The 55,819-nt window shown below is 60.0% G+C and carries 52 protein-coding genes, 1 tRNA gene and 1 pseudogene (2 of these 54 cut by a window edge); 35 read left to right on the top strand and 19 right to left on the bottom strand.

What is annotated here, in order from left to right:
- A protein-coding gene (gene prmB / locus ACEN8Q_RS14665) for a 50S ribosomal protein L3 N(5)-glutamine methyltransferase (RefSeq protein WP_413705401.1) crosses the window boundary here: on the top strand, window positions 1–180 show its 3' portion. The gene continues 729 nt to the left of window position 1, outside the view; only the last 180 of its 909 coding nucleotides appear in the window; the start codon falls outside the window, past its left edge; the stop codon is at window positions 178–180.
- 44 nt (window positions 181–224) lie between these two features.
- On the opposite strand, the gene ACEN8Q_RS14660 is transcribed toward prmB, so the two are convergent.
- Window positions 225–1,016: a hypothetical protein gene (locus ACEN8Q_RS14660; RefSeq protein ID WP_413421943.1), complete on the bottom strand. Its 792-nt coding sequence runs from the start codon at window positions 1,014–1,016 to the stop codon at window positions 225–227.
- Between the two features lie 131 nt (window positions 1,017–1,147).
- Entirely contained in the window at window positions 1,148–2,146 is a 999-nt protein-coding gene (locus ACEN8Q_RS14655) for an alpha/beta hydrolase (RefSeq protein ID WP_413421945.1), read from the bottom strand.
- 83 nt (window positions 2,147–2,229) lie between these two features.
- Between ACEN8Q_RS14655 and aroC the strand changes: the two genes are divergently transcribed.
- Genes aroC through mtnC form a run of 5 tightly spaced genes read left to right on the top strand, consistent with a single transcriptional unit; the run spans window position 2,230 to window position 6,379 of the window.
- Complete coding sequence (gene aroC, locus ACEN8Q_RS14650; protein ID WP_085716874.1) at window positions 2,230–3,321, top strand: chorismate synthase; 1,092 nt, start codon at window positions 2,230–2,232, stop codon at window positions 3,319–3,321.
- Window positions 3,322–3,350: 29 nt separating this feature from the next.
- Window positions 3,351–4,502, top strand: coding sequence for an MFS transporter (locus ACEN8Q_RS14645; protein ID WP_413421947.1), 1,152 nt, complete (start codon window positions 3,351–3,353; stop codon window positions 4,500–4,502).
- Complete coding sequence (locus ACEN8Q_RS14640; protein WP_413421949.1) at window positions 4,499–5,125, top strand: methylthioribulose 1-phosphate dehydratase; 627 nt, start codon at window positions 4,499–4,501, stop codon at window positions 5,123–5,125. The genes ACEN8Q_RS14645 and ACEN8Q_RS14640 overlap by 4 nt, the downstream gene beginning before the upstream one ends.
- Before the next feature lie 20 nt (window positions 5,126–5,145).
- Complete coding sequence (locus ACEN8Q_RS14635) at window positions 5,146–5,691, top strand: 1,2-dihydroxy-3-keto-5-methylthiopentene dioxygenase (protein ID WP_413421951.1); 546 nt, start codon at window positions 5,146–5,148, stop codon at window positions 5,689–5,691.
- A 4-nt stretch (window positions 5,692–5,695) separates the two neighbouring features.
- Window positions 5,696–6,379, top strand: coding sequence for an acireductone synthase (mtnC, locus tag ACEN8Q_RS14630; protein WP_413705400.1), 684 nt, complete (start codon window positions 5,696–5,698; stop codon window positions 6,377–6,379).
- A 111-nt stretch (window positions 6,380–6,490) separates the two neighbouring features.
- On the opposite strand, the gene ACEN8Q_RS14625 is transcribed toward mtnC, so the two are convergent.
- Entirely contained in the window at window positions 6,491–6,769 is a 279-nt protein-coding gene (locus ACEN8Q_RS14625) for a DUF3509 domain-containing protein (protein ID WP_413422093.1), read from the bottom strand.
- Between the two features lie 370 nt (window positions 6,770–7,139).
- Here ACEN8Q_RS14625 and ACEN8Q_RS14620 point away from each other — a divergent pair, with 370 nt between their 5' ends.
- The 10 genes from ACEN8Q_RS14620 to ACEN8Q_RS14575 all read left to right on the top strand — a co-directional run bounded on the left by ACEN8Q_RS14620 (window position 7,140) and on the right by ACEN8Q_RS14575 (window position 16,223).
- On the top strand, window positions 7,140–8,978 hold the full coding sequence (locus tag ACEN8Q_RS14620) for a long-chain-acyl-CoA synthetase (RefSeq protein ID WP_413705399.1): 1,839 nt from the start codon (window positions 7,140–7,142) through the stop codon (window positions 8,976–8,978).
- A 97-nt stretch (window positions 8,979–9,075) separates the two neighbouring features.
- Window positions 9,076–9,594, top strand: coding sequence for an ankyrin repeat domain-containing protein (locus tag ACEN8Q_RS14615; protein ID WP_413705398.1), 519 nt, complete (start codon window positions 9,076–9,078; stop codon window positions 9,592–9,594).
- A 94-nt stretch (window positions 9,595–9,688) separates the two neighbouring features.
- A complete protein-coding gene (locus ACEN8Q_RS14610) occupies window positions 9,689–10,219 on the top strand; it encodes a hypothetical protein (protein ID WP_413705397.1) in 531 nt (176 codons plus the stop codon).
- An 82-nt stretch (window positions 10,220–10,301) separates the two neighbouring features.
- On the top strand, window positions 10,302–10,493 hold the full coding sequence (locus tag ACEN8Q_RS14605; protein WP_046042941.1) for a PLD nuclease N-terminal domain-containing protein: 192 nt from the start codon (window positions 10,302–10,304) through the stop codon (window positions 10,491–10,493).
- A 261-nt stretch (window positions 10,494–10,754) separates the two neighbouring features.
- A complete protein-coding gene (gene speE / locus ACEN8Q_RS14600) occupies window positions 10,755–11,630 on the top strand; it encodes a polyamine aminopropyltransferase (RefSeq protein ID WP_413705396.1) in 876 nt (291 codons plus the stop codon).
- A 267-nt stretch (window positions 11,631–11,897) separates the two neighbouring features.
- Window positions 11,898–12,131: a hypothetical protein gene (locus ACEN8Q_RS14595; protein ID WP_413421964.1), complete on the top strand. Its 234-nt coding sequence runs from the start codon at window positions 11,898–11,900 to the stop codon at window positions 12,129–12,131.
- A 210-nt stretch (window positions 12,132–12,341) separates the two neighbouring features.
- Window positions 12,342–12,686, top strand: a complete 345-nt coding sequence (locus tag ACEN8Q_RS14590) for a ribonuclease E inhibitor RraB (RefSeq protein WP_020796118.1) — start codon at window positions 12,342–12,344, stop codon at window positions 12,684–12,686.
- A gap of 358 nt (window positions 12,687–13,044) precedes the next feature.
- Window positions 13,045–14,454: a circularly permuted type 2 ATP-grasp protein gene (locus ACEN8Q_RS14585; RefSeq protein WP_413421966.1), complete on the top strand. Its 1,410-nt coding sequence runs from the start codon at window positions 13,045–13,047 to the stop codon at window positions 14,452–14,454.
- A gap of 12 nt (window positions 14,455–14,466) precedes the next feature.
- Window positions 14,467–15,417 carry an alpha-E domain-containing protein gene (locus ACEN8Q_RS14580; protein ID WP_007971901.1) on the top strand — a complete coding sequence of 317 codons (951 nt, stop codon included), beginning with the start codon at window positions 14,467–14,469 and terminating at the stop codon, window positions 15,415–15,417.
- Window positions 15,414–16,223 carry a transglutaminase family protein gene (locus ACEN8Q_RS14575; protein WP_413421968.1) on the top strand — a complete coding sequence of 270 codons (810 nt, stop codon included), beginning with the start codon at window positions 15,414–15,416 and terminating at the stop codon, window positions 16,221–16,223. Before ACEN8Q_RS14580 ends, ACEN8Q_RS14575 begins: the two co-directional genes overlap by 4 nt.
- A 116-nt stretch (window positions 16,224–16,339) precedes the next feature.
- Here the strand turns inward: ACEN8Q_RS14575 and ACEN8Q_RS14570 are convergent, their stop codons facing one another.
- The gene (locus ACEN8Q_RS14570; protein ID WP_413421970.1) at window positions 16,340–17,161 is read right to left on the bottom strand and encodes a c-type cytochrome; all 822 of its coding nucleotides are present in this window, start codon (window positions 17,159–17,161) and stop codon (window positions 16,340–16,342) included.
- 599 nt (window positions 17,162–17,760) lie between these two features.
- Here ACEN8Q_RS14570 and ACEN8Q_RS14565 point away from each other — a divergent pair.
- The 3 genes from ACEN8Q_RS14565 to ACEN8Q_RS14555 all read left to right on the top strand — a co-directional run bounded on the left by ACEN8Q_RS14565 (window position 17,761) and on the right by ACEN8Q_RS14555 (window position 21,953).
- A complete protein-coding gene (locus ACEN8Q_RS14565; RefSeq protein ID WP_413705395.1) occupies window positions 17,761–18,966 on the top strand; it encodes an acetyl-CoA C-acetyltransferase in 1,206 nt (401 codons plus the stop codon).
- 24 nt (window positions 18,967–18,990) lie between these two features.
- On the top strand, window positions 18,991–21,135 hold the full coding sequence (locus ACEN8Q_RS14560; protein ID WP_413705394.1) for a 3-hydroxyacyl-CoA dehydrogenase NAD-binding domain-containing protein: 2,145 nt from the start codon (window positions 18,991–18,993) through the stop codon (window positions 21,133–21,135).
- A 95-nt stretch (window positions 21,136–21,230) separates the two neighbouring features.
- On the top strand, window positions 21,231–21,953 hold the full coding sequence (locus tag ACEN8Q_RS14555; RefSeq protein ID WP_413421976.1) for an amidotransferase: 723 nt from the start codon (window positions 21,231–21,233) through the stop codon (window positions 21,951–21,953).
- Between the two features lie 100 nt (window positions 21,954–22,053).
- On the opposite strand, the gene ACEN8Q_RS14550 is transcribed toward ACEN8Q_RS14555, so the two are convergent.
- The 3 genes from ACEN8Q_RS14550 to ACEN8Q_RS14540 form a co-directional block, all read right to left on the bottom strand.
- Window positions 22,054–23,025, bottom strand: coding sequence for a magnesium and cobalt transport protein CorA (locus tag ACEN8Q_RS14550; protein ID WP_413421978.1), 972 nt, complete (start codon window positions 23,023–23,025; stop codon window positions 22,054–22,056).
- A gap of 161 nt (window positions 23,026–23,186) precedes the next feature.
- A complete protein-coding gene (locus tag ACEN8Q_RS14545; protein WP_413421980.1) occupies window positions 23,187–23,909 on the bottom strand; it encodes a lysophospholipid acyltransferase family protein in 723 nt (240 codons plus the stop codon).
- A gap of 214 nt (window positions 23,910–24,123) precedes the next feature.
- Window positions 24,124–24,813 carry a crotonase/enoyl-CoA hydratase family protein gene (locus tag ACEN8Q_RS14540; RefSeq protein ID WP_413421982.1) on the bottom strand — a complete coding sequence of 230 codons (690 nt, stop codon included), beginning with the start codon at window positions 24,811–24,813 and terminating at the stop codon, window positions 24,124–24,126.
- 308 nt (window positions 24,814–25,121) lie between these two features.
- Between ACEN8Q_RS14540 and ACEN8Q_RS14535 the strand changes: the two genes are divergently transcribed.
- Window positions 25,122–25,211 (top strand) — tRNA-Ser (locus ACEN8Q_RS14535).
- A 134-nt stretch (window positions 25,212–25,345) separates the two neighbouring features.
- Here the strand turns inward: ACEN8Q_RS14535 and ACEN8Q_RS14530 are convergent.
- Window positions 25,346–25,930, bottom strand: coding sequence for a hypothetical protein (locus tag ACEN8Q_RS14530; protein WP_413705393.1), 585 nt, complete (start codon window positions 25,928–25,930; stop codon window positions 25,346–25,348).
- Window positions 25,931–26,081: 151 nt separating this feature from the next.
- Here ACEN8Q_RS14530 and ACEN8Q_RS14525 point away from each other — a divergent pair, with 151 nt between their 5' ends.
- The 5 genes from ACEN8Q_RS14525 to ACEN8Q_RS14505 all read left to right on the top strand — a co-directional run bounded on the left by ACEN8Q_RS14525 (window position 26,082) and on the right by ACEN8Q_RS14505 (window position 28,195).
- Window positions 26,082–26,402: a YbjQ family protein gene (locus ACEN8Q_RS14525; protein WP_007971919.1), complete on the top strand. Its 321-nt coding sequence runs from the start codon at window positions 26,082–26,084 to the stop codon at window positions 26,400–26,402.
- Between the two features lie 145 nt (window positions 26,403–26,547).
- Entirely contained in the window at window positions 26,548–26,736 is a 189-nt protein-coding gene (locus ACEN8Q_RS14520; protein WP_108218939.1) for a hypothetical protein, read from the top strand.
- A 310-nt stretch (window positions 26,737–27,046) separates the two neighbouring features.
- Window positions 27,047–27,415, top strand: a complete 369-nt coding sequence (locus ACEN8Q_RS14515) for a bacteriocin (protein ID WP_102672845.1) — start codon at window positions 27,047–27,049, stop codon at window positions 27,413–27,415.
- Between the two features lie 113 nt (window positions 27,416–27,528).
- Window positions 27,529–27,996, top strand: coding sequence for a glycine zipper domain-containing protein (locus ACEN8Q_RS14510; protein WP_413421987.1), 468 nt, complete (start codon window positions 27,529–27,531; stop codon window positions 27,994–27,996).
- Between the two features lie 16 nt (window positions 27,997–28,012).
- Window positions 28,013–28,195: a hypothetical protein gene (locus ACEN8Q_RS14505; protein WP_413421989.1), complete on the top strand. Its 183-nt coding sequence runs from the start codon at window positions 28,013–28,015 to the stop codon at window positions 28,193–28,195.
- Window positions 28,196–28,311: 116 nt separating this feature from the next.
- Here ACEN8Q_RS14505 and ACEN8Q_RS14500 read toward each other — a convergent pair whose 3' ends face one another.
- Entirely contained in the window at window positions 28,312–31,434 is a 3,123-nt protein-coding gene (locus ACEN8Q_RS14500; protein WP_413705392.1) for an RHS repeat-associated core domain-containing protein, read from the bottom strand.
- A gap of 249 nt (window positions 31,435–31,683) precedes the next feature.
- Between ACEN8Q_RS14500 and ACEN8Q_RS14495 the strand changes: the two genes are divergently transcribed.
- Entirely contained in the window at window positions 31,684–32,379 is a 696-nt protein-coding gene (locus ACEN8Q_RS14495) for an HAD-IA family hydrolase (protein WP_413421993.1), read from the top strand.
- A gap of 59 nt (window positions 32,380–32,438) precedes the next feature.
- Here ACEN8Q_RS14495 and ACEN8Q_RS14490 read toward each other — a convergent pair whose 3' ends face one another.
- Entirely contained in the window at window positions 32,439–33,185 is a 747-nt protein-coding gene (locus tag ACEN8Q_RS14490; protein WP_413421995.1) for a 3-oxoacyl-ACP reductase family protein, read from the bottom strand.
- Between the two features lie 124 nt (window positions 33,186–33,309).
- Here ACEN8Q_RS14490 and ACEN8Q_RS14485 point away from each other — a divergent pair, with 124 nt between their 5' ends.
- Window positions 33,310–34,233, top strand: coding sequence for a LysR family transcriptional regulator (locus ACEN8Q_RS14485; RefSeq protein ID WP_413421997.1), 924 nt, complete (start codon window positions 33,310–33,312; stop codon window positions 34,231–34,233).
- Between the two features lie 147 nt (window positions 34,234–34,380).
- Here the strand turns inward: ACEN8Q_RS14485 and ACEN8Q_RS14480 are convergent, their stop codons facing one another.
- From ACEN8Q_RS14480 to ACEN8Q_RS14470, 3 genes are all read right to left on the bottom strand, one after another.
- Window positions 34,381–35,109, bottom strand: coding sequence for an aspartate/glutamate racemase family protein (locus ACEN8Q_RS14480; RefSeq protein ID WP_008017624.1), 729 nt, complete (start codon window positions 35,107–35,109; stop codon window positions 34,381–34,383).
- A 56-nt stretch (window positions 35,110–35,165) separates the two neighbouring features.
- Window positions 35,166–36,707 carry an NCS1 family nucleobase:cation symporter-1 gene (locus tag ACEN8Q_RS14475; RefSeq protein ID WP_413421999.1) on the bottom strand — a complete coding sequence of 514 codons (1,542 nt, stop codon included), beginning with the start codon at window positions 36,705–36,707 and terminating at the stop codon, window positions 35,166–35,168.
- A 581-nt stretch (window positions 36,708–37,288) separates the two neighbouring features.
- On the bottom strand, window positions 37,289–38,029 hold the full coding sequence (locus ACEN8Q_RS14470) for a phosphoadenylyl-sulfate reductase (protein ID WP_413705391.1): 741 nt from the start codon (window positions 38,027–38,029) through the stop codon (window positions 37,289–37,291).
- Between the two features lie 172 nt (window positions 38,030–38,201).
- Here ACEN8Q_RS14470 and thrH point away from each other — a divergent pair, with 172 nt between their 5' ends.
- On the top strand, window positions 38,202–38,819 hold the full coding sequence (thrH, locus tag ACEN8Q_RS14465) for a bifunctional phosphoserine phosphatase/homoserine phosphotransferase ThrH (protein ID WP_413705390.1): 618 nt from the start codon (window positions 38,202–38,204) through the stop codon (window positions 38,817–38,819).
- A gap of 10 nt (window positions 38,820–38,829) precedes the next feature.
- Here the strand turns inward: thrH and ACEN8Q_RS14460 are convergent.
- From ACEN8Q_RS14460 to ACEN8Q_RS14440, 5 genes and pseudogenes are all read right to left on the bottom strand, one after another.
- Window positions 38,830–38,907, bottom strand: a pseudogene (locus ACEN8Q_RS14460) (outer membrane lipoprotein carrier protein LolA); the annotation flags it as partial.
- Between the two features lie 35 nt (window positions 38,908–38,942).
- Complete coding sequence (gene pabB, locus ACEN8Q_RS14455) at window positions 38,943–40,286, bottom strand: aminodeoxychorismate synthase component I (RefSeq protein ID WP_413422003.1); 1,344 nt, start codon at window positions 40,284–40,286, stop codon at window positions 38,943–38,945.
- A 189-nt stretch (window positions 40,287–40,475) separates the two neighbouring features.
- Entirely contained in the window at window positions 40,476–41,462 is a 987-nt protein-coding gene (locus ACEN8Q_RS14450) for an alpha-L-glutamate ligase-like protein (protein WP_413422005.1), read from the bottom strand.
- Complete coding sequence (locus ACEN8Q_RS14445) at window positions 41,462–42,997, bottom strand: inactive transglutaminase family protein (RefSeq protein ID WP_413422007.1); 1,536 nt, start codon at window positions 42,995–42,997, stop codon at window positions 41,462–41,464. The genes ACEN8Q_RS14450 and ACEN8Q_RS14445 overlap by 1 nt, the downstream gene beginning before the upstream one ends.
- A gap of 5 nt (window positions 42,998–43,002) precedes the next feature.
- On the bottom strand, window positions 43,003–43,539 hold the full coding sequence (locus ACEN8Q_RS14440) for an ATP-dependent zinc protease (RefSeq protein ID WP_413422009.1): 537 nt from the start codon (window positions 43,537–43,539) through the stop codon (window positions 43,003–43,005).
- Between the two features lie 296 nt (window positions 43,540–43,835).
- Here ACEN8Q_RS14440 and ACEN8Q_RS14435 point away from each other — a divergent pair, with 296 nt between their 5' ends.
- The 6 genes from ACEN8Q_RS14435 to prpD all read left to right on the top strand — a co-directional run bounded on the left by ACEN8Q_RS14435 (window position 43,836) and on the right by prpD (window position 52,397).
- Complete coding sequence (locus ACEN8Q_RS14435; protein ID WP_008017617.1) at window positions 43,836–44,555, top strand: GntR family transcriptional regulator; 720 nt, start codon at window positions 43,836–43,838, stop codon at window positions 44,553–44,555.
- Window positions 44,552–45,442 (top strand): methylisocitrate lyase, encoded by an 891-nt coding sequence (gene prpB / locus ACEN8Q_RS14430; protein WP_008061726.1) that lies wholly within the window; start codon window positions 44,552–44,554, stop codon window positions 45,440–45,442. Before ACEN8Q_RS14435 ends, prpB begins: the two co-directional genes overlap by 4 nt.
- 161 nt (window positions 45,443–45,603) lie before the next feature.
- Entirely contained in the window at window positions 45,604–46,731 is a 1,128-nt protein-coding gene (gene prpC / locus ACEN8Q_RS14425; RefSeq protein WP_413705389.1) for a 2-methylcitrate synthase, read from the top strand.
- A 205-nt stretch (window positions 46,732–46,936) separates the two neighbouring features.
- On the top strand, window positions 46,937–49,531 hold the full coding sequence (gene acnD, locus ACEN8Q_RS14420) for a Fe/S-dependent 2-methylisocitrate dehydratase AcnD (protein WP_413422014.1): 2,595 nt from the start codon (window positions 46,937–46,939) through the stop codon (window positions 49,529–49,531).
- 66 nt (window positions 49,532–49,597) lie between these two features.
- A complete protein-coding gene (prpF, locus tag ACEN8Q_RS14415; protein WP_413422016.1) occupies window positions 49,598–50,788 on the top strand; it encodes a 2-methylaconitate cis-trans isomerase PrpF in 1,191 nt (396 codons plus the stop codon).
- A 124-nt stretch (window positions 50,789–50,912) separates the two neighbouring features.
- On the top strand, window positions 50,913–52,397 hold the full coding sequence (gene prpD / locus ACEN8Q_RS14410; protein WP_413422018.1) for a 2-methylcitrate dehydratase: 1,485 nt from the start codon (window positions 50,913–50,915) through the stop codon (window positions 52,395–52,397).
- 126 nt (window positions 52,398–52,523) lie between these two features.
- Here the strand turns inward: prpD and ACEN8Q_RS14405 are convergent, their stop codons facing one another.
- Window positions 52,524–53,342 carry a pyruvate, water dikinase regulatory protein gene (locus ACEN8Q_RS14405; protein ID WP_008048584.1) on the bottom strand — a complete coding sequence of 273 codons (819 nt, stop codon included), beginning with the start codon at window positions 53,340–53,342 and terminating at the stop codon, window positions 52,524–52,526.
- 174 nt (window positions 53,343–53,516) lie between these two features.
- Here ACEN8Q_RS14405 and ppsA point away from each other — a divergent pair, with 174 nt between their 5' ends.
- Window positions 53,517–55,819: the 5' portion of a phosphoenolpyruvate synthase gene (gene ppsA, locus ACEN8Q_RS14400; protein ID WP_008017605.1), read on the top strand. 73 nt of this gene lie beyond the right edge of the window; the window shows 2,303 of its 2,376 coding nt (coding positions 1–2,303); it begins with the start codon at window positions 53,517–53,519; its stop codon lies beyond the right edge, outside the window.

Below are 55,819 nucleotides of genomic sequence, written 5' to 3'. Positions count from 1 at the left end.
CATCTGACCGAGAAGGGCCTGCTGATTGTCGAAGTGGGCAACAGCCAGGTGCACGTCGAGGCGTTGTACCCGGAAGTCGACTTTGCCTGGCTGGAGTTCGAGCGTGGCGGCCATGGCGTGTTCATGCTGAGCGCGCAGCAGTGCCGGGAGCACCAGGCGTTGTTCGCTTCTCGCGTCTGACCTTTTGTAGGAGCGAGCTCGCTCGCTCCTACAAAGATTAGCCATTACCGATGCGTGGCAATCCAGATCAGCAACCCCGCCTGAAACACCGCAAACGCCACCAGGCAAGTAATGGTAAAGCGCAGCCCGGCGTCTTCGCGTTTGTATTTGCTGACTTTCTCTTCGTGTTTCTTGAGTTTGACTTCCTGCTCGGCCAGGTTCTGCTCGGCTTGCTGAAGCATCTGCGCCGCCTCGAGAATTTCCACGACCTGCAGTTTTTCGCTGTTCCAGTCGCCAGTCAGGTCGCTGAGCTGGACCGGCTTGACGCTGCCTTTCAAATGCTGGGCATCGGCATACGCCACGTCGAAACCGTGCACGCGCAAAAAATGATCGCGGCGCAGGCGGGTGTCTTCGTTCAGCGCATCCTTGTTGTTCAGGTCAAAGCCGTCGACGGTATAGGTCGGCCAGCGCTTCTTCGCCCAGTTGATGCCCTGGGCCGCCAGGAACCGGCCAATGCCACGGTTCAGCGGTTCAACCTGCAAGCCGCTTTGCGGGCCGAAATGTACGCGCTTGTCGGCGTGATCGACCCACACGTCCAGATGATTCTGTTCCTTGCGTACGCGCTGGCCGGGCAGGGTGATGCTCATGCGCATCAGGCTGTGCTCCTTGTCGTTGCGCTCGGCATAGCCGAACTCGACAAATCGCAATGGGCGCCCGCCTGTGTTGCGGTCAGTCTGCAGCGGTGACAGACGGAGCATCTTGTGGTGCTCGACGTGGACGTCCGCCCAGGGCAGCTCGACCGCTGGCGGTGCGTCTTGTTCAGCGGTGGTGTCGGGTGAAGTCTGGGTGTCAGTCATAACGGCGAGATCCTGTCCAAGCTCGGCTTGTCGCCAACCAATGTGGTGGCGACAAAGGCTTATCGGCCGTTTTTTTCAAGACTGGAGGGCCAGGGGGCGTGAAAACTGGTTGAGAACGCCCCCTACAGCGGTCAACTGGTGCGAAGTCCGTCAATAAACCCGAGGATTCGCGTGCCCAGTTCTGCCGCCAGGGGTAATTGCGGGTCTTTATAGGAAGCCAGTTGGCGTTTGACGTCGTTGGGCACGATGCGCATGACGTGGTTCATGCCCTCGATCAGCGCCAGTTCGGCGTCCGGTTTGGCCGCCTTGAGCAGCCTTGCGTCATTGACGCCGACCTGGATGTCGTTGCTGCCCTGGATGATCAGCGCGGGCATCTTCAGCCTGGCAAACGCTGCGGCCGGGTCCTGGCGGAACAGGGAAATCAGGTACGGCTGCACGCTCGGACGGAAAATCGCCTGCAACGGTGGCGGCACGTTGTCGTCGGGTTTCCCGGCCTTGAGGCTGTCGAGCAACTCATTGCTGCGCAGCATCAGCGGCGGTGGCAGGCGATTGCCCAGTTGCTGGCGGATAACCTGATCAACCGGTCTTGCGCTGCCCGAGACAGAAATCACCGCGTCGGCATCAATGCCGGGCGCTGCGAGGCTGGCGATCAAGGCGCCCTCGCTATGACCCAGCATGATCAGCTTGCCAAAACGCGGATCGGCCTTGAGCTTGTGTCCCCAGGCTTGGGCGTCGGCGACATAGGCGTCCACGGTCAGGTTGCGTTCATCCGGTGTGGCCGCCAGGCTCGCGGCAACACCGCGTTTGTCGTAGCGCACACTGGCGATGTTGTGTTTGGCCAGTACCCAGGCCAGCCGCTTGAGGCTGTCATTGCGCCCGCCGTCGGTGTTGTTTCCGTCACGATCAGTAGGGCCGGAGCCGGAAATGATCAGGACAACCGGCACGGGTTCGTCGGATTTTGGCAGCAACAGCGAGCCGAAAAGCTCGCCGGTACCGGTATCCAGCGAGATCGGTCGTTGCAGGACGGTCGCCTGGGCGAAGCCGGAAATCAGGGTAAGGCTCAAGGCTAGAACTCGCAGCATCATCGCGCCATCATCAAGAAGATGCCGGTTGGACTCACCGGCACCCATAAGGTTCGAGGATGAACTACTTGGGTAGCCTGCGTATACTGGCGCGCATTACGTATTCAGGTTCATTTCACGGAGCGTCCTGCATGTCCGGCAATACCTACGGCAAGCTGTTCACTGTCACCACCGCTGGCGAAAGCCATGGTCCGGCGTTGGTCGCCATTGTCGATGGCTGCCCGCCGGGCCTGGAGATATCCCTGGAGGATCTGCAGCGTGACCTGGACCGTCGCAAGCCCGGCACCAGCCGCCACACCACCCAGCGTCAGGAAGCCGACGAAGTCGAAATCCTCTCTGGCGTGTTCGAAGGCCGCACCACCGGTTGCGCCATCGGCCTGTTGATCCGCAACACCGACCAGAAGTCCAAGGACTACTCGGCGATCAAGGATCTGTTCCGCCCGGCCCACGCCGACTACACCTACCACCACAAGTACGGTGAGCGCGACTACCGCGGCGGCGGTCGCAGTTCGGCCCGTGAAACGGCGATGCGCGTAGCGGCGGGGGCGATTGCAAAAAAATACCTGGCGAGCCAGGGCATCGTCATTCGTGGCTACATGAGCCAGCTCGGGCCGATTGAAATTCCGTTCAAGACCTGGGAATCGGTCGAGCAGAACGCCTTCTTCAGCCCGGATCCGGACAAAGTGCCGGAACTGGAAGCCTACATGGACCAGTTGCGCCGCGACCAGGATTCGGTCGGCGCGAAAATCACGGTGGTCGCCGAAGGCGTGATGCCGGGCCTGGGCGAGCCGATCTTCGACCGCCTCGATGCCGAACTGGCCCATGCGCTGATGAGCATCAATGCGGTCAAGGGCGTGGAAATCGGTGCGGGTTTCGCCAGCGTCGCCCAGCGTGGCACCGAGCATCGCGATGAAATGACCCCGCAAGGTTTTCTCAGCAATAATGCGGGGGGCATTCTCGGCGGTATTTCCTCCGGTCAGCCGATCGTTGCGCACCTGGCGCTGAAGCCGACGTCGAGCATCACCACGCCGGGCCGCTCCATCGACATCCATGGCAACCCGGTGGAAGTGATCACCAAGGGGCGTCACGACCCGTGCGTCGGCATCCGCGCCACGCCGATCGCCGAGGCGATGATGGCCATCGTGCTGATGGATCACCTGCTGCGTCACCGCGGGCAGAACGCCGATGTGCGTGTGAGCACGCCGGTGCTGGGTCAGCTCTGAATGGCTGACTTCACAGTCGCAGCCGTCTGATGGCGACTGCGGCGCTCCCGTACTGGCGGCTCTCCAGTTTCTATCTGTTCTATTTCGCCTTGCTCGGTTCTACAGCGCCGTTTCTGGCGCTGTATTTCGATCACCTCGGATTCAGTGCCGCGCGCATCGGCGAGCTGGTGGCGATCCCGATGCTGATGCGTTGCGTGGCGCCGAACATCTGGGGCTGGCTGGGCGACTACACCGGCCGGCGGCTGGCCATCGTGCGCTTCGGTGCGATGTGCACGCTGCTGACCTTTTCACTGATTTTCGTCAGCAAGACCTACGCCTGGCTGGCGATGGTCATGGCCTTGCATGCGTTTTTCTGGCATGCGGTGTTGCCACAATTCGAAGTCATCACCCTGGCACATTTGCAGGGGCAGACCTCGCGCTACAGCCAGATTCGCCTGTGGGGCTCGATCGGTTTCATCATCACCGTGGTCGCGCTGGGCCGGCTGTTCGAATGGCTGAGCCTGGACATCTACCCGGCGGCGCTGGTGCTGATCTTGGCTGGCATCGTGCTCAGCAGCCTGTGGGTGCCCAATGCCCAACCGGCGCCGGGCAACCGGGTGGCGGGGGAAGGATTCCTCAAGCAATTGCGCAGCCCCGGCGTGCTGGCGTTTTACGTATGCGTGGCGCTGATGCAGATGAGCCACGGGCCGTATTACACCTTTTTGACCCTGCACCTTGAGCGACTGGGTTACAGCCGTGGCGTGATCGGCATGCTCTGGGCGGTCGGCGTTGTCGCCGAGGTCCTGATGTTTCTGGCCATGAGCCGGATCCTCGCGCGCGTCTCGCTGCGCCGGGTGCTGATGGCCAGCTTTCTGCTGGCGGCGTTGCGTTGGCTGTTGCTGGGTTCGCTCGCGGAGTTTCTTTGGGTGCTGCTGTTTGCCCAGGTGCTGCACGCGGCGACATTCGGCAGCTTTCACGCCGCTGCCATTCAATTCGTGCAACGTAGCTTCGGTGCGCGCCAGCAAGGCCAGGGCCAGGCGTTGTACGCCGCACTGGCCGGCACCGGTGGCGCATTGGGCGCGTTGTACGCCGGTTACAGCTGGAACGCCCTCGGCGCGGCATGGACCTTTAGTATTGCCAGTCTCGCAGCCGTTGCGGCTGCCGTTATCATTGCCACATGTATGCAAGAGGACAGGCCATGAGCCTTACCCGTGAACACCTCGCCCAGGAAATCATCGACGCCGGGCGTTTTCTGTACGGCCGCGGCTGGTCGCCGGCCACCAGCAGCAATTACTCGACCCGCCTGTCGCCGACCGAAGCCTTGCTGACCGTGTCCGGCAAGCACAAGGGTCAACTCGGCATGGACGATGTGCTGGCCACTGACCTGTCGGGCAACAGCCTGGAACCGGGCAAGAAACCGTCCGCAGAAACCCTGTTGCACACCCAGCTCTACAGCTGGCGCCCAGAGATCGGTGCCGTGCTGCACACCCACTCGGTGAATGCCACCGTGCTGTCGCGCCTGACACCACAAGACTTCATCGAGTTCGAAGACTATGAACTGCAAAAAGCCTTCAGCGGTGTGACGACCCACGAATCCCGGGTGCGCGTGCCGATTTTCGACAACGACCAGGACATTGCGCGCCTGGCCGCCAAGGTGCAGCCTTGGCTCGACGCCCATCCCGATTGCGTCGGCTACCTGATCCGCGGTCATGGCCTGTACACCTGGGGGGCGCGCATGAGCGATGCCTTGCGGCAGATCGAGGCCTTTGAATTCTTGTTCGAGTGCGAGTTGAAGACGCGCTCGCTCTTTAACCGTAACGCATGAACCGTTAAGGAGTTGCCACGATGAGCAGCCTGTCCGTTTATCACGTCTCCAGCCCTGAAATGCCCAACAAGGTGCTGACCCATTTCGAAGACATCGCCTCGACCCTGGCCGAGCAGGGCGTGCGCTTCGACCGCTGGCAAGCGGCGGCGAAGATCCAGCCGGGCGCCACTCAGGAAGAAGTGATTGCCGCCTACCAGGAGCAGATCGACAAGCTGATGACCGAACACGGTTACGTTACCGTCGATGTGATCAGCCTCAACAGCGATCACCCGCAAAAAGCCGAACTGCGTGCCAAGTTCCTCGACGAACATCGCCACGGCGAAGACGAAGTACGATTTTTCGTTGCAGGCCGTGGCTTGTTTACCCTGCACATCGACGATTACGTCTACGCGGTCCTGTGCGAGAAAAACGACCTGATCTCGGTGCCGGCCGGTACCAAACACTGGTTCGACATGGGCGAACATCCGCATTTCGTCGCGATCCGTCTGTTCAACAACCCGGAAGGCTGGGTGGCCAACTTCACCGGCGAAGACATCGCCAGCCAATTCCCGCGTCTTGAGGACTGAGTCGATGCCGATCAAAGCGATTCTCACCGACATCGAAGGCACCACCAGCGCGGTGAGTTTTGTGTTCGACGTGCTGTTCCCTTATGCCGCCAAACACTTGCCGGCGTTTGTCCGTCAGCACGCCGAACGCGCCGACGTGGCAGAACAACTGGCTGCCGTGCGCCGCGACAGCAATGAAGCGAATGCTGACGTGGAGCGGGTCATCGGGATCCTGCTGGGCTGGATTGCCGAAGACCGCAAGGCCACGCCGTTGAAAGCGTTGCAGGGAATGGTCTGGGAGCAGGGCTACCAGGCCGGGCAACTGAAAGGCCACGTCTACCCCGACGCCGTCGAAGCGCTGAAGCACTGGCACCAGGACGGCTATCAACTGTTCGTTTATTCCTCGGGCTCGATCCAGGCGCAGAAGTTGATCTTCGGCTGCTCGGAGGCGGGGGATTTGACGCCGCTGTTCAGCGGCTACTTCGATACGACGTCAGGGCCAAAACGCGAGGCGCAGTCCTACGCCAACATCACCCAGGCGATCCAGGTCGAAGCGGAGCACATTCTGTTTTTGTCGGACATCGTCGAAGAACTCGACGCAGCGCGCGCGGCGGGTATGGCCACTTGCGGCCTGGCCCGTGAGGGCGGGGAGCTGGTGGGGCATGTCACTGTGGACAGCTTTGCGCGGATAAATCCTTCAGCCTTCTAAACACCGGACAACTTGTGGGAGCGGGCTTGCTCGCGAAGAGGGTGTGTCATTCAACGATGATGTTGACTGAAACACCCTCTTCGCGAGCAAGCCCGCTCCCACATTGGTTTTTTACAGCGAGTGATAGGTCGGCAGGGCAAACCGTTGCTGGCTTTGCAGCAGGGAAATCTGCGGCAGTTCACTGGCCTGTTCCGCGAGGTCGCGGCGAATCGCACTGATGACCCACATCAGTTGGTCGCCATTGTGCAATTGCTGGTAAGAGATCGAGCGCTTGAATTCTCTGCCGTCGTCGCTGCACAAGGTCAGCAGGATCCCGCCATCAGGGCGGTCCTGGGTAGTGACTGCGAAGTTGGAGAACAGGGACGAAAATTTTTCCTGGATAAGGCTCATGTCTTTCAGCTCCGTGATGACTTGAATGGCAAGCATGGGGAGGCTGTTGCAGCCTTTGTGCCAGTAAATTCAGTTGAGTAATATTGTTAAAAATCAATAAGTTAGGTTTTTCAGTGTTTTTTGCTTTCGTGCAATCTGCATGAATGGCCATCGTGCATCCTGCATTTTGCAGGTATGTCGGCGACTCGATGGAACCAATTGGCGTGCACGGGATCACCTTCGCGCAGCGCAGTCGCAGATCAAGATCGCGGATCAAGATCGCAGATACAAAACATTTCAAAAACCGCGTGTACAGCTCAAGAACCGTTGACGTATTTTCGGGCTCAGTCATCGCCGCCCGACAATAAAAAAACATCGAACGGGAGCAATCATGAGCCGTACGTCGAACGACACGATTACCTGGGGCATGATGCTCCGCAAGCTGCCTTCCATTGCCAAAGCCATCCCCCGGGTGGTGAAGGGCATGAAGGTCGCCAACGTCACGGACCCGACCCAGGCGTGTGGTTTGGGCTGGTGTTTCGAGCAAGCCACGTTGCGCAACCCGGATGGCCCGGCGCTGTTGCAAGACGACGTGAGGCTCAGTTACTCCGAGGTCAACCAATGGGCCAACCGCATTGCCCATCACCTGATCGGCCAAGGCATCGGCAAGGGGGATGTGGTGGCGGTCTTCATCGAGAACCGCCCGGAACTGCTGGTGACGATTCTGGCGGTGGCCAAGGTCGGCGCGGTCAGTGCGCTGCTCAATACCTCGCAGACCCGCGACACCCTGGTGCACAGTGTGAATCTGGTGTCTCCGGTGGCGATCATTGTCGGTGAGGAGTTGGTCCCGGCGTACCTGGCGGTTCGTGATCGGGTGTCGATCAAGGCTGACCGAACCTGGTTCGTCGCCGATCGGGACACTTCTCGCCAACCGGGTATCGCGCCTGAAGGTTTCATCAACCTGATGACCGTCAGTCTCGATGATGCCAGCGACAACCCGGCCAGCAGCCAGCAGATTTTCTTCGACGATCCCTGCTTTTATATCTACACATCGGGCACCACGGGGCTGCCCAAGGCCGGCGTGTTCAAGCATGGCCGCTGGATGCGCAGCTCGGCGAGTTTCGGCATGATCGCCCTGGACATGCACCCGGACGATGTCGTCTATTGCACCTTGCCGCTGTACCACGCCACGGGACTTTGCGTGTGCTGGGGGGCGGCCGTCAGTGGTGCCAGCGGGTTTGCCATCCGCCGCAAATTCAGCGCCAGCCAGTTCTGGAACGACGTGCGCAAGTACCGGGCGACCACCATCGGTTATGTCGGCGAACTGTGCCGCTACCTGGTCGATCAACCGCCCAGCGTCGACGACAGCCGGCACGAGGTGAAGAAGATGATCGGCAACGGCCTGCGTCCTGGAGCCTGGAACGAGTTCAAGACCCGCTTTGCGGTGAATCACATCTGCGAGCTGTACGCTGCCAGCGACGGCAATATCGGGTTCACCAACATTCTGAATTTCGACAACACCATCGGTTTCTCCCTGATGTCCTGGGAACTGGTGGCGTACGACCACGACAGCGGCGCACCGATTCGTGAAGCCAACGGCCTGATGCGCAAGGTCGCCAAGGGCGAGCAGGGGCTGTTGCTGGCAAAAATCTACGACAAGGCACCACTGGACGGTTACACCGATCCGCAGAAAACCGCCAAGGTCGTGCTTCACGATGTATTCGAGCAGGGCGACCGCTACTACAACACCGGCGATCTGTTGCGCAACATCGGCTTTGGTCATGCGCAGTTTGTCGACCGCCTGGGGGATACGTACCGCTGGAAGGGTGAAAACGTGTCGACCACGGAGGTCGAAAACATCCTCCTGAAACATCCGAGCATTTCCGAAGCCGTGGCCTATGGCGTGGAAATCCGCAACACCAATGGCCGGGCCGGAATGGCGGCGATTACCCCAGCCGAATCCCTGGCAACCCTGGACTTCAGCGAACTGCTGGCCTTCGCCCGTGAGCAAATGCCGGCTTATGCGGTGCCGTTGTTCCTGCGGGTGAAAGTGAAAATGGAAACCACCGGGACATTCAAATATCAGAAGACCCGCCTCAAGGACGAAGCCTTCGACCCGGGTAAAACCGGTGATGATCCGATTTATGCCTGGCTGCCGGGGACCCAGACCTATGTGCAGGTCACGCAGCAATTGTTGTCTGACATTCAGGGCGGCAAATACCGCTATTGAATCTGGCTATGGCGGCCCATGAGAAAAAACAAGTGACAGTGTCGGGACGGCTCGGGAAACTGTCGGCTTTTACGAATGACAGAGAAGGGAGTGCCCAATGTCAGACAAAAGCCGCCAGATGACCCCCGAAGAAGCCGCTGAATTTGCCGAACAGGTATTCAACAAGGCACGGGAGGGCGATGCGGCGATGATGGCCGCGCTGCTGACCAAGGGGTTACCGCCGAACCTGCGTAACCACAAGGGCGATACCTTGCTGATGCTGGCCGCGTACCACGGCCATGTGGAAACGGTAAAAGTCCTGCTGGAGCACAAGGCCGACCCGGAGATCCGCAACGACAACGGACAGAGTCCGATTGCCGGCGCCGCCTTCAAGGGCGACCTGGCGGTGATCAAGGCCTTGGTCGACGGCGGTGCGCAGGTTGAAGGTTCGTCCTTCGATGGCCGCACGGCGCTGATGATGGCGGCGATGTTCAACCGCGTCGAAGTGGTCGATTACCTGATCAGCAAGGGCGCCGACCCGAAAGCCAGGGACGCCAATGGCATCACCGCGCTGGACGCGGCGAAAACCATGGGCGCTTCCGATGCCGTTGCGCACCTGGAAAAACTGCTGGGCTGACGCAGAGCCTTGTGGCGAGGGGGCGCTCACTACAGGTCCACATTTGCGCTATCCTTCGCGCCCTCAATATTCCCCTCGCTACAGGATCCGCCCCATGAAAGCCGCACTCGTCGAACTCATCAGCAAAATCAGCTCCGGGTGCATGGGCGAAGACGAAATCCTCAAGGTCGCAGACGAAGCGGCGCAGGCCTACGCCGATCCGCAGGCTTTTCTGACCGCCAATCCGGACATCAACTACGACGACAGCTTCCCGATCCCGCTGGGTGAGTGGGTGGTGGTCGGCAGCCTGCCGGAAACGGTGCTGTTCCAGGCTGACACCTACATGGACCTGTTCGCCCAGGTTGTCGCCTCGTTCGGCCCGGGTGTGGATTTCAATCTCAAGCCCAAGCAGCTGGCCAGGACCGAAGCCCTGACCGCACTCAACCGCATCCAGGTGCAGATGAGCAGCCTGAACAAGGAAAACGGTGGCTACACACTGATGAACTTCAGCCAGTTGCTCGATGACGAGTTGCAGGTGGTGCTGGTCTACGGCAATGACGTGCCACGCGTGCTGGAATTGTGCGCTGAAGTCGGCATCGCCGCCGCGCCATCCCTGGAAGCCCTGAAAGTGGCGATCCACGTTTGATAGCCAAATACTGTCAATAAAGCGGAGCCCTCGCGACGACCGTCTATCCTGAGAGGGCAAATCACTCTTCAGGAGCGTCACCATGGGTTCCACGTTCAACAGCCTGGTTGCCTTGATCATTTTTGTCCTGGACATCTGGGCCATCATCAACGTATTCAAAAGTAGCGCCGAGACCGGGATGAAAATCCTCTGGGTACTGTTGATCGCGCTGTTGCCGGTGCTGGGACTGATCATCTGGGCCATCGCCGGGCCACGGGGCAATGTCAAACTCTGACGGATTTCCCGCAAACAACTCCGGCCCTGTGGGAGCGGGCTTGCTCGCGAAGAACGATTACGCGGTTCGCCGACAAACCGAGTTGCCTACTTCGCGAGCAAGCCCGCTCCCACAGGATTGTGGCAAGTCGAACAACTGAGGTTCGACCTGTCATGTTCCGCGACGTAGAATGCGCGCCTTTCCCGGTCAATCGAGACAATCGATTGGCCATCATGGGCGGGTAACCGTCCGTTGCCACCCGCATTCATCGGAGCACTTCCCATGAGCAACACCCCTGCCAGCGACTACCTGGAAACCCTCTACGAAGGCTACGGCCAGCGTTTTCGCATGGATAAACTGCTGCACGAAGTGCGCACCGAACACCAGCACCTGGTGATCTTCGAGAACCCGCGCATGGGCCGGGTGATGGCGCTGGACGGTGTGATCCAGACCACCGAAGCCGACGAATTCATTTATCACGAAATGCTGACCCACGTGCCGATCCTCGCCCATGGCAGCGCCAGGCGCGTGCTGATCATCGGCGGCGGCGACGGCGGCATGTTGCGTGAAGTGGCCAAGCACCGTAGTGTCGAGCACATCACCATGGTCGAGATCGACGGCACCGTGGTCGACATGTGCAAGGAATTCCTGCCGAACCACTCCAAGGGGGCATTCGATGATCCGCGTCTGAACCTGGTGATCGACGACGGCATGCGTTTCGTCGCCACCACCACCGAAAAGTTCGACGTGATCATTTCCGACTCCACCGACCCGATCGGACCGGGGGAAGTGCTGTTCTCGGAAAACTTCTACCAGGCCTGCCGCCGCTGCCTGAACGAAGGCGGCATTCTGGTGACCCAGAACGGCACGCCGTTCATGCAGATCGAAGAAGTGAAGACCACCGCCGGTCGCCTGCGCAGCCTGTTCCCGGACTGGCACTTCTACCAAGCCGCCGTGCCGACCTATATCGGTGGCTCGATGACCTTCGCCTGGGGTGCCACCAATACCGCTTATCGCAAGTTGTCCCGCGAAACCCTGCAACAGCGCTTCACGGGCAGCGGCATCATCACCCGCTACTACAATCCAGAAATCCACATCGGTGCCTTTGCCTTGCCGCAATACGTATTGCAGGCAGTGAACAAGCCAAGCAACGACTGATCTTTCAGTCCGCGCACGAAACCTGTGGGAGCGGGCTTGCTCGCGAAGAGGGAGGGTCAGTTGAAAACAAGTCGGCTGACACACCGCTTTCGTCGGAACGCCGCCCGGAGCAAGCCCGCTCCCACATGGCTGCGCTTGACGGGTTAAAGCGGGTGTCGGGAGAGATTTTCACATCCGTCGATATGTTTGATCTGGCGGAACAATTAGCCAGCTAACAAGGTCGAGATAGAGGTGAACCCATCAATGGGGTTTATCGAGGAGGCACCAATGCAAAAGTGGAAAGTCACTTTCGTGGATGATCATGGCGAAACCGTCAACGAAGTCTTCGAGTGCATCGAGCGCCCGGACTACGAGCGTGCCGCCAGGCTCATCAAGGCCAGGCTTCTTCCTGTCGCTGCCGAACTGGATCTGAACGATCTGGAAGGGCGGACCACTGATGCGAGCGTCAAAGAACTCAAGGCGCAGAACAGCATTCAAATCCTCGGTATTGCTCCAATCTGAACGACACCTGTCGCATTCAAATCCAGACCTTGGCAGAGGCTCTATCTTGGGGCTACTCTGCAAGCGAGATCAGCGAATGAATCGCTAAGGTCTGGTCTTGTCAGCTCCATGCTTGTTTCCCGCCGGCACATCGGTTGCCGTCGCTCGCGCTGTTCGGTTGCGGGTGAGGGAGTACGGAAAGTCTATCCATCGTTTTGAGGAGGACGTTTCATGAGCACAGCCTATCAAGAAGACATCAGCAGCAGCGTACTGCGCCGCATGAAAGAAGGCGGTTTTGACTTTTCGCGGTTTCATCCCATCGAGTTCTACGCCATTTTCCCGGACGAGGAGCGGGCACGCAGGGCGGCAGGTCATTTCCACCGTGGTGAATCCCTGGATGCGCAAATCAGTGTGCGCGACGATGGCGCCTGGGCGCTGGAGTTGTGCAAAGTCATGTATGCCACCTACGACGACATCGGCGATTTCGAACAGGGTTTCGAAGCGGTGGTCGAGCCGTTGGGCGGCATCATCGAAGGCTGGGGTGTGAAACAGGAGGTACGAGGGCGACTCGCATAACCTTATGAACAGTGACAATTGGCAATGACGGCCGACCTTCGGGTTGGCCGTTTTCATTTTCGCCGCCAGGACATTGAACACAATCCGGTAGAAGCTGGCTTGCCAGCGAAGGCGTCCTCGAAGAGTAACCCATGACTTGCTGGCCCCATCGCCAGCAAGCTGGCTCCTACGGACTATGCTGGTGACAGGCGATCACTACGCCTTGCAATGAAGCGGGGGCGATCAGGTTGGGGCATTTGTCGCACAGGATTGGTGCGGTGCGTGCGTCTTGATTATCCAACCGATTGAAATTTAAGCGTTTATGCCGATGGCACGGGCCTTGCGAAGGTCTGGACGTCCGAGTGACAAGGAGTACGGCATGATCCGCACCTATTTTGATGAGATGTACGATGCCGGCGGCCTGGTCCGCCCGCATTATCGGGAGTTTGCCCGTTGGCTGGCCGAGACGCCTGACGAGCTTCTGGCACAACGGCGACGCGAGGCCGATCTGTTGTTTCATCGCGCCGGGATTACTTTCACACTCTACGGAGACGAGCAGGGCACTGAGCGCCTGATTCCGTTCGACACCATCCCGCGCAGCATTCCTGCCAGTGAATGGCGGGTCGTCGAGCGCGGCTGCATCCAGCGGGTCAAGGCGTTGAACATGTTCCTCGCCGACCTTTACCACGAGCAGCGCATCATCAAGGCCGGCATCATTCCGGCCGAACAGGTGCTGGCCAACGAGCAGTACCAGTTGGCGATGCAGGGTCTGGACCTGCACCGCGATATCTACTCGCATATCTCCGGGGTCGACCTGGTACGCGACGGCGACGGCACCTACTACGTGCTCGAAGACAATCTGCGCACGCCCAGCGGCGTCAGCTACATGCTTGAAGACCGCAAGATGATGATGCGCCTGTTCCCCGAACTGTTCGCGGCGCAACGCATCGCTCCTATCGACCACTACCCGAACCTGCTGCTCGACACCCTGAAAAGCTCAAGCCCCATCGACAACCCGAGCGTGGTGGTGCTGACACCCGGCCGCTTCAACAGCGCGTTCTTCGAGCATGCGTTCCTGGCGCGGGAAATGGGTGTGGAGCTGGTGGAGGGCGCGGACCTGTTCGTGCGTGACGACAAGGTCTACATGCGCACCACCGACGGGCCGAAAGCGGTCGACGTGATTTATCGTCGCCTCGACGACGCTTTCCTCGATCCGCTGGCCTTCAACCCGGAGTCAATGCTCGGCGTGCCGGGGCTGCTGTCGTCCTACCGCTCCGGCAACGTGGTGCTGGCCAATGCCATCGGCACGGGGGTGGCGGACGATAAGTCGGTGTATCCGTTCGTTACCGACATGATCCGTTTCTACCTCGACGAAGAGCCGATCCTGAAGAACGTGCCGACCTGGCAATGCCGTAACCCTTCTGAACTTTCCCACGTGCTGGCCAATCTTCCAGAACTGGTGGTCAAGGAAACCCAGGGTTCCGGCGGGTACGGAATGCTGGTGGGGCCGGCGGCGACGGCGGCGGAAATCGAAGCCTTCCGCGCGCGGATCATCGCCAAGCCCCATGCGTATATCGCCCAACCAACGCTGTCGCTGTCGACTTGTCCGACCTTTGTCGAAAACGGCATTGCACCACGCCATATCGACTTGCGGCCGTTTGTCCTGTCGGGTCGTGAAACCCGGGTCGTGCCCGGCGGTTTGACCCGTGTCGCCCTGCGCGAAGGCTCCCTGGTGGTCAACTCCTCCCAGGGTGGCGGAACCAAGGACACCTGGGTGGTCGAGGATTAAAGGAAGCCTGCCATGTTAAGTAGAACTGCCTCGGATTTGTATTGGATGTCGCGTTACCTGGAGCGGGCGGAAAACCTCGCACGGATGCTCGACATCAGCTATTCGCTGTCGCTGATGCCGCAAGACGGTCGTGGCGACGGTTTGCACGAATTGGCCATGCCGCTGTTGATCACCGGCACCCTGGACGATTACCTGGAGCGCCATGGCGAACTGCATGCCGAACGGCTGCTGCATTTCTTCGCCCTGGATGCGGCCAACCCGGCGAGCATCTACAGTTGTCTCGGTGCGGCACGGGCCAGCGCCCATGCGGTGCGTGGGCGCATCACCGCCGACATGTGGGAAAACATTAACGCCACCTGGCTGGAAATTCGCGGTATTGCCGAGCAGGGCCTCAGTCGCTACGGCATGAGCCGTTTCTGCGAGTGGATCAAGGAACGTTCCCACCTGTTCCGGGGCGCGTCCTACGGCACCATCATGCGTAACGATGCGTTTCGCTTCATTCGTCTGGGGACCTTCATCGAACGGGCGGACAACACTTTGCGCCTGCTCGATGCCCGCTACGAAATGGCCGGCGATCAGGCCGAAGCCGTCAGCGATGGCACCGCTCACGCGTATTACCAGTGGAGTGCGTTGTTGCGGGCGTTGTCGTCGTTCGAGGCCTACACGGAAATCTACCGCGACGCCCCCGGCGCCCGGCATGTCGCCGAACTGCTGTTGCTGCGGGCGGATGTACCGCGATCCCTGCGCGCCTGCACCGAAGAAATCGACCAGATCCTCGCGCAATTGCCAGGGGCCAATGGTCGCCCCGCACAACGCCTGGCGGCAGAAATGGACGCGCGCCTGCGCTACACCGGCATCCATGAAATTCTCGAAGAAGGCCTGCACGCCTGGCTGACCGAGTTCATCCCGCTGGTGCGCCAGTTGGGTAACGCGATACACAGTTCTTATCTGGAGGCCGCATGAGACTTTCCATTAGCCACGAGACCACCTATCACTACGAAGACAAGGTGCGGGCGAGCATCCAGTACCTGCGACTGACTCCCCACGACAGCGAGCGCCAGCACGTGCTCAGCTGGCAGCTCGACCTGCCTCGTCCGGTGCGGGCGCAACTCGACCCGTTCGGCAACATCCTGCATGTGCTGACCATGGATGAGCCGCACGAGGCGATCATCATCGGCGCCCGTGGCCAGGTCGATATCGACGAGTTGCGTGAGGCCGAGCACGAGAGCCAGTCGGCACTGCCGTTTCTGCGTTTCACCCGTTTGACTGAAGCCGACTCCGCCCTGCGTTCGTTCGCCGAGAACGCGTGCAAGCAGCGCCGTGATCGCACGGCGTTGATCGATCTGATGCATGGACTCAACCAGCATATGACCTATACGCCGGGCTCCACGGAAGTGGACACCAGCGCAGCCCAGGCTTTTGCCGGGCGCTCTGGCGTGTGTCAGGACCATACCCATGCATTTCTTGCCTGCACGCGCAGCCTGGGTATTCCGGCGCGTTATGTGTCGGGGTATCTGTACAGCGAGAACAGCGAACACCTGGCCAGCCACGCCTGGGCCGAGGCCTGGCTGGATGACGCCTGGTACAGCTTCGACGTGACCAACGAACTGGCCCGGCCGGAACGTCACCTGAAACTGGCGGTGGGCCTGGATTACCTGGATGCCTGCCCGGTGCGCGGGATGCGTCGGGGCGGCGGGTGTGAGCAGATGCATGCCAAGGTGCTGGTTTCACCGACGCCAGCGCCGGTGATTTCAGTGCAGCAGCAGTAGGATCGGGGATACCGCTTCGCGAGCAAGCCCGCTCCCACATTTGATTTGCGGCGCACAGCAATTCCAATGTGGGAGCGGGCTTGCTCGCGAAGAGGCCGGTCCATACAGCACAAGGCTTAGGGCTTCACCTTCCGGCCCGACATATGCTTGAGATACCCCACCAACATCCCCAGGTCCCCATCCGGTAACACCTCGGTGGAGAACCCTGGCATCTTCGCCTGCGGCCACTGGCGCAAGCTCTGTGGATCGCGGATGTAGCGCTTGAGGAAGTCCGCGCCAAAATATTCGGTCGGGTTGTACGGAATATTCAGGTCCGGCCCGAACTGCGAGTCGCCAGCGCCATTGAGTCGATGGCATGCCAGGCAGTTCTTCTGGAACAACGCAAAACCCTTGTACACCGGATCATCGGCCCTCAATGCCGGATCGGGCAGCAGGGCGGGAAAGCGCTCGGCCACGGGCGCCAGGCGTTTGATGCTCGCGACCTGGAACGGCCATTGTTCGGGGCTGATGTTGCCGGCCTGCGGGTTGGTCCAGACCAGATAGAACGGCCCGGCGCCTGGCTTGCCTTCGGATAGCGGTGGCCAGGGCTTGCCAGGGTCTTCAATCGCCAGCCACGCCTGTGCCCCCTGGGAGTTGAGCAACGGCGCTGCGGCCATTTCGGCGGCAAAGCCATCCAGGGCCACGGCTTGCAGGTGGTCGTCGGGCTTGATGCCGGTCAGCAACGCGGACAGAGGCACGGCGCGGTAGCTCATGTCCCGTTTGTAGGAAACGTCGTCGCTGATGTCGATGGTTTGAACCTGAGGATGCTTGAGCAATTCCTCGGTCTGCCAGGTGCGACTGTTCGCGCCCAGCTCCAGGTTCAGCTGTGCGGCATACAGGGGCGAGCCGAACAGCAGGGCCCCGAGCAGAATGAGTATTTTCAAATGATCGCCGTCCATGTCGTGGAAGTGCCGCCAAGGTTGGCACAGCCACGCTGGCCCGGGTAGCGGGCCAGTCACATTTTGATAGTGGCAATTCAAAAACCGTGACGCCGTATCTTTCAGACGCGACTAGCCGATCACCTTGGTCAGGTTCGGCAATATCAACAACAATGTGGTGGCGAAAAGGATGAGCCCGGCTTGTCGTACTTTCGATTGTTTGAACATGGCTTGACCGCCTTTATTGTTATTTCCTGATGCCTGCCTGCATTGCTCCATGACGGCAGGTGCACTTCCTGTAGCGACGAGCGCCTCGGCAAAACCCGACGACAACTTCGTACAAGTTCACCTTAGAGCCCGCGCAGCGCTTGGCTTAGATCCATTTCGTATGGAGTTCTTACGATTCGCTTTAAAAAAGACATGAGGCCTATTGCCAGCTTTCTTGGCGCCCGTTGGCTAGACAGCTTGGTGTCCGGAATCGGTAAATCCGGTAGCTCACTACCGTCCGTCTGAGCGTGAGCGTCAACATCTGTGAGCGCTGCGGTCATTGAATCAAACGCGGCTCGGGCCAAGAGTGAGCACTCGATATTCACCCTCCCGCACTGTGGTTCGAGGACGTCATGACCCAAGCATTGATTTTCGACGCGTTACGCACGCCCCGTGGCAAAGGCAAGGCCGACGGCGCCTTGCACAGTGTCAAACCGGTGGACCTGGTTGCCGGTTTGCTCACTGCGCTGCAACAGCGCACGGCGCTGGACACCAGCCAGGTCGATGACGTGGTGCTCGGCTGCGTGACGCCGATTGGCGATCAAGGCTCTGACATCGCCAAGACCGCCGCTCAGGTGGCCGATTGGGATGTCAGCGTGGCGGGGGTACAGATCAACCGTTTCTGTGCTTCGGGGCTGGAGGCGGTCAACCTCGGTGCGATGAAAGTGCGCTCCGGCTTCGAGGACCTGGTGGTGGTCGGTGGTGTCGAGTCGATGTCCAGGGTGCCGATGGGCAGCGATGGCGGGGCCTGGGCGCTGGACCCGGCGACCAACCTGCACAGTCACTTCACACCACAGGGCGTGGGCGCGGACCTGATCGCCACCCTTGAAGGCTTCAGCCGTCAGGATGTCGATGCCTACGCGCTGCATTCCCAACAAAAGGCTGCGCGGGCGCGGGCCGATGGTTCGTTCAGCAAGTCGCTGGTGCCGGTGCAAGACCAGAACGGCATCATCCTGCTCGATCACGATGAATTCATCCGCGCCGATTCGACCCTCGAAGGCCTGGGCAAGCTCAAGCCGAGTTTCGAGATGATGGGGCAGATGGGGTTCGATGCCACCGCGCTGCGGGTCTATAGCCATGTCGAGCGGATCAATCATGTGCACACCCCCGGCAACAGCTCCGGGATCGTCGATGGCGCGGCGCTGATGCTCATCGGCTCCGAAGCCAAGGGCCGTGCGCTGGGCCTGCAGCCACGGGCGCGGATTGTCGCCACGGCGGTCACCAGCACCGATCCGACCATCATGCTCACCGGTCCCGCGCCGGCGACCCGCAAAGCGTTGGCCAAGGCCGGGCTGCGGGTCGAAGACATCGATCTGTTCGAGGTCAACGAGGCGTTCGCTTCCGTGGTGTTGAAATTCATCAAGGACATGGCCGTCGATCCGGACAAGGTCAACGTCAACGGCGGTTCCATCGCCATGGGTCACCCGCTGGGCGCCACGGGCTGCGCCATTCTCGGCACGCTACTGGATGAACTGGAAGCCCGACGCCTGCGTTTTGGCCTCGCGACCCTGTGTGTCGGCGGCGGCATGGGCATTGCCACCATCATCGAACGCCTCTGAGCCCGGACTTCAAGGAATCCAGTTATGAACGAAGCCATTCGTTACGAAAAAGGCCAGGACCAAATCGTCGTCCTGACCATCGACATGCCAGGCCAGAGCGCCAACACCATGAACGCGGTGTATCGCGAGGCCATGGCTGACTGCGTTGCGCGCCTGGTGGCCGACAAGGACAGCATCGCCGGTGTGATCATTACCTCGGCCAAGAAAACCTTCTTTGCCGGCGGTGACCTCAATGAACTGATCAAGGTCGGCAAGCCCGAAGCCAAAGCCTTCTACGACATGGTACTGACCCTCAAGGGCCAGTTGCGCACCCTGGAAACCTTCGGCAAACCGGTGGTTGCGGCGATCAACGGCGCGGCACTCGGCGGCGGCTGGGAAATCTGCCTGGCCTGCCATCATCGCGTAGCGCTGGACAACCCGTCGGTGCAACTCGGTCTGCCGGAGGTCACCCTCGGCCTGCTGCCGGGCGGCGGGGGCGTGGTGCGCATGGTGCGCATGCTCGGAATCGAAAAAGCCCTGCCATACCTGCTCGAAGGCCAGAAAGTTCGCCCGCAACAGGCGTTGCAGGCGGGGTTGATTGACGAGCTGGCAGCAGATTCCGAAGAGCTGATGGCCAAGGCGAAGGCGTGGATTCTCGCCAACCCGGCGGCGGTACAACGCTGGGATGTGAAGGGTTACCAGATTCCGGGCGGTACGCCGTCAAACCCGCGAGTCGCTCAGATGCTGGCGATTGCACCGTCGATCCTGCGCAGCAAAACCCAGGGCACGATGCCCGCACCGGAGAAAATCCTGTGCGCAGCGGTCGAGGGCGCCCAAGTGGATTTCGACACGGCGCACCTGATCGAAACCCGCTATTTCACCGAGCTGACCACCGGCCAGGTGTCGAAAAACCTGATTGGCACGTTCTGGTTCCAGCTCAACGAAATCAATGCCGGCGGCTCGCGGCCTCAAGGCTTTGCGCCTTATGTCACCCGCAAGGTCGGGGTGCTCGGTGCCGGGATGATGGGCGCCGGAATTGCGTTTGTCAGCGCGTCAGCCGGTATTGATGTGGTGCTCAAGGACATCAGCATCGCCGCGGCGGAGAAGGGCAAGGCGCATTCGGCGGCGCTGCTGGACAAGCAAGTCGCTTGCGGACAAATGAGCATCGAGCAACGCGACACCGTTCTGGCACGCATTCAAACCACCGCAAGCGATGCCGACCTGGCTGGTTGCGACCTGATCATCGAGGCCGTGTTCGAGGATCGTGACTTGAAGGCCAAAGTGTCGTTGGCGGCGCAAAAGGTCGTCGGCGCGGACGCGGTGATCGCTTCCAACACATCGACCTTGCCGATCAGCGGCCTGGCGTGCGCCGTGCCCGATCAGAGCAAGTTCATCGGCCTGCACTTTTTCAGCCCCGTGGAAAAAATGCCGCTGGTGGAAATCATCAAGGGCGCCAATACCAGCGACGAAACTTTGGCCCGTGGGTTCGATTACGTCCTGCAAATCCGGAAAACCCCGATTGTGGTCAATGACAGCCGCGGTTTCTTCACCTCAAGGGTGTTCGGCACCTTCACCAACGAAGGCATTGCCATGCTGGGTGAAGGTGTGAACGCAGCGATGATCGAGACTGAAGCACGCAAAGCCGGCATGCCTGTAGGGCCGCTGGCGATCTCTGACGAAGTTTCCCTCAGCCTGATGAACCATATCCGCCTGCAAACAGCCAAGGACCTGCAGGCAGAGGGCAAACCGCTGCGAGAGCATCCGGCATTTGCCGTGATTGACTTGTTGCTCAATGAATACAAGCGTCCGGGCAAGGCTGCCGGGGGTGGTTTCTACGAGTATCCGGCGGGCGGCCAGAAACACCTGTGGCCACAGTTGAAAACCCGCTTCGAGAAAACCGACGGGCAGATTTCACCGAAGGATGTGCGTGATCGCTTGCTGTTCGTGCAAGCCATCGAAACCGTGCGCTGTGTGGAGGAGGGCGTGTTGACCTCGACGGCGGATGCCAACGTTGGCTCGATCTTCGGTATCGGTTTTGCCGCGTGGACCGGCGGTGCGCTGCAGTACATCAACCAGTACGGCGTGCAGGACTTTGTCGCCCGCGCCCAGTACCTGGCCAAGCAATATGGCGAGCGGTTCGCACCGCCTGCATTGCTGCTGGAGAAGGCCGCCAAAGGGGAGGCATTCTAAGGGCGCGATGACGCATTTCGGGGCTTGCCTTGTCACGGTGTTTCAGGGCAGGCTCTGGGGTGTGCATTATTCCCATCACGTGTCAGGTATTTTTTATGTCGTTACGCATCTGCATTCTGGAAACCGACCACCTGCGTCCGGAATTGGTTGACCAATATCAGGGCTACGGGCAGATGTTCAAACACCTGTTTTCGCAGCAGCCGATTGCCGCCGAGTTCACGGTCTACAACGTGGTGCAGGGTGAATACCCAAGCGACGACCTGACATTCGACGCCTACCTGGTGACGGGCAGCAAGGCCGATTCCTTCGGCACCGACCCGTGGATCGAAACCCTCAAGAAATACCTTCTGACCCGCTACGAGCGCGGCGACAAGCTGCTGGGCGTCTGCTTTGGTCATCAGTTGCTGGCATTGCTGCTCGGCGGCAAGAGCGAGCGTGCGACCCAGGGTTGGGGTGTCGGCACCCACAAATACAAGCTCGCCGCCAAGGCGCCATGGATGAATCCGGTGCGCGAAGAGCTGACGCTGCTGATCAGCCACCAGGACCAGGTCACGTCGCTGCCGGAGAACGCCACGGTCATTGCCTCCAGCGATTTCTGCCCGTATGCCGCCTACCACATCAACGACCAGGTGCTGTGCTTCCAGGGGCATCCGGAGTTCATCCACGACTACTCCCGCGCCCTGCTGGAGATTCGCCAGCAGGCACTGGGTGAGCAGGTCTACTCCAAAGGTATCGCGAGCCTGGATCAGGAGCACCACGGCACCACGGTTGCCGAGTGGATGATGCGGTTTGTCGCACACAAGCCAACATCTGTTTAAAACCCGTAGGAGCGAGCCCAGCTCGCGATGGTGGTGAACGATAACGCGCCAAACCTGACAGCCCACGGTGCTCTCAGGTTTTTCGCGAGCAGGCTCGCTCCTACAGCCACCCCGACTTCTTGAAACTCGCCCACAACCCCAGACAACCCACCGTGATAAATCCCAGCACGCCGAAATAGCCGTAGTGCCAGTTCAACTCCGGCATGTTCTGGAAATTCATCCCGTAAATCCCCGCCACCGCCGTGGGGAAGGCCAGAATCGCCGCCCAGGCCGCAAACTTGCGTTGCACCACGCTCTGGCGAGAGGCCTCCAGCAGCACCCCGACCTCAATCGTCTGGCTGGCAATATCCGCCAGGGTCGTCAGGTCTTCCATTTGCCGCGTCACATGGATCTGCACGTCGCGAAAGTACGGGCGCATGTTTTTATCGATAAACGGGAAACTCAGCCGTTGCAATTCCTCCCCGATCTCAATCATCGGTGCCACATAACGACGCAAGCGCAAAACATCACGACGCAGGCCATGCAGCTTCTGGATGTCGTAGTCATTCAACACGCCGCATAACACGTTGCGCTCCAGCTCATCGATTTCCGCGTGAATGACTTCGCCCATCGGCTGGTAGTTCTCGATCACAAAATTGAGGATGGCATAGAGAACGAAATCTTCCCCGTGCTCAAGCAATAGCGGACGCGCCTCACAGCGTTGACGGACATGGGCGTAGGACGCCGAGTGACCGTTGCGTGCAGTAATGATGTAACCATTGCCGGCAAAAATATGCGTCTCGATGAACTCGAGTTTGCCTTCATGACGGATGGGCGAATACGTCACGATGAACAGCGCATCGCCGAAGGTTTCCAGCTTCGGCCGGCTGTGCTTTTCCAGGGCGTCTTCAATGGCCAGTTCGTGAAGGTTGAACTGGCGCTGCAGATTGTAGAGCTCCTCGGCATTCGGCTCCTCGAGGCCGATCCAGACAAAGTGTCCGGGCTTGGCAGCCCAGGCTGCGCCTTCGTCGAGGGTGATATTGGTGACTCTCTTACCGGCGCTATAAACCGCAGCAGCAACAACTCTACCCATGATGGTGGTTCACTTCTTTTGGCAGCTTTCAATTGGCAACATATGCAATGCCAGTGTTGATCAGCTTAGCCTCGCAGTGTTTGCGAGTCAGCTAAATCTGCCGAGTTCGCCGGTAAAGTCTCGCAGACAAAAGAAAACCCGCGCCAGGCGGGTTTTCTTGTTCAGGCGGCTTGCAGTTGCCGGTCCATCGAATCGATGCATTCACGCATCTGCTCGCGGCACTGGGCAATCAGCATGGGCATGTCGTCCAGGCTCAATCCGGCGGTGGGAATCGCCGGCAACGAACGAATCAGAATTTTCCCGCTGCGCCAGCGGTTCAATCGCATGTGTTTGACGTAACTGCTGACACACACCGGCACGATCGGCACCCCGGCGGCAATGGCCATCTGGAATGCGCCTTTCTTGAAGGGCAGCAAGTCCTCACCCAGGTTGCGCGTGCCCTCCGGGAAGACCCATATCGAGGTGTCCTTGTTTTGCAGGGTGTGGGTGGTGGTCAACATCGACTTACGCGCCTTGTGCGCATTGCCACGGTCGATCAGCACATTACCGGCCAGCCAGAACAACTGCCCGAACAGCGGCACCCATTTCAGGCTCTTTTTGCCGATGCACACGGTACGACGGGGCACTACGTTGCCAAACACAAACAAGTCGTAGTTGGACTGGTGATTGGCGATGATCACACAGCTGTCAGGCTTATCCATCAACGGCCCGACTTCGGCCTTCACCCGCAAGCGCAATATACACATGGCCGGCCACGCGTACAGGCGTGCGCACAGACGGCTGTTGTCCGGGTTGAACGGCCGGCACAGGCCGAGAATCACACCCAGCACACCCGCCACAATAAAGTGCAGGCCCATCAATGACATACGCAACAAAAACAGCATTTACAGGCCCCACCGGGACAAAAGGTGGCGCAGTGTACGGATGTGCACTGTTTTCGGCAATTGCTCCCAGAGTAGTGGGAGATAGCCGATGTTTGTGCTGATGTTTCCGACTAATCGGTCAGATACGGTCTAGAGCAGTTACAGGCGTTTAACACAGACATGTATGAAAAAGCCCGACACGACGGTCGGGCTTTTATTTGTAGCAGGTCCGGGCTTAACCCAAATGTGCCTGGTCCTGGATGATCGCGTTGTCCAGGGCCTCCAGCAGCGCTTTGCGCACTTTCAATTTGGTGTTCTTGTGGGCGGTCATGTTGATCTTCTTCAACTGGCGAGCCGCCGCCAGTGCCGCGCCTTGCAGTTCTTCAGCCGACACCACGACATCCAGGAAACCGGCAGCCACGGCGCCTTGCGGGCTGAACATCTCGCCGTTGACCACGGAACGCTGAAGCGCCACTTTGTTCAGGCGGTCACGGGCGATCTCAATGCCCGCGTGGTGCATGGTCATGCCGATCTGCACTTCGTTCAGGCCAATGCTGAACGGGCCCTCAACACCGATGCGATAGTCGGCGGACAGCAGCAGAAACGCGCCCTTGGCCACTGCATGCCCCGGGCACGCAACGATCACCGGGAAGGGGTGCGACAGCAGGCGACGGGCCAGTGTCGAGCCAGAGGTCACCAGTGCCACGGCTTCTTTAGGGCCGGCCGTCATCACCTTCAAGTCATAACCGCCGGAGAGAATGCCCGGCTGGCCGGTAATGATCACCACCGCACGATCAGTCACGGCCTGATCCAGTGCAGCGTTGAACGCGGCAATCACATCCGGGGAGATGGCATTGACCTTGCCATTGCTCAAGGTCAGGGTCGCGATACCGTCTTCGAGATGGTAGGAAATCAACTCACTCATGACGCTATTCCTTTCAATAAAGTTGGGCAGACGTTACCCACCGCCGCAAGCCAGGTAAAGCGCCGTGACTGACCCGCCAGTCACCCTTTGCCCGCCCGCCAGGCGTAGCCCGCCGTGCCTGCTGCCCGTTCCCCTCTATATAGAAGAGGGGGCGAAGCCGGAGATTGGCCGGTTTGCCATGGTCCAGAGTGAGCTGAAACGTTGAATCGCGTTAACCGCATGAAAATTCTGAAAAAAATGTTTGCCATCAGAAAAGCTTTCGACTAAATTAGCGCGCCTCGACAGACAGAACATGTTTGAAGAGATACGGTGAAGTGTCCGAGTGGCTTAAGGAGCACGCCTGGAAAGTGTGTATACAGGAAACTGTATCGAGAGTTCGAATCTCTCCTTCACCGCCACATTCTGAGAACCCTCGCAAATCCATGGTTTGCGGGGGTTTTTCTTTTTCAGCTGTACTACTTGATTGTACTGCTCACTACATCCCGCCTTCTGACACTGCGATCCATACCTTTCGACGTCCCGTGTGTCTCTACTACGTCAGCTTGAGTCGTTCTAACGCATAGTCCTTACCTGCCAGGGTAAGTTCAAAAGTGGTGGCGCCGAACGTACCCCGTGTCACTTTTTGCTTCACAAGACGTTTAGCCTGGAGTTGCTTCAGACCGTCTTCAACTTCCAGCTTGCTGAGTGAGACAAGTTTGCAAACCGAGTCCAGGTTTGCAATTTTCCTGAAGTTTGCATGATAGGCCAAAGCTTCCATCAGCAGCGTTTGGTTATCTGTCAACTGTGGAAACTGAGGGTTGTTCGTTTTGTAAACCTTTCGCTCTATCTCATGTAGCTCGCCGTAAGTTCCGTCAGGGGTGCGGTAGTAGTAAATCGCTGCGGTCAGAATGCTGATCAACGCCGCGCTAATCATCAGCAGCGACCAATTCGGCATTGGCGTTTCTAACAGAAGCCAGTTCCACGCACGTACCAGCCAGCCTTTGGTATCTGCCAACAACGTCAACTCGAAGTAAGTGTCGAGCAGCTTTGTGGCAGATACCAAGGCGACAAGGAAGCCTCCGGTTGAGTAGGCAATAGTCTTGAAAGTGAAGGGGAAATGATTGCCTTCTGCTGTCATGCTGCTCGTCTCCAGTGTAGAGAACCGACGCTATCAGCATAGCAGTGGAAAAGTGGCGCCCTGGCATTGGTGCGGGTGGGGGAGATGCTGATCCCGTAACATTGCCGGCGTTCGATGCACTGGCTGAATATCTGAACAGGAAGGAACAGCAATGATCACCACTACCACCCATTCCATTGAAGGTCGGCAAATTACGGCCTACCTGGACATCGTCAGCGCCGAGTCGGTGCAAGGGATCAACGTCGTCCGTGACGTGTTTGCCGGGATGCGCGACTTTTTTGGCGGGCGCTCCCAGACACTGGAGCGAGCGTTGAAGGAAGCGCGCATTCAGGCCACCGATGAGATCAAGGAGCGGGCGCGGGCGCTTCAGGCGGACGCGGTGGTCGGGCTTGATTATGAAATCAGCATGCCGGCCGGCAAGGGCGGGATGGTCGTGGTGTTTGTGACCGGGACTGCAGTCAAGTTGCGGTGAAAGTACGAAGCCATTCGTCGGTCACGGGGAAATCAGAACGGCAAGTCCATTAGTGACCGGCTAGTCTGAAAAACCTTGGCGATCGATATTGTTTCGGCAAAAGGGCTTGCCGGTGTCGATCCCGCTTTTTGAAAGGGGTGATGAGATGGCTGATCCGTATATCGAGGACGATGGCGCAGAGTTTCCGATCAACAATTGCGTGCGGTGTGGCCAGACCCAGTATGTGGCCAGTTTCGGCGAGGACCAGACAGAGGTCGACAAGATCAAGACCAGGGCGTGCCGGGTACTGAAGGGCAAATTCCTGCCCAGGGTGACAGCACCGGTCAGGAAGTAAACGAACGCGAGTAAACCCCGTCAACGAACGGGGGTTTTGATGATCGAAAGGGTTGCATGACAAAATTTTCAGGCGGCTGATCTTTCACAAACTTTTCACAGCTCCCTCCGTAATCTCGACTCATCCGTTAGAAAGCAACACCTGGCCCGTCTCCCCAGCGGGCTTTTTTTTGTCCGTCATAAAACCTTTTTCAAAAATGCTGTCCAATCGTCGCCAATCGCGAAGTTGGACCGGTGTGCTGGACTTTATCCGCGCAAAAGCATTCAATCTCGCCCCCTTTTTGTGTACCCCTATTTTTGAGGTTTTTGTCATGCGTTTAACACTGCCCGCTCTGGTTCTGGGGCTTCTGGTTGCTCAAGGTGCAATGGCTGGTGACGGTACTGCCGCGCTGGGCGGTGGCTTGGGCGGCGCATTGGGTAACGTGGTCGGCCAGAAGATGGGCGGCAGCACTGGCGCAGTGATTGGTGCGGGCGTCGCTGGCGCGGCGGGCAGCGCAGTTGCCGCCAAAAAAGGTCATCGCACCAGCGCTGCTATCGGTGGCGGTGTCGGTGCGGCCGGTGGTTCGGTGATCGGTAACAGCCTCGGCGGCAAATCCGGTGCCACCATCGGCGCAGGCTTGGGTGGTGCATTGGGCGGCGGCGTAGGCAGCAACCTGGCCAATGGTCACAAGCGTCACTGATCCTGATCCAGAATTGAAAAGAGCCCGGCTTGATGCCGGGCTTTTTCATTTATGAACGTTTTACGCCGCAGCGGCTCAAATCTTCCATACTCCTGAAGAATGCGAGGTGTGCCATGAATCCGAAAACCGACGGCAATAAAACCGCAAGCCTGAATGCTCGACGATTGATGTTGCCTGCGATTGTTTTTGGATTGCTGGTCTCTCAGGTGGCGCTGGCGGGAGGTAATGGAGATGCCGCGGTAGGCGGTGGTCTTGGTGGGGTGTTGGGCAACGTTGTGGGTGGCCAGGTGGGCGGCAGTACTGGCGCAGCGATTGGTGCGGGTGTCGGCGGAGCGGCCGGTAGTGCCATTGGCGCGCCCAAACACAGTCGCACCGAGGCGGCGGTAGGCGGTGGTTTGGGCGCGGCGGGTGGTTCGGTGGTCGGCAACAGTCTTGGCGGTTCGACCGGATCGGCCATCGGCGCGGGCCTTGGCGGTGCAGCTGGCGGCGCGGTCGGCAATGATCTGGGGAGTGATAGCGGCCATTCCCATTCCGGTAACGGTTATAAACACTCGAACAAGCACCACAAGAAGCATCACTAGTTAAGCGAGGCATACCATGACTGCGGAAACCGAAGGCAAGGAAGAAAAAGGCCCGAGCGAACTGCCGCTTATCAACGATCCCGGCAATGAAGATCCGGGATCGCTGATGGATGATGCAACGGTGCCGCTTAACGATGCTGATGATGCGGGCGATGTGGGGAACATTGATTTTGAAGATGAGGAAGAGGACGAGGATTGATCGAGCCGGGTTGCCGGGTCGAACGTGTCCATCGCCAAGTCATGCCGATGGCGATGGACCGGGTGAGCAAGCTATTACGAAGCGACAGTGAGGAAGTCCGGGTCCCGATTATTTCTTTAAACAGTCGAACCAATGGGTTCAATTGCGGTTTCAGAAATCTCCCAGGACTCCCGTGAGTTCCCGCGATACAAGTATCTTTTTGGAAGTTTTGGTGAGGGCGCATCAGGCTCACCTTCATCAACCTTTGCCACTCCCCCCCGATCCGTCACCAGACATCCCGGCTTGCTCGCCTGCGGACAATTTCCGCCCAACCCCGACGGACTCACCCACCCCGTCGGGTTCCGGGCGTATCGATACGGGTTCAACCCGCCGGCCAACTTGAGTGGATCCTGCGTCAGATAACGACCGATGTCCGGATGGTAGTAGCGATGCCGGTTGTAGTGCAGGCCGCTCTCAGTATCGAAGTATTGCCCCTGAAACCGTAGCGGCTGTTCGAGGCGTTCGTCGTTGCCGTGGCTCGGTTCGCGGAGTTTGCCGTGGGCGGTGTATTTGGCGGACCAGACGATGGCGCCGGCGTAGCTGGTCAGTTCCTGCGGGGTGCCGAGATGGTCGAGTTGGTAGTAGAACGGGCAGGCGTCTGCCCGACCGTTGCCGTCGAGCAGCGCCAGTGGGCGGAAGCTGCCGGGTTCGTAGACGTAGCTGCGGTAATGTCGGGGGCCGCTTTCAGCGATGAGCTGGTCGCCTTGCCAGAAGAATTGCGTGGTCTGGCCGTCGATGGTTTTGCGGATGCGCCGGCCGAAGGCGTCGTAGCGGTAGCTGACACTTTTACCCTCCGGGGTGCTGACGCTGATCAGGCGGTGCTGGCTGTCGTAGGTGAACTCGGTGACCCGGGGCGGCATACCGCGACATTCGCGGATCAGATTGCCGAAGGCGTCGTAGTCGTAGTGGCTGTCGCCGCGGCGGCGCAGGCGGTTGCCCTGGAGTACGCGCGGGCCGGGGCGGTCGTGGATCAGCAGGTTGCCGGCCGGGTCGTGGGTGAAGTTCTCTGCGGACTGGTCGCGGGCGTGGCGCACTCCGGTCAGGCGGTCGAGCGCGTCGTATTGGTAGCGGTGTGAACCGTGTCGGCTGTCGGTAATTTGCAGGAGATTGCCTTTGGTGCTGTAGGCATACTTGCGGCGGTACAGTGGTCGTTGCTTTTGGCTGACGGCATGGGCCTGCAAACGGTCTTGCTCGTCGTAGGCATAATCGCTGAGCAGCAGACCCTGTTGGCGTTGCTGTTCGCGTCCGCCGACAAAACGATGGCTGGTCAGGCGCGTGCCGTTGAGGTCGATGGCAGTAAGTGCGCCCCCCTTGGCGTGGTGATAGTCGAGGACGCAGGCGTCCGGCAGGCTTATACGCTTGAGCCGACCGCAGGCGTCGTAGCCGTAACGCAGGGTACCCGAACCCTGATACTCGGTGATCAACCGGTCCTGGCGGTCGTATTCGAACTCCAGCGGATGGTCCTGGCCGTCATCGACGCTGATCAGTCGCCCGAAGTTGTCGTAGTGGTACTCGACCTTGACCCCATCGGGCAGAGTTTTGACCAGTAGCCGCCCAGCGCTGTCACGTTGATAGCCGGTAACCAGCTGCGAGCCGTCGTCGCCAAACTCGGTTTTCTCCAGCAACTGGCCATTGAAGTCGTAGCTGTAGGCGGTACGACGGCCATCGAATCCGGTTTCCTGTCGGATCAATCCGCCCTGGGTGTAGTCCAGCCGGTAAGTGTCACCGACCTCGTTGTCGATCTCTGTGAGCAACAATTGCGCAGGGTCGTAGCGGTACTTCAGTGCGCTGCCGTCGGGGTTGATCCGACGGCTGACCAAGTGCAGGTCGTCGGCGTATTCGTAACGGGTTACCCGTCCCAGTTCGTCGGTTTTGGCAGCGACCTGGCCATAGGTGTTATAGCGCCAGACACGGCGGGCACCGGTGGGCAGCGTAGTCCGGGTCAGTCGGCCCATGGCGTCCCACTCAAAACCGGTGACGGCACCGTGTTCGTCCTGCCGGGTAATCCGCCGCCCCAACGCATCGTAGGAAAAAGTGCGAAGAGCACCGTCCGGCAGGGTCTCTTCCAGCAATTGTCCCAAGGCGTTCCAGACAAACCGGTGACTGCTCTGGTCGGGAAAACGGATAGTCAGCAAGCGTCCCAGCGGGTCGTAGAAGAAGCGGGTGATCTGCCCGTCGGGATCGGTGACGGCAGTGATGTCGCCTTGGGCATTGCGTTGGTAGCTCCACGTCGCCTGACTGTGGGTGCGGGTGTGCAGGAAATGGTGACGATACTCGTAGGACATGGGCGTCTCATCCGGCGCAAGCAGTGCGATCAGCCGGCCCTGATCGTCCCAGATGTAACGCACTTCCATCTGCGCAAACGAGGCCCAGTAACGGATGCAGCGGGCTGCCTTGCCCGAGCGCTCCCACGCCCAGAAGAAACTCGCGCCGCCAGCCAGTTGCCGTTGCAGGATGACGTGCTGCTCGTCGTAGTCATAGCGCTCGCTTTCACCTGCGGCGTTGGTTGCCTCGATCAAGCGCTGGCGGGCGTCGTAGCGGTAGCTGACCAGTGTCTGTTCGGTGCGCCAGGTGTGCGCCTCGGAGCCGCTGCGCTGAAACACCTGATAGTCGACGGCCACCAGGTGCTTGAGGTCGTAACGCAGCAGCAAGGCGCGGTCGGAGCCGTTGTCCAGGCGCTGAATCCGGTCAAAGCGGTCACGCTGTACCGTGAGGCGGTTGCCATAGGCGTCGCTGATCGCGCTGAGCCGGCCGTCGTGGAAGTGATAAAAACGCGCCACGTCGCCGGCCAGGGCGAGGATCAGTTCGTCCGTTTTCTCGCCGAGGTAAATCGCCGCCCGCGAAAGGTTGTTGTGGATCAGTGGGCGCGCCGCCACCGGCCAAGGAAACGGCGTGCGGCGGTTTTCGGGGTCGATCCACAGCACCTGCCCGCCGTGGAGTTCCAGGTGCTGGGACAGCGAATGACTCCAGCCAAAACCGAGGCCGCTGTCGAGTTCGACGGCACTGGTGCGATAGAAGCGGGTGAAGTCGAACGGCAAGATCCCGTCGAGGGTGCCTTCGGTCAGGGTCAGCAGTACTTCGCCGGTAACCATCGACACAGGGCAGTTGTGAGTGGCGGTGCGCCCTGCGCTTTCGATCCCGTACGCCCGTGTCATGGGACCGCTGGTGGGGCATGCCAATACCTTTTGGGGATCGAACATCGGCAGACTTTCGCTTGGCGGAATGTGGAGTCCGAGACTCTGCGGATGACCTGCAAGGAAAGAAGTCAGCAAGGTTGGCGTTTGCTGTAGGGCGATTCGCTAAATAACGTAGAGCCATTCGGCGTGGTTCTGGATTTCATCGTTGCTCTGGGCCAGCGGCGCTCGCTATGCTGCTGAATCCTTTAATCCATTCGGGCATCAGGCCGTTCCTGAGCTGCCCGCGATGCCTCGGAAAACGGATCAGATGCGATGAATGCACCACTGAAAGCATTCGGCCCGATCAAGGCCGTGATTTTTGATATGGACGGCTTGTTGCTGGATACAGAGGGCATCTACACCGAAGTCACGGCCATTATCGCCGCGCGTTATGGCCGGACGTTCGACTGGAGCATCAAACAGAACATCATTGGTCGGGGTGCGGGCGATCTGGCGCGTTATGTGGTTGAAGCGCTGGACTTGCCGATTACGGCGCAAGAGTTTCTGGTGATCCGCGAGCCGCTGATGCGCGAGCGCTTTCCTACCGCGCAAGCAATGCCTGGCGCACAGGAGCTGGTACGGCATCTGAAGGCCAACAACATTCCCATTGCCGTCGGTACCAGTTCTTCAAGCCAGTCGTTCGGCCAGAAAACCACCTTGCACCGCGACTGGTTCGCCTTGTTCGACTTCATCGTCACCGCCGATGACCCCGAGGTGGGCGCGGCCAAACCGGCACCGGATATTTTCCTGACGGCGGCGCGGCGCCTTGGCGTCGCGCCCGAGGATTGCCTGGTGTTCGAGGATTCGCCCTTTGGTGTCACCGCAGCGAAGGCGGCGGGGATGACGGCGATTGCAATTCCGGATGCGGCAATGGCCGATGCCAGGTATGCACATGCCGACGGTATTCTTCGTACGTTGAAGGCGTTCGAGCCGGGCGCTTATGGTTTGCCGGCGCTTGAGCGGGCCTGACGACAAAAAATGTGGGAGCGGCGGTGCGGCGATCCCACACTTTGATCGCGTTTAATGCGTCAGGCGCCGAAGCCACCGTCGATGGTCAGGCTGGCCCCTGTGATATAGCCGGCTTCAGGGCCGACGAGGTAGGCGACGAAGCTGGCGATCTCCTCGGCCTTGCCGTAACGGCCCACGGCCATCATCGGGATCAGGCTTTCCGCAAAGTCACCGTCGGCCGGGTTCATGTCGGTGTCGACCGGACCTGGTTGCACGTTATTGATGGTGATGCCTTGCGGGCCGAGATCACGGGCCAGGCCTTTGGTCAGGCCGACCAGTGCCGACTTGCTCATGGCGTACGGGCCGCCACCGGAGAAGGGCATGCGGTCGGCGTTGGTGCTGCCGATGTTGATGATGCGACCGCCTTCGGTCATGTGTCTGGCGGCGGCCTGGGTGGCGATGAACACGCTGCGCACGTTGATGGCCAGGGTCTGGTCAAAGTCTTCGAGTTTAAACTCGGCCAGCGGCGCGACGGCCAGTACCCCCGCATTGTTGACCAGGATATCCAGGCGACCGAAGGCTTCTACCGTGGCTGAGACGGCACCGCGGATCGCCTCGGCGTCGGCGCTGTCAGCCTTGATGGCCAGGGCCTTGCCGCCCTTGGCGGTAATGCTGTCCTGCAGTGCTTCGGCTTTTGCCGTCGAGCTGACATAAGTGAAGGCAATGGTTGCGCCTTCAGCAGCCAGGCGCTTGACGATGGCTGCGCCGATGCCACGGGAACCACCTTGAATCAATGCCACTTTGCCGCTGAGGTTCTGAGTAGTCATGTCGATCTCCAAGTCCCGAGGCGAGATGTCCCGGTTGATGGAGCCTAGTATCGATTCAGGATTACATGCTGTGTAGACCATAATTGCGATAGTCTGTGTAAACCAAAAGTTTATAGTGGCGACTATGGAAACCTTCAGCAGTATCGAATGCTTTGTGCGCAGCGCTGAGGTCGGCAGCTTTGCAGAAGCGGCGCGACGCTTGAGTCTGACCCCGGCGGCAGTGGGCAAGAGCGTCGCCAAGCTCGAGGCGCGCCTGGGCGTCAGATTGTTTCAGCGCAGCACGCGCAGGCTGACCCTGACGGAGGCCGGTCAGTTGTTTCTCGGCGAAGTCAGCGGCAGCCTGCACACGATCCAGAATGCCGTGGCCAATCTCGCCAGTGCCGGAGGGCAGCCGGCGGGCACTTTGAAAGTCAGCATGGGGACGGTGTTCGGTTGTTTGTACATTGTGCCGATGCTCGGCGAGTTTCTGCGGCGATTCCCGGCGATCAACCCGGACTGGCACTTCGACAACCGCCAGGTCGATCTGATCGGGCAGGGCTTCGACGCGGCAATCGGCGGCGGCTTTGAGTTACCCCAGGGCGTGGTGGCGCGCAGGCTGAGCCCGGCGCATCGGGTGTTGGTGGCTTCGCAGGCTTACCTCGAGGCTCATGCGTCGATCAGCGAGCCGGATGACCTCAAGCACCATGACGGGATTCTGATCCGCTCGCCACAAACCGGTCGTGTGCGCTCCTGGCAGTTGACCCATCGCAATCACCAGCACAGCCCGTTGACGCTCAATGCGCGGATGACCATGAGCGATTCCGAGGCTGCCTGCGCCACGGCCGCGCAGGGTCTGGGCATTGCGCTGGTGAGCATGCCGTTTGCTGCGGGCTATCTGGAGTCGGGCAGATTGCAGCGGGTGTTGCCGGACTGGTACATCGACGATGGCTACACCTCCGTCTATTACGCCGAACACAAACTGCTGCCCGGCAAGACCCGGGTGTTTGTCGATTTCATCATTGAACAGTTTGCCGAGCGGGGGTTGGGGCAGAGGTTCAGTGCGGTTTGAGCCAAGTTCTAGACCGGGTTGCCCCCTTCGCGAGCAAGCCCGCTCCCACATTTGATCTGTAGTGAATACAACATCTGTATTCAACGCAGATCCAGTGTGGGAGCGGGCTTGCTCGCGAAGGAGGCAACTCGGTCAACAGTTGCGAACTTAACGAGCAAACCGCGCCGGCCAGCCAATGATGTTTTTCGGCCGCGGTGTCGCATAAGTCCGCACCTTCGATGTCGACAACCCCAATCGCACCAGCGATTCGGCGATGGTCACCGCCGCCGTGACGCCATCCACCACCGGTACGCCGGTACGTCGGCGAATCTGCTCGTCCAGTCCGGCCATGCCGCCGCAGCCCAGGCAAATCACTTCGGCCTTGTCCTGGGTCACCGCCAGTTCGGCCTGATGCACGATGGCTTCCAGTGCGCGCTGCGGCTCGTGCTCCAGTTCCAGCACGGCCAGACCACTGGCCCGAACCGAGGCGCAGCGATCCCAGAGGCCGGAGAGCTTGAGGCGATCTTCGATCAGCGGCACGGTGCGGTCGAGGGTGGTGACCACGGAATAGGCGTGACCGAGGAACATCGCCGTGCTGGCGGCGGCATCGGTGATATCCACCACCGGCACGTTGAGCAATTCCTGCAGGCCTTCACGGCCGTGTTCGCCGTAACCGGCCTGGATTACCGCATCGAAGGGCTGGTCGTAGGACATCACCCGGTCCATGACCGCAATGGCCGCCAGGTAGCTTTCGAAATTGCCCTCGATGGAGTCGGCGCCGAAGTGCGGGGTGAGGCCGACGATTTCCGTGCCGGGCGACGCGACGGCTTGCGCCGAGCGGGCGATGGCCTGGGTGATGGATTCGGTGGTGTTGACGTTGACCACGAGAATGCGCATGGGGAGTCCTTATTGCAGGTGGTTCCGCGGCCCGACAACGTCAGGCCGCGACAGGATTAATGGCTGGCGTTTTCGACTGCGATTGATTCGCCACTGACATCGGCATAGTGCGGTTGGCGTTTGGCGATGATCAGGTAGAGCATTCCGGCGATCCCGGCACCGATCAGCCAGGAGAACGGCGACACGCTGTGGAAGCCCGGTACCAATGCCAGGACGATGGCGATCAAGGCTGCAGGAATGAACGCCGCCACCGCGCGCAAATTGACACCGCGGCTGTAGTAATACGCGCCGTCAGGGTCTTCGCTGTACAACTGCGGCACGTTGATCCGGCCTTTTCGTACCTGCCAGTAGTCGACCATGATCACGCCGTACAACGGACCGAGCAGGGCGCCGAGGCCGGACAGGAAGTACACGATTACCAGCGGGCTGTTGTAGAGGTTCCACGGCAGGATCAGCACGGCGATGGTCGCGCTGATCAGCCCGGCGCGGCGGAAGGTCAGGTATTTCGGGGCCAGGTTGCTGAGGACGAACGCTGGGGCGACGAAGTTGGCCATGATGTTCACCGCCACGGTGACGATCAGGAACGCCAGGCAGCCGAGCACCAGGAAGAAGGTGTTGGGGATCGAGGCGATGATTTCGGTCGGGCTTTCGATGATCCGGCCATTGATCTGGAACTGCGCACCGCACAGCAGGACGGTGATGGCGGCGAACACCAGGATATTCACCGGCAGGCCCCAGAAGTTGCCGACCTTGATGGTCTTGCGGCACGGCGAAGAGCGGGCGAAATCGCAGAAGTTGAGGATCAACGTACCGTAGATCGCCAGCCACAGCGCGCCACCGGCAAAGATGTTGCGCCACATCTCACCGCCCGTCAGCGGCTCTCGGATCGACCAGGCAATGGTCGCGTCGGCCTGGGTGTACATCCACGCGGCGAGGGCGGCGACGGTCAGCAGAATCACCGGGCCGGCAAACGCCTCGTAGCGCCGCACCATCTCCATGCCATAGGCAAGGATCGCCAGTTGCACGAACCAGATCGCGACAAAACACACCCAGCCCAGGGTCGACAGGCCCAGGATCGAATTGTGGTCGTAGTCGGCGAACCCGGGATGGACCGCTGTCAACAACACGCGAAAGACGACGGACGCCAGGTACGTCTGGATACCGAACCAGGCGATGGCTATCACGGCGCGGATCAACGCAGGAATCTGCGCCCCATGAATGCCGAAACTGATTCGGCTGATGACCGGAAACGGCACCCCGGTCTTTTGCCCCATGTAGCCGGACAGGTTCATGAAGAAGTAAACCAGCGCCGCACCGATCCCCAGGGACAGCAGGATCTGCCAGCCACCCAGGCCCAGGGCATACAGACCGATGGCGAAGGAGTAGTTGGCAATGTTGTGAACGTCATTGGTCCACAGGGCAAAGATGCTGTAGCGGCCCCAGCGCCGGCCTTCGGCCTTGGTCGGCGCCAGGTCTTTGTTGTGCAGTCGGGGGCTGAGCACGACAGGGCTGTGATGCGCCTGATTGTCGGCGATGTGGGTGGAATGGGAGGAGGGTAGATCCAGCGCGATGTTGTTATTGGAGAGACTAGTACGCATTCCGGCAGGCTCCTGATGCTCGACATCGCGATGACTGTGCATGAGCGTTGGCTCGACAAATCTTCGTCGCGGGTGGCGAAAATCATTGGTTACGGGGCATCTGCAGCCTGTACGGGATAGGGCGCTTCAGGCTTGCGGATCTAAAGTGTGTGTATGTTTTGAGTTGATTGTATACAAAACATGTATGCACTTAAGCCAGAACTGTGCCAGTCGGGAGTTCTATGAAACGTGCTGCTCATTTCGTTTTGTTATGGCTTATCGCCAATTTACTGAAAAATAAATAATTTAAATTGACCGATTGAACAGGTATTTATTTTAAGAAAGGGACTCAGGAGGGCGTGGTGGCGCACATCAGGCGGTGGGATGTAACTTTTGGGGGCGCAGAAACAAAAAGTGCACACATAAATGGCACCGACGGTGACATTCTTGTGTACACATTTACGGGTATTACGAAAACCCTGTAGGAGCGAGCATGCTCGCGAAAAACTCTGGATAACGCGGGCACTCAGGCAGCACGCGTTATCGTTGACGTCCATCGCGAGCAAGCTCGCTCCTACAGAGGGGTATCACATGGCTCGGGATCAGGCTTTGGACTTGCTGATGATATTCCCCGCATGCAACCCGCATTCCTTCTGCGTCGCTTCTTCCCACCACCAGCGGCCTTCGCGCTCATGCTGGTTAGGCAGTACCGGACGGGTGCAGGGTTCGCAGCCGATGCTGATGAAGCCGCGCTCGTGCAGGCTGTTGTAAGGCAGTTCCAGCATGCGGATGTAGCCCCAGATCTCTTCGCTGGTCATTTGCGCCAGCGGGTTGAACTTGTACAGGGTACGTTCCGGAGTGGAGAACGCAGTGTCGATCTCCATCACCGCGACGGCGCTGCGGGTGCCGGGGCTCTGGTCCCGGCGCTGGCCGGTGGCCCAGGCTTTCACACCGGACAGCTTGCGGCGCAGCGGTTCGATCTTGCGGATGCCGCAGCATTCGCCATGGCCGTCCTTGTAGAAGCTGAACAGGCCTTTTTCCTTCACGAAAGGTTCGAGTTTCGTGTAGTCCGGCGACACCAGCTCGATCTCGATCTTGTAGTGCTCGCGCACCTGATCGATGAAGCGGTAGGTCTCGGGGTGCAAGCGGCCGGTGTCGAGGCTGAACACCTTGACGTTCTTGTTCAGCTTCCAGGCCATGTCTACCAGCACCACGTCCTCGGCGCCGCTGAAAGATATCCACAGGTCATCGCCGAACTCGGCAAACGCGAGTTTCAGGATGTCCTGGGCGGATTTGTTGGCATAGGTCGTGGCGAGTTCCACGACGTCGAACGTTGGGCTCATCAGGGCGGCTTCCTACAGGTCGGTGGCGCTGGGCGCTCTATATGGGCCGATGGTAACAAAAAGCTGCACGGGCCGGGGCATCCTCTGCGTTGCGCAGCCAGGCCCGAGTCGCTAGAGTTCGGCAGTCTTTTTGCTCGCTCGACTCAATAATCAATACAAATGGGAGTGTCTTGTGGAAATTGCCTGTCTGGATCTTGAAGGTGTGCTGGTCCCGGAAATCTGGATCGCCTTCGCCGAAAAAACCGGGATCGAGTCCCTCAGGGCCACCACCCGGGACATTCCCGACTACGACGTGCTGATGAAGCAGCGCCTGCGGATTCTCGACGAGCACGGCCTGAAGCTCGCCGACATTCAGGAAGTGATCGCCACGCTCAAGCCGCTGGACGGCGCCATCGAGTTCGTCGACTGGCTGCGCGAGCGGTTCCAGGTGGTGATCCTGTCCGATACCTTCTACGAGTTCTCCCAACCGTTGATGCGCCAACTGGGCTTCCCGACCTTGCTCTGCCATCGTCTGATTACTGACGACAGCGGGCGAGTCACTGGCTATCAACTGCGTCAGAAAGATCCCAAGCGTCAGTCGGTCCTGGCCTTCAAGAGCCTCTACTACCGGGTGATCGCAGCGGGGGACTCCTACAACGACACCACGATGCTGGGAGAGGCCGATGCCGGGATTCTGTTCCATGCGCCGGACAACGTGATTCGCGAGTTCCCGCAGTTCCCGGCGGTGCACAGTTTTGCAGAGCTGAAGCAGGAGTTCATCAAGGCTTCGAACCGGACCCTGAGTTTGTAATCACATTCCCTGTAGGAGCGAGCTTGCTCGCGATGAACCTGCGAGCGCCGCGGGGTGTCAGGTTTCCAGCGTTATCGTTAACGACCATCGCGAGCAAGCTCGCTCCTACGGGGATGGGTGTGATCAGAGGTTTTGCAGCGTATCGAGCAGCACCTTCACCTTGGTGATCGACTCCTGGTATTCAGCCTGCCACTCCGAGTCCGCGACAATCCCGCCGCCACCCCAGCAGCACACCTGCCCGTCCTTGACCAGCAAGCTACGGATGGCGATGGAGCTGTCCATCTCGCCGCGCACGTCCAGGTAAAGCAACGAACCGCAATACAGTCCGCGCCGGGTTGGCTCCAGCTCATCGATGATCTGCATGGCGCGAATCTTTGGTGCGCCAGTGATCGAGCCACCGGGGAAACTGCCGGCGATCAGGTCCAGGGCGTCGCGGTCATCCGCCAGTTCCCCGGTGACGCTGCTCACCAGGTGATGCACGTTCGGGTAACTTTCCAGGCTGAACAGTTCCGGCACCCGTACCGAACCGGTGCGGCAGGTCCGGCCGAGGTCATTGCGCAGCAGGTCGACGATCATCAGGTTTTCCGCGCGGTCCTTGGGGCTGGCCAGCAGTTCGGCGGCGTTCGCCGCGTCTTGCTCAGGCGTCAGGCCCCGAGGTCGAGTACCCTTGATCGGGCGGGTTTCCACATGGCTCTGGCTGACTTTGACGAAGCGTTCCGGTGACAGGCTGAGTACGGCATCGCCGTCGGGCAAGCTCTGGAAACCGGAAAAAGGCGTCGGGCACGCTGCGCGCAGTGCACAGTAAGCGGCCCACGGATCACCCTGGCAGGGCGCGCGGAAACGCTGGGCGAAGTTGACCTGATAACAGTCGCCGGCCTGAATGTATTGCTGGATGCGCTCGATTGCCTGTTGATACTCGTCAGCGCTCAAGTCGGCAGTCATCGGGGTGAGCAGTTTGAATGGAGCAAGCACTTCCGCTGCAGGCTGGCTGAACAGGTCGATCAGGCGCTGACGTTCGCTGTCGGGCAGAGTCGGGTGGAACACCAGTTGGCTGGTCAGCGAAAGGTGATCGCTGATCAATGCCCAGCCGTACAGGCCGAAACGCGCGTCAGGCAGTTGCAGGTCGTCCCGCGCCTGGCTCGGCAGGCGCTCCAGATGCCGGCCGAAGTCGTAACTCAGGTAACCGATCAATCCACCGGCAAACGGCAACTCATAAGGTGTCGGCAAAGTAGCCTCGCCCAGGTGTGTCAGGTTTTCGCGCAGGCGTTGCAGGAAAGCGTCGCCACTTTCGTCGGGCGATACCGTCAGCTGTTCCAGCGGCCAGGCACTGAGCAGGTCATAGCGACCGCGGTCGGCGCCGGGGCGGCCACTGTCGAGCAGCACGGCACCGGGCGCATGGCGAATCGCCGCGAAGTATTGGGCGGGGTTGGCGCGATAGGGCAGCGGGTGTACGGAACAGGTCAGCATGGGCGGGGGAGATCAGCCATCGAGGCGGGGTGGCGATTGTAGTCCCCTCGGAGAATTGCTCCTAGAGGGGATTGATTGCTGTAGGAGCGAGCTCGCTCGCGAAAAACGCCGGATAACGCGGGCAATCAGGCAGCACGCGTTATCGTTGACGTCCATCGCGAGCAAGCTCGCTCCTACAGGAGAAGGACCTCAACCCACGACCGCAGGAATATGCCCAAACATTTCCTGCACGAACGCCACGCGCTCTGCGACCGTTTCGGTCACGCCACGAGCCTTCAGGTCTTCCAGTCGTGCTTCCACCGCATGAGTGCGCGACGTCAACCCGCAGTCATTGGCAATCTGGATATTCAGCCCCGGCCGGGCGTTGAGCTCCAGAATCAGCGGGCCTTTTTCCTGGTCCAGGACCATGTCGACACCGATGTAGCCCAGCCCGCACAACTCATGACAGCCAGCGGCAAGCTTCATGAAACCGTCCCAGTAGGGCAGTTGCACGCCATCCACGGCATTCGTGGTGTCCGGGTGTTTGTTGATGATGTTGTTCAGCCAGGTGCCGCGCAGGGTCAGGCCGGTGGCCAGGTCCACACCGACGCCGATGGCGCCCTGGTGCAGGTTGGCCTTGCCGTTGGACTGACGCGTCGGCAGACGCAGCATGGCCATCACCGGGTAGCCCATCAACACAATGATGCGGATGTCCGGCACGCCTTCGTAACTGATGCTCTTGAAGATCTGGTCCGGAATCACGCGGTATTCAATCAGCGCCCGGTCACGGTGACCGCCCAGGGAGTACAGGCCGGTGAGGATGCTGGAAATCTGGTGCTCGATTTCTTCATGGCTGATGATCCGGCCGGACACCGTGCGATAACGCCCCTCAAAGCGGTCGGCGATGACCAGGATGCCATCACCGCCAGCGCCCTGGGCCGGTTTGATCACGAAGTCACTGCGTCCGTCGACGATCTCTTCGAGATTGTCGATTTCCTTCTCGGTGGAAATCACCCCGTAGAGTTCCGGCACGTGAATGCCGGCGGCAATGGCGCGCTCCTTGGTGATGATCTTGTCATCGACGATCGGGTACAGGCTGCGCTTGTTGTACTTGAGCACGTAGTCTGCGTTGCGCCGATTGATTCCCATGATGCCCCGGGCTTCCAGGGCCTTCCAGGTTTTCCAGAAACCGAACATCAGGCGTCAGCCTTTTTCAGGAAGGCCTTGAAACGCACCAGTTCGGTCAGGCGATAACCGCGATAACGGCCCATAGCCAGCATGAAGCCCACCAGGATCAGCAGGATCGCCGGGAAGGTGAACACGAAGTACACCAGTTCCGGCACGGTCATGATCAGGTGTGCCAGGGACGCGGCGAACAGTGTGCCAATGGCCACTTTCATGGCATGGCCGCCGCCACGTTCTTCCCAGGTGATCGACAGGCGTTCGATGGTCATGGTCAGGATCACCATCGGGAACAGCGCCACCGACAAGCCGCGCTCCAGGCCGAGTTTATGGCTGAACAGGCTGATCGCCGCAATCAACACCACCACGAACGTCAGCACCACCGACAGCCTCGGCAGCATTTGCAGCTTCAGGTGTTCGAGATAGGAGCGTAGCGACAGGCCCAGCGCCGTGATGATGGTAAACAGCATGATACCGAAGCCGAGCTGGGTTTCGCGGAAGGCCAGGGCGATCAGCACCGGAGTGAAGGTGCCCAGGGTCTGGATGCCGACCAGATTGCGCAGGATCAGGATCACCAGCACGCCGATCGGGATCATGACCATGATCATGAAAGTCTGCTGGGTTTGCAGCGGCAGGCCGTACAACGAGTACTCGAGGAAGTTGGCGTCGGTGTTTTCGTCGGTCAGCTTGGCCAGGCGAATGGCGTTCATTTCGCTGTTGTTCAGGCTGAAGGTCACGTTGGCTTTCTTGCCGCCGTCGACGGTGATCAGGTTTTCGTCGCCGGTCCACCACAGCAGGCGGTCGGACGGCAGGCCCTGTTCACCGGTTTCCGGGTTGAAGTACAGCCAGTCGGTGCCATTGAAGCTGCGCAGCCACAGTTCCGGCAGTTGCGGCTGGTCGGCCACCAGGCGAATGGTGTGGACCTTCTCGATCGGCACATGGGCGATGGACAGCAGCAACTCGACGATTTTTGCCTTGTGCGCGGTGGATGGATCACCGGCCAGCAACAGTTTCACGTTGTCGTCGTTGAGGTTGTTGACCCGCTTGATGGCTTCGCCGACGAAGGTTTCGACGTCGGCCGAGTGCTGGCGAATCGGTGCGAGCAGGGCTTCGGCAGCGATTTTCTCCGGGCCTTCGATGGTCATGCTGTCGCGAAAGGTCGGACCTTTGATCTTGGCTTTCTCACCGGAATAACGCTTGGTCAGCACCAGGCGGTAATACAGCGTCTGATTGCCTTTGGCCCGGCGTGCCGACCACGTGACCTTGCGATTGCCGTCGACCCGGTTCACCGCCACGCCATAGTTATTGGAGATGAAGCTCTCGTTGAGGCTGACGAAGTCGCGGCTCAGTGGTGGCACGAACATCTGGATCTTGACCGGGTCCTTGGCACTGGCGACGAACTCGACCTTGGCGTCGATGTTCCACAAGTCGTCGGTGGCGTCTTCGGTTACCGGAATGCCCAGCACGAAGATCTGGTAGGCCGTAACTGAAATGCCCAGCACCACCAGGATGGCGATCAGCAGTTTCAGATGAAGGGTAAGAGAGCGCATTTGAATTACTCGGCGGTATAAGCGTCGGTGGTGCAGGCGGGTTTGCCGGCAGCATATTTAAGGCTGGGGTCAACCAGTGCATCGAAGCGCTTGAGCGCTTCGGAGCCAATCAGTAGCGGGTATTGGAAGGCACTGCGGTCGGTCAGGTTCACTTCGATGCTGCGCAGGGCCGAGCCCATGCAGATATCCAGTTCGATCACCGGACGGGCGGTGTATTTCTTGCCTTCCTCCGGGTCGTAGTCGCCGGCCCGGCGCTTGATCTTGCTGACACGGGCCAGCGGGCGTTCGATCGGGTGCGAATGGGCGGCGTCGATGGCCAGATAAAAGCGCACCCACGACTCGCCGTTGCGTTTGAAACGCTTGATATCCCGTGCACTCAGGGATGCGGTTTTCGCCCCTGTGTCGAGTTTGGCCGCCACTTCCAGATCAATGCCATTGAGCGATGCGTACTCATTGAGGCCATACACGGTCTTTTCCCCAGCCATTGCGTAGCCGGGCAGGCAAAGTAAATAAAGGAAGGCAGGGAAGGGCTTGAGTCTCATAAATCCTGGTGCGCAGCGGTCCGACTTGATTCAAGGCCCTGGCATCGCTGCGCAAGCTCCCTCGTATGCCTATCAGGGTTTTATGACAGACAGTGCAGATGTGACAAACAAATGCGGCGGCATTCTAGCACGGTGGTTTGCTGGCGCCAGCGCTGGCGGGTGGCTATGCACCGTCAGGTTGCTTCGTTATGGTGCAACCGGTTATCAGAAGATTGTCGACAATATCGATTTATCCTTTGACTGTGTCGCCTGTATTCGTTAGTTTTTGCGGCATTGGCTCACAAGGTGTCGACAATATGCTGGATCAACTCGATCCCCCGGTTTTAGCGCAGGACGATACGGAGACCCTGTCCGAGAACGTCTTTCGTCGCATTCAGGCGGCTATCGTCAAAGGCGAGATCGCGCCGGGCAGCAAAATCTCCGAACCGGAGCTGGCGCGCACCTACGGCATCAGCCGTGGCCCGCTGCGCGAGGCCATCCACCGTCTGGAAGGCCAGCGCCTGCTGGTTCGCGTACCGCATGTCGGCGCGCGGGTGGTGTCGCTCAATCACGCCGAGCTGCTTGAGCTTTATGAAATCCGTGAATCCCTGGAAGGCATGGCCTGTCGCCTCGCCGCCGAGCGCATGAGTGTCGAGGAAATCGACGAATTGCGTCGGGTCCTGGAAACCCATGAGCGCGATGAAGCGTTTCAGGCAGGCAGGGGCTATTACCAGCAGGAAGGCGATTTCGACTTCCATTACCGAATCATCCAGGGCAGCGGCAACCGCACGCTGACCCAAATGCTCTGCGGCGAGCTCTATCAGCTGGTGCGCATGTACCGCATCCAGTTTTCCACCACGCCCAATCGCCCGCACCAGGCGTTCGCCGAGCACCACCGCATTCTCGATGCCATCGCCGACCGTGACGGTGAGCTGGCCGAGTTGTTGATGCGCCGTCACATCGGCGCCTCCAAACGCAATATCGCCCGTCACTATCAGGACGGCGTTAACCCGACAGCCAAACGAGGTGAGTCATGAGTTTGAACAAGAGCACACCAGGCCAGCGTTTCCGCGATGCGGTCGCCAGTGAACATCCACTGCAAGTGGTCGGCGCGATCAACGCCAACCACGCGCTGCTGGCCAAGCGCGCCGGTTTCAAGGCGATCTACCTGTCGGGTGGCGGGGTGGCTGCCGGCTCACTCGGCGTGCCAGACCTGGGCATCACCGGTCTGGATGACGTGCTGACCGACGTGCGCCGTATCACCGATGTATGCGATCTGCCATTGCTGGTGGACGTGGACACCGGTTTCGGTTCCTCGGCGTTCAACGTCGCTCGCACTGTCAAATCGATGATCAAGTTCGGTGCCGCGGCGATTCACATCGAAGACCAGGTCGGCGCCAAGCGCTGCGGTCACCGTCCCAATAAAGAAATCGTGACCCAGCAGGAAATGGTCGACCGCATCAAGGCGGCCGTCGATGCGCGTACCGATGACAGCTTCGTGATCATGGCCCGTACCGACGCCCTGGCGGTGGAAGGCCTGGAGTCTGCCCTGGATCGCGCCGCCGCGTGCATCGAAGCCGGCGCCGACATGGTGTTCCCGGAAGCCATCACTGAACTTGAAATGTACAAGCTGTTCGCCAGCCGTGTGAAAGCGCCGATCCTGGCCAACATCACCGAGTTCGGTGCGACGCCGCTGTACACCACCGAACAGCTGGCCGCTGCCGATGTATCGCTGGTGCTGTACCCGCTGTCGGCGTTCCGCGCCATGAACAAGGCTGCAGAAAACGTCTACACCGCGATCCGCCGCGATGGCACGCAACAGAACGTCATCGACACCATGCAGACGCGCATGGAGCTTTACGATCGCATCGACTACCACACCTTCGAGCAGAAGCTCGATGCGTTGTTTGCCGCAAAGAAATAATGAACACCGTGTACCTGTAGGAGCGAGCTCGCTCGCGATGGTGGGCCATACACCGCGGGGTATCAGTTTTCCCGCGTCATCATTGACGTCCATCGCGAGCAAGCTCGCTCCTACAGATGAAAGATTGGTTTCCCTAAAAAATTCAAGAATTGGAGACAGCAATGGCCGAAGCAAAAGTACTCAGTGGCGCCGGGCTCCGTGGCCAGGTAGCCGGGCAAACCGCACTGTCCACCGTGGGCCAGTCGGGTGCCGGTCTGACTTATCGTGGTTATGACGTTCGTGAACTGGCGGCTGACGCGCAGTTCGAAGAAGTTGCCTACCTGCTGCTGTACGGCGAGTTGCCGAGCAAAGCGCAACTTAGCGCCTACATCGCCAAGCTGGGCAAGCTGCGTGACCTGCCGCAAGCACTGAAAGAAGTGCTGGAACGCATCCCCGCCGACGCCCACCCGATGGACGTGATGCGTACTGGCTGCTCGTTCCTGGGCAACCTGGAACCCGAGGCGAATTTCTCCGAGCAGCATGACAAGACCGACCGTCTGCTGGCCGCCTTCCCGGCGATCATGACTTACTGGTATCGCTTCAGCCACGAAGGCAAGCGCATCGACTGCGTGAGCGACGAGCCGTCCATCGGTGGCCACTTCCTGCACCTGCTGCACGGCAAGAAACCGAGCGAGCTGCACGTCAAGGTGATGAACGTTTCGCTGATCCTCTACGCGGAGCACGAGTTCAACGCGTCGACCTTCACCGCGCGCGTTTGCGCATCGACCCTGTCCGACCTGTTTTCGTGCATCACCGCAGCCATCGGCTCGCTGCGCGGCCCGCTGCACGGCGGTGCCAACGAAGCGGCGATGGAAATGATCGAACGTTTCTCGTCGCCGGAAGACGCGATCAAAGGCACCCTCGGCATGCTCGAGCGCAAGGACAAGATCATGGGCTTCGGCCACGCGATCTATAAGGACAACGATCCGCGCAACGAGGTGATCAAGGGTTGGTCGAAGAAGCTCGCTGACGAAGTGGGTGACAAGGTGTTGTTCCCGGTGTCCGAAGCCATCGACAAGACCATGTGGGAGCAGAAGAAACTGTTCCCGAACGCCGACTTCTACCATGCCTCGGCGTACCACTTCATGGGCATCCCGACCAAGTTGTTCACACCGATTTTCGTCTGCTCGCGCCTGACCGGCTGGGCCGCCCACGTGTACGAACAACGTGCCAACAACCGCATCATCCGTCCAAGCGCCGAGTACACCGGCGTTGAACAGCGCAAGTTCGTACCAATCGAACAACGCTGAATGGTGGAGGCTACAGCGCTGGTCACTGAATGAACCGAAAACCAGTGTGGGAGCGGGCTTGCTCGCGAAGACGGACTGACATCCAGCATTGATGTTGATTGATACACCGCTTTCGCGAGCAAGCCCGCTCCCACATTTGACCGAGTTCACTTCAGTACCGGTGTCTGGCCCCGCCTTTTGTAACTACCGTGACCGAGTCCTGACGATGAACACACAATTCCGTAAACCGCTGCCCGGCAGCCACCTGGATTACTTCGATGTCCGCGCAGCGGTCGAGGCGATCCAGCCTGGCGCCTATGACACCCTGCCGTACACCTCCCGTGTGCTGGCGGAAAACCTTGTGCGTCGCTGCGACCCGGCCACGCTCACCGAATCCCTCAAGCAATTCATCGAGCGCAAGCGCGACCTCGACTTCCCGTGGTTCCCGGCCCGCGTGGTGTGCCACGACATTCTCGGCCAAACCGCGCTGGTCGACCTCGCCGGCCTGCGTGACGCCATCGCCCTGCAAGGCGGCGACCCGGCGCAAGTCAACCCGGTGGTGCCGACGCAGTTGATCGTCGACCACTCCCTGGCCGTCGAGCGTGGCGGTTTCGATCCCGAGGCGTTCGAGAAGAACCGCGCCATCGAAGACCGTCGCAACGAAGACCGCTTCCACTTCATCAACTGGACCAAAAAGGCGTTCAAGAACGTTGACGTGATCCCGCCAGGCAACGGCATCATGCACCAGATCAACCTGGAGAAAATGTCTCCGGTGATTCAGGTGCGTGATGGCGTGGCCTTCCCCGACACTTGCGTCGGCACCGACAGCCACACCCCGCACGTCGATGCACTGGGCGTGATTGCCATCGGTGTCGGTGGCCTGGAAGCCGAAAGCGTGATGCTCGGCCGCGCCTCCTGGATGCGTCTGCCGGAAAGCGTTGGCGTCGAACTGACCGGCAAGCTGCAGCCGGGCATCACCGCCACCGACATGGTGCTGGCGTTGACCGAGTTCCTGCGCAAGCAGAAAGTGGTCGGTGCCTGGCTGGAGTTCTTCGGCGAAGGCGCCTCCGCGCTGACCCTCGGCGACCGTGCAACCATCTCCAACATGGCCCCGGAATACGGCGCCACCGCGGCGATGTTCTACATCGACCAGCAGACCATCGACTACCTCAAGCTCACCGGTCGTGAAGACGAGCAGGTGCAGTTGGTCGAGAACTACGCCAAGACCACGGGCCTCTGGGCAGACAGCCTCAAGGGCGCACAGTACGAGCGCGGCCTGACCTTCGATCTGTCCTCGGTAGTGCGCAACATGGCTGGCCCGAGCAACCCGCACGCCCGTGTGGCGGTTTCGGATCTGGCGGCGAAAGGCATCTCCGGAAAGTGGGAAGACGTACCGGGCCAAATGCCGGACGGCGCGGTGATCATCGCCGCCATCACCAGTTGCACCAACACCAGCAACCCGCGCAACGTGATCGCCGCCGGCCTGCTGGCGCGCAATGCCAACAAGCTCGGGTTGACCCGCAAGCCTTGGGTCAAGTCGTCCCTGGCACCGGGCTCGAAAACCGTGGCGCTGTACCTCGATGAAGCCGGCCTGACCGATGAGCTCGAGCAGCTCGGTTTCGGCGTCGTGGCTTTCGCCTGCACCACCTGCAACGGCATGTCCGGCGCACTGGACCCGGTGATCCAGCAAGAGATCATCGACCGCGACCTGTACGCCACTGCGGTGTTGTCCGGCAACCGTAACTTCGACGGCCGGATTCACCCGTACGCCAAGCAAGCGTTCCTCGCGTCGCCGCCATTGGTGGTCGCTTACGCCATCGCCGGCACCATCCGTTTCGACATCGAGAAGGATGTACTGGGCGTGGTCGACGGCAAGGAAATCCGTCTCAAGGACATCTGGCCAAGCGACGAAGAAATCGACGCAGTCGTGAAAGCCTCGGTAAAACCCGAGCAGTTCCGTCAGGTCTACATCCCGATGTTCGCCATCCACGAAGACACCGGCCCGAAAGTCGCGCCGTTGTACGAGTGGCGCGAGATGAGCACCTACATCCGCCGTCCGCCGTACTGGGAAGGCGCGCTGGCCGGCGCGCGTCCGCTCAAGGGCATGCGCCCGCTGGCGGTACTGCCGGACAACATCACCACCGATCACCTGTCGCCGTCCAACGCCATCATGCTGGACAGCGCCGCCGGCGAATACCTGGCGAAAATGGGCCTGCCGGAAGAGGACTTCAACTCTTACGCGACTCACCGTGGTGACCACCTGACCGCGCAGCGCGCGACCTTCGCCAACCCGAAACTGTTCAACGAAATGGTTCAGGAAAACGGCAAGGTCAAGCAGGGTTCGCTGGCCCGTGTCGAGCCGGAAGGCAAAGTGATGCGCATGTGGGAAGCCATCGAAACCTACATGGATCGCAAGCAGCCGCTGATCATCATCGCCGGCGCCGACTACGGTCAGGGTTCGTCCCGCGACTGGGCCGCCAAGGGCGTGCGCCTGGCGGGTGTGGAAGCGATCGCCGCCGAAGGTTTCGAGCGCATTCACCGCACCAACCTGGTGGGCATGGGTGTGTTGCCGCTGGAATTCAAACCGGGTACCAACCGCCATACCCTGGCCATCGATGGCAGCGAAACCTACGACGTGATCGGCGATCGCACGCCGCGCGCCGAGCTGACGCTGGTGATCCATCGCAAGAACGGCGAGCGCGTCGAGGTGCCGGTGACCTGCCGCCTCGACACCGCTGAAGAAGTGTCGATCTACGAAGCGGGCGGCGTGTTGCAACGCTTCGCCCAGGACTTCCTCGAAGAATCGGCGGTTGCCGTTTAATACACGCATTGCAGACACGGGGCTTTGAGTCCCGTGTCTGCTTTCAGATCAGGAGTAACGAGCACTATGGCTCATGCACCGCAAATCAAGATTCCTGCTACCTACATGCGTGGCGGCACCAGCAAGGGCGTGTTTTTCAGCCTCAAGGATTTGCCTGAATCGGCACAGGTTCCCGGCCCTGCTCGCGATGCCTTGCTGTTGCGCGTGATCGGCAGCCCCGACCCGTACGACAAGCAAATCGACGGCATGGGCGGCGCGACCTCCAGCACCAGCAAGACCGTGATCCTGTCGAAAAGCATCAAGGCCGATCACGATGTCGACTACCTGTTCGGTCAGGTGTCCATCGACAAGCCTTTCGTCGACTGGAGCGGCAACTGCGGCAACCTGTCGGCGGCCGTCGGTTCGTTCGCCGTCAGCAATGGCCTGGTGGACGCCAGCCGCATCCCGCACAACGGTGTGGCGGTGGTTCGCGTGTGGCAGGCCAACATTGGCAAGACCATCATTGCCCACGTTCCGATCACCAACGGTGAAGTGCAGGAAACCGGCGATTTCGAGCTCGATGGCGTGACCTTCCCGGCGGCCGAAGTGCAGATCGAGTTCCTCGATCCGGCGGCGGACGAAGAGGGCGGTGGCGGTTCGATGTTTCCTACCGGCAACCTTGTGGATGATCTGGAAGTGCCCGGCGTCGGTACCTTCAAGGCGACCATGATTAACGCCGGTATCCCGACAATTTTTATCAATGCCGAAGACATCGGCTACAAAGGCACCGAGTTGCAGGGCGCAATCAATGGCGACCCGAAAGCCTTGCTGATGTTCGAAACCATCCGTGCTTACGGTGCGTTGCGCATGGGGCTGATTTCGAACATCGACGAAGCCGCCAAACGCCAACACACCCCGAAAGTGGCCTTCGTGGCCAAACCGGCGGACTACGTGGCGTCCAGCGGCAAGGCGATTGCCGCAGGGGATGTCGACCTGCTGGTGCGTGCACTGTCCATGGGCAAGTTGCACCACGCGATGATGGGGACGGCGGCCGTGGCGATCGGAACGGCCGCCGCGATTTCCGGCACATTGGTGAACCTCGCTGCGGGCGGTGTCGAGCGCAACGCGGTGCGCTTCGGTCACCCGTCCGGCACCTTGCGCGTCGGCGCCGAGGCCAGCCAGGTCAACGGCGAATGGACCGTGAACAAGGCGATCATGAGTCGCAGTGCGCGGGTGTTGATGGAAGGGTTTGTGCGAGTGCCCGGGGATTCGTTCTGACCCATACCCTCTGTAGGAGCTGGCTTGCCCGCGATGGTCGTGAGCGATAACGCGTAAACCAGATAACCAGCAGCGGTCTTGAGTTTTTCGCGAGCGAGCTCGCTCCTGCAAGAGTGAATCGAACATGAGTGCCAACGTCGACCTGAACAACCGCCCCGACTACGACAAGGTCCTGCAGGACATTGCCGATTACGTCCTCAATTTCAAGATCGAGTCCGAAGAGGCGCTGGACACCGCCCGTAACTGCCTGATCGATACCTTGGGTTGCGGCCTGCTGGCCCTGCGTTTCCCCGAATGCACCAAGCACCTGGGGCCCGTGGTCGAAGGTACCGTGGTGCCGTTCGGTGCTCGGGTTCCCGGTACGTCTTTTCGGCTGGATCCGGTTAAGGCGGCTTGGGATATCGGTTGCATCGTGCGCTGGCTCGACTACAACGACACCTGGCTCGCCGCCGAGTGGGGGCATCCGTCGGATAACCTCGGCGGCATTCTTGCGGTGACCGATCACCTGTCGCAAAAGCGCCTGGCCAATGGCGAGGCGCCGCTGACTGTGCGTACGGTACTTGAGGCGATGATCATGGCCCACGAGATTCAAGGCGTGATCGCCCTGGAAAACTCGTTCAACCGTGTCGGCCTCGATCACGTGATTCTGGTGAAGGTCGCCTCGACCGCGGTCACGGCCAAGCTGATGGGCGCCAATCGCGAGCAGTTGTTGTCGGCGTTGTCCCACGCCTTCGCGGACGGTCAGGCCCTGCGTACATACCGGCATGCACCGAATGCCGGCTCGCGCAAGTCCTGGGCGGCGGGGGATGCGTCCAGTCGTGGCGTGCGCCTGGCGGACATTGCGATGCGTGGCGAAATGGGCATTCCCGGTGTGCTGACGGCCAGGCAGTGGGGCTTCTACGACGTGCTGTTCAGCCATACGAATAACGATCTGGCACTCAAGCCAGCAGACAAGCGTGCATTCAGTTTGTCGCGACCGTACGGTACCTACGTGATGGAAAACGTGCTGTTCAAGATCAGTTTTCCCGCCGAGTTCCACGCGCAAACGGCCTGCGAAGCGGCAGTGACGCTACATCCGCAAGTGCGTAATCGCCTGCATGAAATCGACCGGATCGTCATCACCACCCACGAGTCGGCGATCCGCATCATTTCCAAGGTCGGGCCGCTGGCCAATGCCGCCGACCGAGACCATTGCATCCAGTACATGACTGCCGTGCCGCTGGCCTTCGGCAATCTGGTGGCCGAGCACTACGAAGACGATTTCCACAGGGCGCATCCGCTCATCGATGTGCTGCGCGACAAGATGGTTATCGTCGAGGAACCGCGTTACACCCGCGAATACCTGGAGGCGGATAAACGCTCGATTGCCAATGCGCTGCAGGTGTTTTTCAAGGACGGGTCCAGCACCGAGAACGTGGTGGTGGAGTACCCGATTGGCCATCGTCGACGCCGTGCCGAGGGCATTCCGTTGTTGGAGGAAAAGTTCAGGGCGAACCTGCTGACACGATTCACCCGTCAGCGTAGCGAAGAGATTTTTGCGTTGTGCAAGGACCAGGCGCGGCTTGAGGCAACGCCGGTGAACCGGTTTGTTGATTTGTTTGTGATCTAGGAGACCGCGTTATCGTTCATTCGCGAGCAAGCCCGCTCCCACATTTGATCGCATTCCTCCTGGGTAAACTCGGTCAAATGTGGGAGCGGGCTTGCTCGCGAAGGCGGCAGATCAGGCGCTACAAATCTATTTGAACCGCCGCTCGACGCCTTTCTCCACGAGAATCTTCGCGGAGATTTCTTCCACGGAAAAATGCGTGGAGTTGATGTTCGGGATGTTTTCGCGGCGGAACAGGTTCTCGACCTCGCGCACCTCGAACTCGCACTGGGCGTAGCTCGAATAGCGGCTGTTGGGTTTGCGTTCGTTGCGAATCGCGGTGAGGCGGTCCGGGTCGATGGTCAGGCCGAACAGCTTGTGCTGGTGGGCGCGCAGGGCGGACGGCAGTTGCAGGCGTTCCATGTCGTCTTCGGTCAGCGGGTAGTTGGCTGCGCGAATACCGAATTGCATCGCCATATACAGGCACGTCGGCGTCTTACCACATCGCGACACGCCCACTAGTATCAGGTCGGCCTTGTCGTAATAGTGCGTGCGGGCGCCGTCGTCGTTGTCGAGGGCGAAGTTTACGGCCTCGATACGCTCCATGTAATTGGTGTTGGCGCCGATGGAGTGGGACTTGCCCACGGTATAGGAAGAATGCTCGGTCAGTTCCTGTTCAAGCGGTGCCAGGAACGTCGAGAAGATGTCGATCATGAAACCATTCGAGGTTGCGAGAATCTCACGAATGTCCTGATTGACAATTGTGTCGAAGATGATCGGACGGAAGCCGTCGGTTTCGGCGGCCTTGTTGATTTGTTGTACCATGGCCCGCGCTTTGTCCACGTTGTCGATATACGGCCGCGTGACTTTGCTGAAGGTAATGTTTTCGAACTGCGCCAGAAGGCTTTGACCCAGGGTTTCGGCGGTAATGCCGGTACCATCGGAGATAAAGAAAGCAGATCGTTTCATTTGCACCTTGGGCCTTAAGCTAGTGACGAATCTTGGATATGATAGGCGCGATTTGCCGGCCGCCAATGGCCCGCATTCTCACTTATTTTCCAGGTCCAGGCCATATAGCTGGCAAACGCTCCATAGAGCAGCCGGTTTCTGAGCTTTTCCAACACAGTTAGTGGAGAGATCACCTTGGTAGAGTACGTAGTTTCCCTCGATAAGCTCGGCAAACACGATGTTGAGCATGTGGGGGGCAAGAACGCATCCCTGGGCGAGATGATCAGCAACCTGGCAGGTGCCGGTGTATCGGTGCCCGGTGGCTTTGCCACGACCGCTCAGGCTTATCGTGATTTCCTGGAACTGAGCGGCTTGAATCAGCAGATTCACGATGCCCTCGATGCACTGGATGTCGACGACGTGAATGCCCTGGCCAAGACCGGTGCCCAGATCCGTCAATGGATCATGGAAGCCGAGTTCCCTGAAAAGCTGAATACCGAAATCCGCACCGCGTTCGCAGCGCTGTCCGCCGGCAATCCTGACGTGGCCGTGGCCGTGCGTTCTTCCGCTACCGCCGAAGACCTGCCGGACGCATCCTTCGCCGGTCAGCAGGAAACCTTCCTGAACATCCGTGGTGTCGAAAACGTCATTCGCGCCGCCAAGGAAGTATTTGCCTCCCTTTTCAACGATCGCGCGATTTCCTATCGCGTGCACCAGGGCTTCGACCACAAGTTGGTAGCCCTGTCGGCCGGCGTACAGCGCATGGTCCGCTCCGAAACCGGCACCGCCGGCGTGATGTTCACCCTCGATACCGAATCGGGTTTCCGTGACGTGGTGTTCATCACCGGCGCCTACGGCCTGGGTGAAACCGTCGTGCAAGGCGCGGTGAACCCGGATGAATTCTACGTCCACAAAGGCACACTGGCCGCCGGTCGCCCGGCGATCCTGCGCCGCAACCTGGGCAGCAAGGCCATCAAGATGATCTACGGCGACGAGGCCAAGGCCGGTCGTTCGGTCAAGACCGTCGACGTGGACAAGGCCGAGCGCGCACGTTTCTGCCTGACCGACGCCGAAGTCAGCGAGCTGGCCAAGCAGGCGATGATCATCGAGAAGCACTACCAGTGCCCGATGGACATCGAATGGGCCAAGGACGGTGACGACGGCAAGCTGTACATCGTGCAGGCCCGTCCGGAAACCGTGAAAAGCCGCACCCAGGCCAACGTCATGGAACGTTACCTGTTGAAAGAAACCGGCACCGTGCTGGTGGAAGGTCGCGCCATCGGCCAGCGCATCGGCGCCGGCAAGGTGCGCATCATCAAGGACGTGTCCGAGATGGACAAGGTCCAGCCAGGCGACGTACTGGTGTCCGACATGACCGACCCGGACTGGGAGCCGGTCATGAAGCGTGCCAGCGCCATCGTCACCAACCGTGGCGGCCGTACCTGCCACGCGGCGATCATCGCCCGTGAGCTGGGTATCCCGGCCGTAGTCGGTTGTGGCAACGCCACCCAGCTGTTGAAAGACGGCCAGGGCGTGACCGTTTCCTGCGCTGAAGGCGACACCGGTTTCATCTTCGAAGGCGAACTGGGCTTCGACATCAAGAAGAACTCCGTTGACGCCATGCCTGAGCTGCCGTTCAAGATCATGATGAACGTCGGCAACCCCGACCGCGCCTTCGACTTCGCACAGCTGCCGAACGCCGGTGTGGGCCTGGCTCGCCTGGAGTTCATCATCAACCGCATGATCGGCGTGCACCCCAAGGCACTGCTGAACTACGACGGCCTGCCGCTGGACATCAAGGAAAGCGTCGACAAGCGCATCGCCGGCTACAACGATCCGGTAGGCTTCTACGTCGAGAAACTGGTCGAAGGCATCAGCACCCTGGCGGCTGCGTTCTGGCCGAAGAAAGTCATCGTGCGCCTGTCGGACTTCAAGTCCAACGAATACGCCAACCTGATCGGCGGCAAGCTGTACGAGCCGGAAGAAGAGAACCCGATGCTGGGCTTCCGCGGTGCGTCGCGTTACATCAGCGAATCGTTCCGCGACTGCTTCGAGCTCGAGTGCCGCGCTCTGAAGCGTGTGCGCAACGAGATGGGCCTGACCAACGTCGAAATCATGGTGCCGTTCGTCCGTACCCTGGGCGAAGCGAGCCAGGTGGTCGATCTGCTGGCGGAAAACGGTCTGGCCCGTGGCCAGAACGGTCTGCGCGTGATCATGATGTGCGAACTGCCGTCCAACGCCATCCTGGCGGAAGAATTCCTTGAATTCTTCGACGGTTTCTCCATCGGCTCCAACGACCTGACCCAGTTGACCCTGGGCCTGGACCGTGACTCCGGGATCATTGCGCACCTGTTCGATGAGCGAAATCCGGCGGTCAAGAAGCTGCTGGCCAATGCCATTGCCGCGTGCAACAAGGCCGGCAAATACATCGGCATCTGCGGTCAGGGCCCTTCGGACCACCCGGACCTGGCCAAGTGGCTGATGGAACAGGGCATCGA

The sequence above is a fragment of the Pseudomonas sp. Pseusp16 genome, from assembly GCF_047324915.1.
In the GTDB taxonomy this organism is placed as follows: domain Bacteria; phylum Pseudomonadota; class Gammaproteobacteria; order Pseudomonadales; family Pseudomonadaceae; genus Aquipseudomonas; species Aquipseudomonas fluorescens_CD.
Note: the sequence above shows the minus strand (reverse complement) of the source record. Positions and strands in the feature narration are given on the sequence as shown.

What these genes read in the sequence shown, in the direction of transcription:
- ACEN8Q_RS14660 (WP_413421943.1), bottom strand. Translation starts at nt 1,016, where the DNA reads ATGACTGACACCCAGACTTCACCCGACACCACCGCTGAACAAGACGCA.
- ACEN8Q_RS14655 (WP_413421945.1), bottom strand. Translation starts at nt 2,146, where the DNA reads ATGGGTGCCGGTGAGTCCAACCGGCATCTTCTTGATGATGGCGCGATG.
- aroC (WP_085716874.1), top strand. Translation starts at nt 2,230, where the DNA reads ATGTCCGGCAATACCTACGGCAAGCTGTTCACTGTCACCACCGCTGGC.
- ACEN8Q_RS14645 (WP_413421947.1), top strand. Translation starts at nt 3,351, where the DNA reads ATGGCGACTGCGGCGCTCCCGTACTGGCGGCTCTCCAGTTTCTATCTG.
- ACEN8Q_RS14640 (WP_413421949.1), top strand. Translation starts at nt 4,499, where the DNA reads ATGAGCCTTACCCGTGAACACCTCGCCCAGGAAATCATCGACGCCGGG.
- ACEN8Q_RS14635 (WP_413421951.1), top strand. Translation starts at nt 5,146, where the DNA reads ATGAGCAGCCTGTCCGTTTATCACGTCTCCAGCCCTGAAATGCCCAAC.
- mtnC (WP_413705400.1), top strand. Translation starts at nt 5,696, where the DNA reads ATGCCGATCAAAGCGATTCTCACCGACATCGAAGGCACCACCAGCGCG.
- ACEN8Q_RS14625 (WP_413422093.1), bottom strand. Translation starts at nt 6,769, where the DNA reads ATGAGCCTTATCCAGGAAAAATTTTCGTCCCTGTTCTCCAACTTCGCA.
- ACEN8Q_RS14620 (WP_413705399.1), top strand. Translation starts at nt 7,140, where the DNA reads ATGAGCCGTACGTCGAACGACACGATTACCTGGGGCATGATGCTCCGC.
- ACEN8Q_RS14615 (WP_413705398.1), top strand. Translation starts at nt 9,076, where the DNA reads ATGTCAGACAAAAGCCGCCAGATGACCCCCGAAGAAGCCGCTGAATTT.
- ACEN8Q_RS14610 (WP_413705397.1), top strand. Translation starts at nt 9,689, where the DNA reads ATGAAAGCCGCACTCGTCGAACTCATCAGCAAAATCAGCTCCGGGTGC.
- ACEN8Q_RS14605 (WP_046042941.1), top strand. Translation starts at nt 10,302, where the DNA reads ATGGGTTCCACGTTCAACAGCCTGGTTGCCTTGATCATTTTTGTCCTG.
- speE (WP_413705396.1), top strand. Translation starts at nt 10,755, where the DNA reads ATGAGCAACACCCCTGCCAGCGACTACCTGGAAACCCTCTACGAAGGC.
- ACEN8Q_RS14595 (WP_413421964.1), top strand. Translation starts at nt 11,898, where the DNA reads ATGCAAAAGTGGAAAGTCACTTTCGTGGATGATCATGGCGAAACCGTC.
- ACEN8Q_RS14590 (WP_020796118.1), top strand. Translation starts at nt 12,342, where the DNA reads ATGAGCACAGCCTATCAAGAAGACATCAGCAGCAGCGTACTGCGCCGC.
- ACEN8Q_RS14585 (WP_413421966.1), top strand. Translation starts at nt 13,045, where the DNA reads ATGATCCGCACCTATTTTGATGAGATGTACGATGCCGGCGGCCTGGTC.
- ACEN8Q_RS14580 (WP_007971901.1), top strand. Translation starts at nt 14,467, where the DNA reads ATGTTAAGTAGAACTGCCTCGGATTTGTATTGGATGTCGCGTTACCTG.
- ACEN8Q_RS14575 (WP_413421968.1), top strand. Translation starts at nt 15,414, where the DNA reads ATGAGACTTTCCATTAGCCACGAGACCACCTATCACTACGAAGACAAG.
- ACEN8Q_RS14570 (WP_413421970.1), bottom strand. Translation starts at nt 17,161, where the DNA reads ATGGACGGCGATCATTTGAAAATACTCATTCTGCTCGGGGCCCTGCTG.
- ACEN8Q_RS14565 (WP_413705395.1), top strand. Translation starts at nt 17,761, where the DNA reads ATGACCCAAGCATTGATTTTCGACGCGTTACGCACGCCCCGTGGCAAA.
- ACEN8Q_RS14560 (WP_413705394.1), top strand. Translation starts at nt 18,991, where the DNA reads ATGAACGAAGCCATTCGTTACGAAAAAGGCCAGGACCAAATCGTCGTC.
- ACEN8Q_RS14555 (WP_413421976.1), top strand. Translation starts at nt 21,231, where the DNA reads ATGTCGTTACGCATCTGCATTCTGGAAACCGACCACCTGCGTCCGGAA.
- ACEN8Q_RS14550 (WP_413421978.1), bottom strand. Translation starts at nt 23,025, where the DNA reads ATGGGTAGAGTTGTTGCTGCTGCGGTTTATAGCGCCGGTAAGAGAGTC.
- ACEN8Q_RS14545 (WP_413421980.1), bottom strand. Translation starts at nt 23,909, where the DNA reads ATGCTGTTTTTGTTGCGTATGTCATTGATGGGCCTGCACTTTATTGTG.
- ACEN8Q_RS14540 (WP_413421982.1), bottom strand. Translation starts at nt 24,813, where the DNA reads ATGAGTGAGTTGATTTCCTACCATCTCGAAGACGGTATCGCGACCCTG.
- ACEN8Q_RS14530 (WP_413705393.1), bottom strand. Translation starts at nt 25,930, where the DNA reads ATGACAGCAGAAGGCAATCATTTCCCCTTCACTTTCAAGACTATTGCC.
- ACEN8Q_RS14525 (WP_007971919.1), top strand. Translation starts at nt 26,082, where the DNA reads ATGATCACCACTACCACCCATTCCATTGAAGGTCGGCAAATTACGGCC.
- ACEN8Q_RS14520 (WP_108218939.1), top strand. Translation starts at nt 26,548, where the DNA reads ATGGCTGATCCGTATATCGAGGACGATGGCGCAGAGTTTCCGATCAAC.
- ACEN8Q_RS14515 (WP_102672845.1), top strand. Translation starts at nt 27,047, where the DNA reads ATGCGTTTAACACTGCCCGCTCTGGTTCTGGGGCTTCTGGTTGCTCAA.
- ACEN8Q_RS14510 (WP_413421987.1), top strand. Translation starts at nt 27,529, where the DNA reads ATGAATCCGAAAACCGACGGCAATAAAACCGCAAGCCTGAATGCTCGA.
- ACEN8Q_RS14505 (WP_413421989.1), top strand. Translation starts at nt 28,013, where the DNA reads ATGACTGCGGAAACCGAAGGCAAGGAAGAAAAAGGCCCGAGCGAACTG.
- ACEN8Q_RS14500 (WP_413705392.1), bottom strand. Translation starts at nt 31,434, where the DNA reads ATGTTCGATCCCCAAAAGGTATTGGCATGCCCCACCAGCGGTCCCATG.
- ACEN8Q_RS14495 (WP_413421993.1), top strand. Translation starts at nt 31,684, where the DNA reads ATGAATGCACCACTGAAAGCATTCGGCCCGATCAAGGCCGTGATTTTT.
- ACEN8Q_RS14490 (WP_413421995.1), bottom strand. Translation starts at nt 33,185, where the DNA reads ATGACTACTCAGAACCTCAGCGGCAAAGTGGCATTGATTCAAGGTGGT.
- ACEN8Q_RS14485 (WP_413421997.1), top strand. Translation starts at nt 33,310, where the DNA reads ATGGAAACCTTCAGCAGTATCGAATGCTTTGTGCGCAGCGCTGAGGTC.
- ACEN8Q_RS14480 (WP_008017624.1), bottom strand. Translation starts at nt 35,109, where the DNA reads ATGCGCATTCTCGTGGTCAACGTCAACACCACCGAATCCATCACCCAG.
- ACEN8Q_RS14475 (WP_413421999.1), bottom strand. Translation starts at nt 36,707, where the DNA reads ATGCGTACTAGTCTCTCCAATAACAACATCGCGCTGGATCTACCCTCC.
- ACEN8Q_RS14470 (WP_413705391.1), bottom strand. Translation starts at nt 38,029, where the DNA reads ATGAGCCCAACGTTCGACGTCGTGGAACTCGCCACGACCTATGCCAAC.
- pabB (WP_413422003.1), bottom strand. Translation starts at nt 40,286, where the DNA reads ATGCTGACCTGTTCCGTACACCCGCTGCCCTATCGCGCCAACCCCGCC.
- ACEN8Q_RS14450 (WP_413422005.1), bottom strand. Translation starts at nt 41,462, where the DNA reads ATGTTCGGTTTCTGGAAAACCTGGAAGGCCCTGGAAGCCCGGGGCATC.
- ACEN8Q_RS14445 (WP_413422007.1), bottom strand. Translation starts at nt 42,997, where the DNA reads ATGCGCTCTCTTACCCTTCATCTGAAACTGCTGATCGCCATCCTGGTG.
- ACEN8Q_RS14440 (WP_413422009.1), bottom strand. Translation starts at nt 43,539, where the DNA reads ATGAGACTCAAGCCCTTCCCTGCCTTCCTTTATTTACTTTGCCTGCCC.
- ACEN8Q_RS14435 (WP_008017617.1), top strand. Translation starts at nt 43,836, where the DNA reads ATGCTGGATCAACTCGATCCCCCGGTTTTAGCGCAGGACGATACGGAG.
- prpB (WP_008061726.1), top strand. Translation starts at nt 44,552, where the DNA reads ATGAGTTTGAACAAGAGCACACCAGGCCAGCGTTTCCGCGATGCGGTC.
- prpC (WP_413705389.1), top strand. Translation starts at nt 45,604, where the DNA reads ATGGCCGAAGCAAAAGTACTCAGTGGCGCCGGGCTCCGTGGCCAGGTA.
- acnD (WP_413422014.1), top strand. Translation starts at nt 46,937, where the DNA reads ATGAACACACAATTCCGTAAACCGCTGCCCGGCAGCCACCTGGATTAC.
- prpF (WP_413422016.1), top strand. Translation starts at nt 49,598, where the DNA reads ATGGCTCATGCACCGCAAATCAAGATTCCTGCTACCTACATGCGTGGC.
- prpD (WP_413422018.1), top strand. Translation starts at nt 50,913, where the DNA reads ATGAGTGCCAACGTCGACCTGAACAACCGCCCCGACTACGACAAGGTC.
- ACEN8Q_RS14405 (WP_008048584.1), bottom strand. Translation starts at nt 53,342, where the DNA reads ATGAAACGATCTGCTTTCTTTATCTCCGATGGTACCGGCATTACCGCC.